The sequence below is a fragment of the Rhizobium anhuiense bv. trifolii genome, from assembly GCF_024346605.1.
Classification (GTDB): Bacteria; Pseudomonadota; Alphaproteobacteria; order Rhizobiales; family Rhizobiaceae; genus Rhizobium; species Rhizobium anhuiense.
On sequence record NZ_CP098803.1, the window covers coordinates 4,203,540 to 4,260,056 of the forward strand.

56 protein-coding genes (2 of these 56 running past the window's edge) are annotated in these 56,517 nt (G+C 62.1%); 32 read left to right on the forward strand and 24 right to left on the reverse strand.

Translation table 11 applies throughout. The features are described from left to right. The 9 genes from NE851_RS29350 to NE851_RS29390 all read right to left on the reverse strand — a co-directional run. Positions 1–175, reverse strand: the start of a protein-coding gene (locus NE851_RS29350) for a CheR family methyltransferase (protein ID WP_028755502.1). Its footprint begins 680 nt before the window's first position; the window shows 175 of its 855 coding nt (coding positions 1–175); the start codon lies at positions 173–175; the stop codon falls past the left edge of the window. A gap of 30 nt (positions 176–205) precedes the next feature. Beyond that, positions 206–688 (reverse strand): chemotaxis protein CheW, encoded by a 483-nt coding sequence (locus tag NE851_RS29355; RefSeq protein ID WP_028755501.1) that lies wholly within the window; start codon positions 686–688, stop codon positions 206–208. Then, entirely contained in the window at positions 685–2,490 is a 1,806-nt protein-coding gene (locus NE851_RS29360) for a methyl-accepting chemotaxis protein (RefSeq protein WP_254959528.1), read from the reverse strand. The genes NE851_RS29355 and NE851_RS29360 overlap by 4 nt, the downstream gene beginning before the upstream one ends. A gap of 220 nt (positions 2,491–2,710) precedes the next feature. Then, on the reverse strand, positions 2,711–4,633 hold the full coding sequence (locus NE851_RS29365; RefSeq protein ID WP_254959529.1) for a HAMP domain-containing methyl-accepting chemotaxis protein: 1,923 nt from the start codon (positions 4,631–4,633) through the stop codon (positions 2,711–2,713). A gap of 221 nt (positions 4,634–4,854) precedes the next feature. After that, positions 4,855–6,564 (reverse strand): methyl-accepting chemotaxis protein, encoded by a 1,710-nt coding sequence (locus NE851_RS29370; RefSeq protein ID WP_254959530.1) that lies wholly within the window; start codon positions 6,562–6,564, stop codon positions 4,855–4,857. A 31-nt stretch (positions 6,565–6,595) separates the two neighbouring features. Continuing rightward, positions 6,596–7,105: a chemotaxis protein CheW gene (locus NE851_RS29375; protein ID WP_028755497.1), complete on the reverse strand. Its 510-nt coding sequence runs from the start codon at positions 7,103–7,105 to the stop codon at positions 6,596–6,598. Then, the gene (locus tag NE851_RS29380) at positions 7,102–9,159 is read right to left on the reverse strand and encodes a chemotaxis protein CheA (RefSeq protein ID WP_254959531.1); all 2,058 of its coding nucleotides are present in this window, start codon (positions 9,157–9,159) and stop codon (positions 7,102–7,104) included. Before NE851_RS29380 ends, NE851_RS29375 begins: the two co-directional genes overlap by 4 nt. Continuing rightward, entirely contained in the window at positions 9,156–9,524 is a 369-nt protein-coding gene (locus NE851_RS29385; RefSeq protein ID WP_003552634.1) for a response regulator, read from the reverse strand. Before NE851_RS29385 ends, NE851_RS29380 begins: the two co-directional genes overlap by 4 nt. Beyond that, on the reverse strand, positions 9,521–9,850 hold the full coding sequence (locus tag NE851_RS29390) for an STAS domain-containing protein (protein ID WP_132575534.1): 330 nt from the start codon (positions 9,848–9,850) through the stop codon (positions 9,521–9,523). The genes NE851_RS29385 and NE851_RS29390 overlap by 4 nt, the downstream gene beginning before the upstream one ends. A 341-nt stretch (positions 9,851–10,191) precedes the next feature. Here NE851_RS29390 and NE851_RS29395 point away from each other — a divergent pair, with 341 nt between their 5' ends. Continuing rightward, entirely contained in the window at positions 10,192–11,940 is a 1,749-nt protein-coding gene (locus tag NE851_RS29395; RefSeq protein WP_132575532.1) for a methyl-accepting chemotaxis protein, read from the forward strand. Positions 11,941–11,959: 19 nt separating this feature from the next. On the opposite strand, the gene NE851_RS29400 is transcribed toward NE851_RS29395, so the two are convergent. Continuing rightward, complete coding sequence (locus NE851_RS29400; RefSeq protein ID WP_132575530.1) at positions 11,960–13,042, reverse strand: tetratricopeptide repeat protein; 1,083 nt, start codon at positions 13,040–13,042, stop codon at positions 11,960–11,962. 10 nt (positions 13,043–13,052) lie between these two features. Continuing rightward, the gene (locus NE851_RS29405) at positions 13,053–13,706 is read right to left on the reverse strand and encodes a thiamine phosphate synthase (protein WP_028755491.1); all 654 of its coding nucleotides are present in this window, start codon (positions 13,704–13,706) and stop codon (positions 13,053–13,055) included. A 107-nt stretch (positions 13,707–13,813) separates the two neighbouring features. On the opposite strand from NE851_RS29405, the gene NE851_RS29410 reads away from it, so the two are divergent. Then, the gene (locus tag NE851_RS29410; protein WP_132575528.1) at positions 13,814–14,578 is read left to right on the forward strand and encodes a sulfite exporter TauE/SafE family protein; all 765 of its coding nucleotides are present in this window, start codon (positions 13,814–13,816) and stop codon (positions 14,576–14,578) included. A gap of 121 nt (positions 14,579–14,699) precedes the next feature. After that, positions 14,700–14,960: an ArsR/SmtB family transcription factor gene (locus NE851_RS29415; RefSeq protein WP_017962043.1), complete on the forward strand. Its 261-nt coding sequence runs from the start codon at positions 14,700–14,702 to the stop codon at positions 14,958–14,960. A gap of 274 nt (positions 14,961–15,234) precedes the next feature. Here NE851_RS29415 and NE851_RS29420 read toward each other — a convergent pair whose 3' ends face one another. Continuing rightward, the gene (locus NE851_RS29420) at positions 15,235–15,408 is read right to left on the reverse strand and encodes a YdcH family protein (protein WP_047616443.1); all 174 of its coding nucleotides are present in this window, start codon (positions 15,406–15,408) and stop codon (positions 15,235–15,237) included. A gap of 228 nt (positions 15,409–15,636) precedes the next feature. On the opposite strand from NE851_RS29420, the gene NE851_RS29425 reads away from it, so the two are divergent. From NE851_RS29425 to NE851_RS29450, 6 genes are all read left to right on the forward strand, one after another. After that, positions 15,637–15,840: a YdcH family protein gene (locus NE851_RS29425; RefSeq protein WP_017968168.1), complete on the forward strand. Its 204-nt coding sequence runs from the start codon at positions 15,637–15,639 to the stop codon at positions 15,838–15,840. A gap of 18 nt (positions 15,841–15,858) precedes the next feature. After that, a complete protein-coding gene (gene purE, locus NE851_RS29430; protein ID WP_028755489.1) occupies positions 15,859–16,353 on the forward strand; it encodes a 5-(carboxyamino)imidazole ribonucleotide mutase in 495 nt (164 codons plus the stop codon). Next, positions 16,350–17,426: a 5-(carboxyamino)imidazole ribonucleotide synthase gene (locus NE851_RS29435; RefSeq protein ID WP_029867995.1), complete on the forward strand. Its 1,077-nt coding sequence runs from the start codon at positions 16,350–16,352 to the stop codon at positions 17,424–17,426. Before purE ends, NE851_RS29435 begins: the two co-directional genes overlap by 4 nt. 164 nt (positions 17,427–17,590) lie before the next feature. Next, entirely contained in the window at positions 17,591–17,716 is a 126-nt protein-coding gene (gene ykgO, locus NE851_RS29440) for a type B 50S ribosomal protein L36 (RefSeq protein WP_003582204.1), read from the forward strand. Between the two features lie 112 nt (positions 17,717–17,828). Beyond that, on the forward strand, positions 17,829–18,443 hold the full coding sequence (locus NE851_RS29445) for a tetratricopeptide repeat protein (RefSeq protein WP_028755487.1): 615 nt from the start codon (positions 17,829–17,831) through the stop codon (positions 18,441–18,443). 118 nt (positions 18,444–18,561) lie between these two features. Continuing rightward, the gene (locus tag NE851_RS29450; RefSeq protein ID WP_028757203.1) at positions 18,562–19,617 is read left to right on the forward strand and encodes an alpha/beta fold hydrolase; all 1,056 of its coding nucleotides are present in this window, start codon (positions 18,562–18,564) and stop codon (positions 19,615–19,617) included. 25 nt (positions 19,618–19,642) lie between these two features. On the opposite strand, the gene NE851_RS29455 is transcribed toward NE851_RS29450, so the two are convergent. Beyond that, on the reverse strand, positions 19,643–20,359 hold the full coding sequence (locus NE851_RS29455; RefSeq protein WP_254959532.1) for an SDR family oxidoreductase: 717 nt from the start codon (positions 20,357–20,359) through the stop codon (positions 19,643–19,645). A 116-nt stretch (positions 20,360–20,475) separates the two neighbouring features. Between NE851_RS29455 and NE851_RS29460 the strand changes: the two genes are divergently transcribed. The 3 genes from NE851_RS29460 (at position 20,476) to NE851_RS29470 (ending at position 24,269) form a co-directional block, all read left to right on the forward strand. Further along, positions 20,476–21,330 carry a helix-turn-helix transcriptional regulator gene (locus tag NE851_RS29460; RefSeq protein WP_254959534.1) on the forward strand — a complete coding sequence of 285 codons (855 nt, stop codon included), beginning with the start codon at positions 20,476–20,478 and terminating at the stop codon, positions 21,328–21,330. A 73-nt stretch (positions 21,331–21,403) separates the two neighbouring features. Next, complete coding sequence (ggt, locus tag NE851_RS29465; RefSeq protein ID WP_028755985.1) at positions 21,404–23,140, forward strand: gamma-glutamyltransferase; 1,737 nt, start codon at positions 21,404–21,406, stop codon at positions 23,138–23,140. A 154-nt stretch (positions 23,141–23,294) separates the two neighbouring features. Then, positions 23,295–24,269, forward strand: a complete 975-nt coding sequence (locus NE851_RS29470; protein ID WP_047616430.1) for a threonine ammonia-lyase — start codon at positions 23,295–23,297, stop codon at positions 24,267–24,269. Positions 24,270–24,362: 93 nt separating this feature from the next. Here NE851_RS29470 and NE851_RS29475 read toward each other — a convergent pair whose 3' ends face one another. Together NE851_RS29475 and NE851_RS29480 are read right to left on the reverse strand one after the other, a co-directional pair. Beyond that, positions 24,363–25,169, reverse strand: a complete 807-nt coding sequence (locus NE851_RS29475; RefSeq protein ID WP_254959535.1) for a phytanoyl-CoA dioxygenase family protein — start codon at positions 25,167–25,169, stop codon at positions 24,363–24,365. Positions 25,170–25,399: 230 nt separating this feature from the next. After that, a complete protein-coding gene (locus NE851_RS29480; protein WP_047616427.1) occupies positions 25,400–26,296 on the reverse strand; it encodes a LysR substrate-binding domain-containing protein in 897 nt (298 codons plus the stop codon). A gap of 117 nt (positions 26,297–26,413) precedes the next feature. Here NE851_RS29480 and NE851_RS29485 point away from each other — a divergent pair, with 117 nt between their 5' ends. Genes NE851_RS29485 through NE851_RS29495 form a run of 3 tightly spaced genes read left to right on the forward strand, consistent with a single transcriptional unit; the run spans position 26,414 to position 27,788 of the window. Further along, the gene (locus tag NE851_RS29485; RefSeq protein WP_254959536.1) at positions 26,414–26,833 is read left to right on the forward strand and encodes a tautomerase family protein; all 420 of its coding nucleotides are present in this window, start codon (positions 26,414–26,416) and stop codon (positions 26,831–26,833) included. Next, a complete protein-coding gene (locus NE851_RS29490; protein ID WP_254959537.1) occupies positions 26,830–27,234 on the forward strand; it encodes a cupin domain-containing protein in 405 nt (134 codons plus the stop codon). The genes NE851_RS29485 and NE851_RS29490 overlap by 4 nt, the downstream gene beginning before the upstream one ends. Further along, entirely contained in the window at positions 27,231–27,788 is a 558-nt protein-coding gene (locus NE851_RS29495; protein ID WP_028757195.1) for a DUF4865 family protein, read from the forward strand. The genes NE851_RS29490 and NE851_RS29495 overlap by 4 nt, the downstream gene beginning before the upstream one ends. A gap of 2 nt (positions 27,789–27,790) precedes the next feature. On the opposite strand, the gene NE851_RS29500 is transcribed toward NE851_RS29495, so the two are convergent. From NE851_RS29500 to NE851_RS29510, 3 genes are all read right to left on the reverse strand, one after another. Continuing rightward, the gene (locus NE851_RS29500; RefSeq protein WP_028757194.1) at positions 27,791–28,426 is read right to left on the reverse strand and encodes a LysE family translocator; all 636 of its coding nucleotides are present in this window, start codon (positions 28,424–28,426) and stop codon (positions 27,791–27,793) included. A 135-nt stretch (positions 28,427–28,561) separates the two neighbouring features. Beyond that, positions 28,562–30,001: a pyruvate kinase gene (gene pyk / locus NE851_RS29505; protein WP_028755993.1), complete on the reverse strand. Its 1,440-nt coding sequence runs from the start codon at positions 29,999–30,001 to the stop codon at positions 28,562–28,564. Then, positions 30,001–30,486, reverse strand: a complete 486-nt coding sequence (locus tag NE851_RS29510; RefSeq protein ID WP_017967841.1) for a DUF1036 domain-containing protein — start codon at positions 30,484–30,486, stop codon at positions 30,001–30,003. The genes pyk and NE851_RS29510 overlap by 1 nt, the downstream gene beginning before the upstream one ends. Positions 30,487–30,688: 202 nt before the next feature. Here NE851_RS29510 and NE851_RS29515 point away from each other — a divergent pair, with 202 nt between their 5' ends. From NE851_RS29515 to NE851_RS29525, 3 genes are all read left to right on the forward strand, one after another. Next, complete coding sequence (locus tag NE851_RS29515) at positions 30,689–31,477, forward strand: N-formylglutamate amidohydrolase (RefSeq protein ID WP_254962462.1); 789 nt, start codon at positions 30,689–30,691, stop codon at positions 31,475–31,477. Positions 31,478–31,509: 32 nt separating this feature from the next. Further along, on the forward strand, positions 31,510–31,815 hold the full coding sequence (locus NE851_RS29520; RefSeq protein ID WP_028755995.1) for a DUF1244 domain-containing protein: 306 nt from the start codon (positions 31,510–31,512) through the stop codon (positions 31,813–31,815). A 91-nt stretch (positions 31,816–31,906) separates the two neighbouring features. Next, complete coding sequence (locus tag NE851_RS29525) at positions 31,907–32,170, forward strand: DUF2312 domain-containing protein (RefSeq protein ID WP_008533181.1); 264 nt, start codon at positions 31,907–31,909, stop codon at positions 32,168–32,170. Positions 32,171–32,336: 166 nt separating this feature from the next. Here the strand turns inward: NE851_RS29525 and NE851_RS29530 are convergent, their stop codons facing one another. Both NE851_RS29530 and NE851_RS29535 read right to left on the reverse strand, forming a co-directional pair. Further along, positions 32,337–34,193, reverse strand: a complete 1,857-nt coding sequence (locus NE851_RS29530) for a peptidoglycan L,D-endopeptidase MepK (protein WP_028755996.1) — start codon at positions 34,191–34,193, stop codon at positions 32,337–32,339. 178 nt (positions 34,194–34,371) lie between these two features. Next, the gene (locus tag NE851_RS29535; protein ID WP_028755997.1) at positions 34,372–35,919 is read right to left on the reverse strand and encodes a sigma-54-dependent transcriptional regulator; all 1,548 of its coding nucleotides are present in this window, start codon (positions 35,917–35,919) and stop codon (positions 34,372–34,374) included. A 311-nt stretch (positions 35,920–36,230) separates the two neighbouring features. Here NE851_RS29535 and NE851_RS29540 point away from each other — a divergent pair, with 311 nt between their 5' ends. The 11 genes from NE851_RS29540 (at position 36,231) to NE851_RS29590 (ending at position 47,887) form a co-directional block, all read left to right on the forward strand. Continuing rightward, the gene (locus NE851_RS29540) at positions 36,231–38,084 is read left to right on the forward strand and encodes a M3 family oligoendopeptidase (RefSeq protein ID WP_097543095.1); all 1,854 of its coding nucleotides are present in this window, start codon (positions 36,231–36,233) and stop codon (positions 38,082–38,084) included. 295 nt (positions 38,085–38,379) lie between these two features. Further along, positions 38,380–39,486, forward strand: coding sequence for an aminodeoxychorismate synthase component I (locus NE851_RS29545; RefSeq protein WP_210304823.1), 1,107 nt, complete (start codon positions 38,380–38,382; stop codon positions 39,484–39,486). Beyond that, the gene (locus NE851_RS29550; protein ID WP_097543093.1) at positions 39,483–40,112 is read left to right on the forward strand and encodes an aminotransferase class IV family protein; all 630 of its coding nucleotides are present in this window, start codon (positions 39,483–39,485) and stop codon (positions 40,110–40,112) included. Before NE851_RS29545 ends, NE851_RS29550 begins: the two co-directional genes overlap by 4 nt. 2 nt (positions 40,113–40,114) lie before the next feature. Next, complete coding sequence (locus NE851_RS29555) at positions 40,115–40,399, forward strand: YciI family protein (protein WP_127430749.1); 285 nt, start codon at positions 40,115–40,117, stop codon at positions 40,397–40,399. A gap of 188 nt (positions 40,400–40,587) precedes the next feature. Next, positions 40,588–42,039 carry a homospermidine synthase gene (locus NE851_RS29560; protein ID WP_028758600.1) on the forward strand — a complete coding sequence of 484 codons (1,452 nt, stop codon included), beginning with the start codon at positions 40,588–40,590 and terminating at the stop codon, positions 42,037–42,039. Positions 42,040–42,210: 171 nt separating this feature from the next. Further along, a complete protein-coding gene (omp10, locus tag NE851_RS29565; protein ID WP_028756665.1) occupies positions 42,211–42,579 on the forward strand; it encodes an outer membrane lipoprotein Omp10 in 369 nt (122 codons plus the stop codon). 27 nt (positions 42,580–42,606) lie between these two features. After that, entirely contained in the window at positions 42,607–42,927 is a 321-nt protein-coding gene (locus tag NE851_RS29570; RefSeq protein WP_028756666.1) for a hypothetical protein, read from the forward strand. 176 nt (positions 42,928–43,103) lie between these two features. Next, positions 43,104–45,047 (forward strand): bifunctional metallophosphatase/5'-nucleotidase, encoded by a 1,944-nt coding sequence (locus tag NE851_RS29575; RefSeq protein WP_097543091.1) that lies wholly within the window; start codon positions 43,104–43,106, stop codon positions 45,045–45,047. 125 nt (positions 45,048–45,172) lie between these two features. Further along, positions 45,173–46,207 carry a ferrochelatase gene (hemH, locus tag NE851_RS29580; RefSeq protein ID WP_028758602.1) on the forward strand — a complete coding sequence of 345 codons (1,035 nt, stop codon included), beginning with the start codon at positions 45,173–45,175 and terminating at the stop codon, positions 46,205–46,207. Positions 46,208–46,387: 180 nt separating this feature from the next. Continuing rightward, positions 46,388–47,428, forward strand: a complete 1,041-nt coding sequence (locus NE851_RS29585; RefSeq protein WP_028756669.1) for an SPFH domain-containing protein — start codon at positions 46,388–46,390, stop codon at positions 47,426–47,428. A 3-nt stretch (positions 47,429–47,431) separates the two neighbouring features. Continuing rightward, positions 47,432–47,887 (forward strand): NfeD family protein, encoded by a 456-nt coding sequence (locus NE851_RS29590; protein WP_097543090.1) that lies wholly within the window; start codon positions 47,432–47,434, stop codon positions 47,885–47,887. 28 nt (positions 47,888–47,915) lie between these two features. On the opposite strand, the gene NE851_RS29595 is transcribed toward NE851_RS29590, so the two are convergent. After that, the gene (locus NE851_RS29595) at positions 47,916–48,911 is read right to left on the reverse strand and encodes a KpsF/GutQ family sugar-phosphate isomerase (RefSeq protein ID WP_047616405.1); all 996 of its coding nucleotides are present in this window, start codon (positions 48,909–48,911) and stop codon (positions 47,916–47,918) included. 143 nt (positions 48,912–49,054) lie between these two features. On the opposite strand from NE851_RS29595, the gene NE851_RS29600 reads away from it, so the two are divergent. Further along, positions 49,055–50,599 (forward strand): outer membrane beta-barrel protein, encoded by a 1,545-nt coding sequence (locus NE851_RS29600; protein ID WP_028758956.1) that lies wholly within the window; start codon positions 49,055–49,057, stop codon positions 50,597–50,599. A 60-nt stretch (positions 50,600–50,659) separates the two neighbouring features. Here NE851_RS29600 and galU read toward each other — a convergent pair whose 3' ends face one another. Next, a complete protein-coding gene (galU, locus tag NE851_RS29605; protein WP_003542870.1) occupies positions 50,660–51,547 on the reverse strand; it encodes a UTP--glucose-1-phosphate uridylyltransferase GalU in 888 nt (295 codons plus the stop codon). A 204-nt stretch (positions 51,548–51,751) separates the two neighbouring features. On the opposite strand from galU, the gene NE851_RS29610 reads away from it, so the two are divergent. Together NE851_RS29610 and NE851_RS29615 are read left to right on the forward strand one after the other, a co-directional pair. Then, a complete protein-coding gene (locus NE851_RS29610; protein ID WP_028756673.1) occupies positions 51,752–52,975 on the forward strand; it encodes a lytic murein transglycosylase in 1,224 nt (407 codons plus the stop codon). A 171-nt stretch (positions 52,976–53,146) separates the two neighbouring features. Then, positions 53,147–54,382, forward strand: coding sequence for an SGNH/GDSL hydrolase family protein (locus tag NE851_RS29615; RefSeq protein ID WP_028756674.1), 1,236 nt, complete (start codon positions 53,147–53,149; stop codon positions 54,380–54,382). Between the two features lie 450 nt (positions 54,383–54,832). On the opposite strand, the gene NE851_RS29620 is transcribed toward NE851_RS29615, so the two are convergent. Then, positions 54,833–56,287 carry a glutamate synthase subunit beta gene (locus tag NE851_RS29620; protein WP_028756675.1) on the reverse strand — a complete coding sequence of 485 codons (1,455 nt, stop codon included), beginning with the start codon at positions 56,285–56,287 and terminating at the stop codon, positions 54,833–54,835. A 223-nt stretch (positions 56,288–56,510) separates the two neighbouring features. Beyond that, positions 56,511–56,517, reverse strand: the 3' end of a protein-coding gene (gene gltB, locus NE851_RS29625) for a glutamate synthase large subunit (RefSeq protein WP_174824463.1). The gene runs 4,718 nt beyond the window's last position; the window shows 7 of its 4,725 coding nt (coding positions 4,719–4,725); its start codon lies off the right edge, out of view; the stop codon is at positions 56,511–56,513.

Below are 56,517 nucleotides of genomic sequence, written 5' to 3' on the forward strand. Positions count from 1 at the left end.
AGGTCGAATGGTTGGTTGCGCGAAGGCGGCGCCTCAGCCGCCCTTCGAGCATCGTCAGCTTGGTCGGCGGCATCTTGATGCCGCTATAGTCGTAGATGAACCGGGCAAGCTTGTCGAAATTGCGCTTGCTGATCCGGTCCCCCGGCAATTGGGTTTCCACCGCTGCCATACTCATAGAACGCCGTACTCCCAGTTGATGCGCGGGTCAGGCAGCCGATTGCAGTGCCGAGGCGTCCTCGTGCGACAGCAACCGGGCAAGATCGATGATGACGACGAAACCGTTTTCACGGCGAACGACGCCGGCAATATAATCCGAGCGCCAGCGCACGCCGATATCAGGCGCCGCCTCGATCTGTTCGCGCCGGAACGGCGTCACCTCGAAGACGCGGTCGGCGACGAGGCCGAGCGTCAGCAGCCGGCTTTCCATCGGCACGTCGAGGACGAGCACGCGTGTGTGCGGCGTCGGCACGGTCTTCGTCATGCCGAGCTTCAATCGAAGATCGATCGTCGGCACGCCCTGTCCGCGCACGTCACGCAGACCGAGCAGATAGTCGGGACCATTCGGAATCTTGAAAGCTTCCGCATAGTCGAGGATTTCCCGTACCACCTCAACCGGCACGGCGAAGATCTCCTCGCCGAGGCTGAAGGTCACGAATTGCGCTTCCAGGGATGTCGTGGCCATGATCATGCACTTTCCTTAAATTCGACGTCCCCATCATCGGGACCGCCCATGGAGAGATCGAGAGCAAAACCCTTTGCCCGCGCCTGCTGACCGGCGACGCTGTTGGCGGCGAGTTTCCTGGTGCCGAGGTTGCGGCCGGCGGGCGCCGAGCTGCGGACAGTCGCCCTGGCAGCGGGCACGCGGGATTGGCGGGCGCCTGCGGTATCCACCTTGAAGAAGGCGATCGAGGCCTGCAGTTCTTCGGCTTGGCTCGCGAGCTCTTCCGAGGTCGCAGACATTTGCTCGGACGCGCCGGCATTCTGCTGCGTCACCCGATCGAGCTGCTGGATCGCGTCGTTGATCTGCGAGGCGCCCACATCCTGTTCGCGGCAGGCCGCACTGATTTCGGAAACCAGTTCGGCCGTCTTGCGGATGTCGGGCACCAGGCGGCCGAGCATGTCGCCAGCGTCCTGGGCGGCCTTGACCGTATCGCTCGACATCGAGCTGATTTCGGCGGCGGCCGACTGGCTGCGTTCGGCAAGCTTGCGAACCTCGGAGGCGACGACCGCAAAACCCTTGCCGTGTTCACCGGCGCGCGCCGCTTCGACGGCGGCGTTGAGCGCCAGAAGATCGGTCTGGCGGGCAATTTCCTGGACGATGCTGATCTTCTCGGCAATGGTCCGCATCGCCTGCACGGCGCGCGACACCGCTTCGCCACTCATTTCCGCATCCTCGGCGGACTGGCGGGCGATCTTTTCCGTCTGGGCGGCGTTGTCGGCGTTCTGCTTGATGTTGGCGGCCATCTCCTCCATCGAGGCCGACGCCTCTTCGGCCGAAGCCGCCTGTTCGCTGGCGCCCTGCGACACCTGTTCGGAGCTCGAGGACAGTTCCTGGCTGCCGGCCGAAACATTTTCGGCGGCCGCGACCGCATCGGCGACAACGCCACGCAGGCGCTCGACCATCTGGTCGAGCGCAATGCCGAGCGTATCCTTCTCCGAAAGCGGCTTCGGAGACACCGTCAGATCGCCGTCAGCGATCTGTGCCGCAATGTTGGCGGTGACGCGAAGGTTGTCCGTCATGGTGTTGATCATGTTGACCAGATCCTTGATCTCGTCGTTGGTCCTGATCTCGACCTTTTGGTTCAGGTCGCCGATGGCGACGGCGCTGGCAACGTTCATGATCTTGCGCAGGCCGCTGTTGACACCGAGCGCGATCCAAAGCGCGGCGGCGAAGGCGATAAGGGAAGCCCCGATTGCGATACCGATCAACATGTTCTTTGTTGAGCTATAAAGAGCATCGGTATCGCTATCGGCTTGCGCCATCGACTTCTGTTGAAGCGTAACGAGTTTCCCGAAAACCTCTTCCATTTCCGCGACGAGGGCGCGAACCTCCCCTGAGGAAAGGGCCACGGCCGCCGCTCTGTCGCCGCTTTGTTGAATGGAGGCTACTTTGTTGGAGCCTTCATCGAAGCGCTTGGCCAGTTCGATCAACCTGTCCCAGAGGGGCTTGCCTTCAGCAGTTGCGAGCTGTAGGCCGCTTGTCGCGAAGCTGAGCATTTCATCCACGCTTCTCGCCGAATTCTGATAATCCTTTTTGACGATTTCGGAATCCATTTCCAGAAGCGCGTTCTTTTGCCAGCGGACGGCATCGAGCTCGGCAGTTTGCGCCTCCAGAGCCAGTTCCAGCCTTTTTGCAGGCCCGGAAACAAGGTCGCCAACAGCGTCGTTCAGCAAGCTGAGGCTGATGATTCCATAAACCGCGCTACCCACCAGCAACAATATGACAAAGCCGAATGCGGCCGCGAGCTTAAGTTTGATCGTAATACGCATCTCAATATTCCTCTCAGAGAGCGAAGCAATAAATATGGTCCAGGTGGCGCGGCGTCATGCAGCAAAGAAATTCCATCAGGCAAAAGCATCCAACGGAAAGAAATGAATAGGTTCCGTGCCTATCCCCTCGAGCACCGGAAGCCTGCGTCGCGGGCCATGTTGGCTGGCCCACGACAGTTGCAAACGGAGAGAGCACCTATGCGCTTTCTCCAAGGGAGCGCTATGCGCTCTCCCTAAACTCGTCATCGGCCATGTCGGGACCGCCCATCGACATGTCGAGGGCAAATCCTTTCACGCGGGCCTGCTGGCCGGCGACCGTATTGGCCGGCGTCTTGCCGCCCGGTTTGCGTGGTGCCGCCTGAACCCGGCTGCGGGCGGCGAGTTTTGCCGCCGGGGCGCGGTCACGGCGACTGCCGGCCGTATCGACCTTGAAGAAAGCGATCGACGTCTGCAGCTCTTCGGCCTGGGAGGCGAGCTCCTCGGAGGTCGCCGACATCTGCTCGGAAGCGCCAGCATTCTGCTGCGTCACCTTGTCGAGCTGTTGGATCGCTTCATTGATCTGGGCCGCCCCGATATCCTGTTCGCGGCAGGCGGCGCTGATCTCGGAGACCAACTCGGCCGTCTTGCGGATATCGGGCACCAGCCGGCCGAGCATTTCGCCGGCTTCCTGGGCGGCTGTCACGGTATCGCTCGACATGGCGCTGATTTCGGCGGCCGCCGACTGGCTGCGTTCGGCGAGTTTGCGAACCTCGGAGGCGACGACCGCAAATCCCTTGCCGTGTTCACCGGCGCGCGCCGCTTCGACTGCGGCGTTCAAAGCCAGCAGATCGGTCTGCCGGGCGATTTCCTGGACGATGCCGATCTTCTGAGCGATCGTGCGCATGGCGTCGACGGCACGGGAGACGGCTTCACCACTGGCTTCCGCATCCTTGGCCGACTGACGGGCGATCTTTTCCGTCTGGGCGGCGTTGTCGGCGTTCTGCTTGATGTTGGAGGCCATCTCTTCCATCGAAGCGGAAGCCTCTTCGGCGGAAGCCGCCTGTTCGGTGGCACCCTGCGAGACCTGCTCGGAGCTTGCCGAAAGCTCCTGGCTGCCGGACGAGACATTCTCGGCCGCGGAGATTGCGTCGGCGACGACGCCGCGCAGGCGCTCGACCATCTGCTCCAGGGCGAGGCCCAGCGCATCCTTGTCGGAGAGCGGCTTCGGAGAGACCGTCAGGTCGCCGTTTGCGATCTGATCGGCGATGCCGGCGGTGGTTCGTAGGTTGGAGATCATGCTCTGCATCGCGATGCCGAGCGTATCCTTGTCCGAAAGCGGCATGGCGTCGGTGCTGAGGTCGCCCATGGCGATCTGGTCGGCAAGGGCTGCCGTGGCGCGCAGATTGGCGGTCATGGTATTGACCGTGTTGATGAGATCCTTGATCTCGTCATTGGTCTTGACGTCGACCCTCTGGTTGAGATCACCGATTGCGACGGCGTTTGCGACGGTCGTGATCTTCCGCAAGCCGTTGTTGATTCCGAGCGTGATCCACAATGCGGCGGCGAGTGCGACGAGCACGGCGATGCCGGAAGCAGCAGCGAGGATCAGCTTGGTCGAATTATAAAGATCGGTGTTCGAGTGGTTGGTTGCCTGCATGCCCTTGCGCTGGATCTCCGTAAGGGCGGCGATTGCATCGCCCATGTCATTGGTCATCGCTCGAAGGTCGCCGAGTGAAAGCGCCAGTGCGCCTGATTTGTCGCCCTTCGCGTCAAGTTGCTGCAACTCAGTGGATTTTTCACGGAATTTCCCACCGACCGTCCGCAGCTTTTCCCAATGAGGCTTGCCTTCAGCGGTGGCGATGGCAAAACCGGCGTCAACAGCATCGAACATGGCCTGCAGGTTCTGATCGGCTTCCTTGTAGAAAGCGGCGGCCGCGTCGGGATCCGTGGAAAGCAGCGCGTTCTTCTGAGCGCGGATGGCGTTGACTTCGGCGACATTGGCATTCAGCGCCAGTTCCAGGCGGCGCATCGGGCCGTCGATCATATTGCTGCTCGCCTCGTTCAAAGTGCCGAGGCTGAGGCTTCCATAAACCGCGATGCCGATCAGCAGCAGCGTCATGATGCCGAAGGCAAGACCCAGTTTGAGTTTAATGGTGAAACGCATGTGATACCCCCGATTTGCGGTCAAAACGAATGGAGAGAGACATGTCCCCTTGGCGGGACGTCGAGCTTGGAAGTGATGTGTTGAAACGGGGAAAAGCGATTACATTCACTTCCCGGCAGCCGGACATCTCCATCGCAGCGCCAACGCCTACATGCGTTGGGGGATATTCCCTCCTCGGGCCGCCGGAGCAGCCCGAGGGATCACATTGAGGGCAGGAGCGCTTATGCGCTCTCCCTAAAGTCGTCGTCGCTGGCGTCTGGACCACCCATCGACATGTCGAGAGCAAAGCCATTGAGACGCTGCTGCTGAGCCGAAACCGTCTGGCCGCGACCCTGTCCATGGCCTTGCGGGGCGGATTTGCGGACAGCGGCCGGGGCTTTGGCCACCTTGGCCGAAGCTTTTGGCTGTGCCTTCTGGGCGCCGGGCCGCGCACTACCCGCCGTATCGACCTTGAAGAAGGCGATCGAGGCCTGCAGTTCTTCCGCCTGGGAGGCGAGCTCCTCGGAGGTCGCCGACATCTGCTCGGAGGCGCCGGCATTCTGCTGCGTCACCTTGTCGAGTTGCTGGATCGCCTCATTGATCTGCGAAGCGCCGATATCCTGTTCGCGGCAGGCTGCACTGATCTCGGAGACCAACTCTGCCGTCTTGCGGATGTCGGGCACCAGCCGGCCAAGCATGTCGCCGGCATCGGCGGCGGCCTTGACCGTATCGCTCGACATCGAGCTGATTTCGGCGGCGGCCGACTGGCTGCGTTCGGCGAGTTTGCGAACCTCGGAGGCGACGACCGCAAAACCCTTGCCGTGTTCGCCGGCACGTGCTGCTTCCACAGCCGCGTTGAGAGCCAAGAGATCGGTCTGGCGGGCGATCTCCTGGACGATACCAATCTTCTGAGCGATCGTGCGCATGGCGTCGACGGCACGCGTCACCGCTTCACCGCTGGCTTCCGCGTCCTTGGCCGACTGGCGGGCAATCTTTTCCGTCTGGGCGGCGTTGTCGGCGTTCTGCTTGATGTTGGCGGCCATCTGCTCCATCGAGGCCGACGCCTCTTCAGCCGACGCCGCCTGTTCGGTGGCGCCCTGCGAGACCTGTTCCGAGCTCGCCGAAAGTTCCTGGCTGCCGGAAGAGACGTTGTCGGCAGCCGACAATGCGTCGGCGACGACGCCGCGCAGGCGTTCGATCATCGTATTGACATTACCCAGAAGCTCGCCGATTTCGTCATGGCTGGTGATATCGGCCATCTTCGTCAGATCGCCTTCCGACACCTCGCGAACCACGGTATTGGCGCGGCTGAGTCCCTTGCTGATCGTGCTGGCGATCCAGAAGGCGGTGAGAGCAGCGATCAGCAGCGCGACGGCGGCGACCGCCATCATCGTCGTGCGGGTCGTCGTGTACTGCGCTTCGGCGCCGTCATCGGCAGCCTTCATACGCTGCTTTTCAAGTGCCAGGATTTCGCTGAGTGTCGAGTCGATGTCGTTGGCAGCGGCCCGGGCCGTCGAGACGGAGATGGCATTTGCGCCTTCAGCATTGCCGGCCTTCACATATTCGCGGATCTGATCGTCGGCCGCATTGAAGGTCTTGGACAGCTCGGCGATGCGTGCCCAGCGCACTTTGCCCTCTTCCGTTGCCAGCGCCAGCACATGGCTGAAGGCGTCGGCGAATTCCTTGCGGGCCTGGTTGCCCTTGGCGATTGCCCCGGCCGACTCGTCCGCGGTCCGGGCGGTGAGCAGGTTCTTCTGCTGGCGGATGGCCTCGAGCTGGGCGATGTTGATCTGCTGCGCGAGATCGAGGCGGGCTGCCGGGCCGGAGAGAAGCTTATCGATCGTATCGTTCAGCGATCCAAGGCTGAGGACACCGTAAGCGGCGGTGCCCATGAGCATCAGAATGATGAAGGTGAACGCGGTCACCAGTTTCGTCTTGATTGTCAGTCGCATGGTCCAAACCCCTCGTTGAATTCATCCGGCGTCAATTAACGGCTCCCGCCGCATCGTGCCTCGATGAGAAAATCGCCTGCAGATTAGGGAGAATGATGAATTCTCCGCCCCTCTTCACGAGGCAGTTGATGTAGTCGGCGCGCCAGCGCATGCCGACGCTCGGTGGTGCCTCGCTCGCGGTCTTTGCAAGCGTCGTCACTTCGTTCACCTTGTCGGTTCTGAGGCCGACGAGCGTCTGCTCGCCCTGCAGATCGATCTCGATGACGATAATGCGGCTGTCGATCGTCGCTTCTGCCGCTTCCATCCCGAAGGCGAGGCGCAGATCGGCGAGCGGAATGACCTTGCCGCGAAAGTTGATGACGCTGGCGACGAAGGGCTGGCTGCCCGGTACCGCTGTTTCAGGGAGCAGGTCCAGGATTTCCTGGACGATGACCGCTTCCAGCGCGAAGGTTTCGCCGTTGAGATCGAAGGTCAGGACCTCCACTTCCTCGGCATAACTCCAGTGATTGTCAAATCGTTCGGCTGCTGCTGTTGCACTCATCCTGCTACACGCAATTGCGCCTCCTGTTGCTGACCCGCGGCAACCAGGTGCCCGACGTCGAGAATGAGAGCGACGCTGCCGTCGCCGAGAATGGTGGCGCCCGAGAAGGTCGCAACGTTATTGTGCAGTTTCGACATCGACTTGATGACCGTCTGGTGGTCGCCGATGATCTGGTCGACGACGAGGCCGACACGCTCGGTGCCGGTCGAGATGACGACGACCTTCTGGTGCACGTCGGGCTTGGTGCCGGTGCGGAAGAGATCGCGCAGGCGCAGGAACGGCACCAGGCTGTCGCGCAGTGAGATGAAGCTGCGGCCGCGCGAACGGAGATCTTCCTCGAGCGACAGTTCGAGGCATTCCTCGACCGCCGAGAGCGGGATGACGTAGCGGCCGGAACCGACCCGCACCAGCAGGCCATCGATGATGGCAAGCGTCAGCGGGATGCGCAGCGACACTTCCGAACCCTGTCCGGGCACACTGACGATGTCGATTGCGCCGCGAAGCGCTTCGACCGTCTTTTTGACCACGTCCATGCCGACCCCGCGGCCGGACAGATTGGTGATCGCCGCGGCTGTCGAGAAGCCGGGGGCGAAGATCAGTTGCAGCAGCTCGGAGTCGGAAAGCGGCTGCCCGGGGTGGATGAGGCCGGAAGATTCCGCCTTGGCGCGAACCCGGTCACGATTGATGCCGCGGCCGTCGTCCTTGATCGAGATGATCACCTCGCCACCGGCCTGGCGGGCCGAAAGCGTCACCGTGCCGGCTTCGGTCTTGCCGGAGGCAAGTCGATCGGCCGGCGTTTCGAGGCCGTGGTCGATCGAGTTGCGCACCAGATGCACCAGCGGATCGGCCAGGCGCTCGATGACCGTCTTGTCGACTTCGGTGCTCTCGCCCTCCGTCACCAGCTCGATCACCTTGCCGGTCTCGCGGGCGAGATCGTGGACGAGGCGGCGGAAGCGAGAGAAGAGGGTGGCGACCGGCACCATGCGCAGCACCATCATCGTGTCGCGCAATTCGCCGGAGAGGCGTTCGATTTCTTCAGAGACGGAGCGCAGCGCGATATCGGTGCTGGCGCTGGCGAGCTGGCTGAGGCGCGATTGCGCAATGACGAGCTCGCCGACGCGGTCCATCAGCTCGTCGAGACGTTCGGCCGGAACGCGGACGTTCTCGGCCGCCTTGGCCTGGCTGACGGCAACGGGCGCCTCGCGCTTGGCCGGAACCGCCTCGACAGGACGGAATTCCGGAACGGCGGCCGGCGGAGCGGGCGCCGTCGACGCCGCGGCGGCAGTTGCAGCTGCTGTCTTTTCCTCGATGGCCGCGACCGTTGCCGCTGCCGGCGCGTCGATTTCCTCGACGCTGAGTTCCATATCATCGAGTACGAAGATGAAGACGTCGTCGATCGCCGAACGGTCCTGGTCACTCACCAGCGTCACGTCCCAGGAGATATGGAGTTCCGTCGGAGTGAGCTCGTCGAGCGGCGGAATAGCCGAGCTATTGGCGCGCACGGTGCATTCGCCGAGATCGCGCAGCTCGTCCAGCAGGCCGAGCGGATTGGTGCCGTTGGCCATCGAATTGGCGGGCAGGCTGAAGCGAATGCGCCAGCTGTTCTTCCTCTTCGCCGATGCCTCGCGTACGGCCACGGGTGGAGGAACGGCGACCACAGGGGCAGCTACCGCTGCCGCCTTGCCGCCGACGGCGGCCTGCAGCTGCGCCAGAAGCTTATGTCCGGTATCGCCGTGATCGGCGTCCGGCTGGTCGACCAGGGCGCGCATATGGTCCTGGGCGGCGAGAACGGCGGCGACGAGTTCGCTGGTCGCTGCGACCTCACCCTTGCGGACGCGGTCGAAGGCTGTTTCGCAATGATGGGTGAAGGCGGCGAGCGCCTCGAAACCGAACATCGCGCCGGAGCCCTTGAGCGTGTGGAGCCCGCGGAACACGGCGTCGACGAGATCCCTGTTGTCGAGTTGGTGGGTCAGGTCGAGAAGACCGGCCTCGATCGCTTCGAGGCATTCGGCGGCCTCCATGCGGAATACGGCGACAGGATCGATCGTGCTCATCGTCCGAGAACCTTTTTCACGATTTTCACCAGACTTTCGGGGTCGAACGGCTTGGTCAGCCAGCCGGTGGCGCCGGCGGCCTTGGCACGCGCCTTGAGATCGGCATCCGATTCCGTCGTCAGGAAGATGATCGGAACGCCGGCCTGCGCCGGCAGCTTGCGCAGCTCCTCGATCATCGTCAGCCCGTCCATGACAGGCATGTTGAGATCGGTCACGATCAGATCGAAGCTGCTGCCCTTGGCCGTCGCGAGGCCCTCTGCCCCGTTGACTGCCTCGGTGACGCTATAGCCGGCATTGGTCAGCGTGACCTTGGTGGTCAGACGAATGCTGGCGGAATCGTCGACGGTCAGGATATTTGCACTCATAACGTTACCTCTTTATGCAACCAGAAATTTGCATCTTCTTGATCGAAAGATTCGATGAAACCGGCGCGCTCAAGTACCTTCAGGACCGAACCACTGGCCGGCGAAGAAAGTTTGAACGTCTTTCCTTTGGATTTTGCTTGGCGGCGCGAGGATTCGATGAGTTGAACGAAACTCAGATCCGCTTCCGCGCCCTCCGGAATGCTGACGATGATCGAATCACGACTATGAAATTCATCAGTAATCTTGGAATATAGTTCTGAAACGTTGCGAATGCTGAGCACATCCGGCAAATTTATAGATTCGTAATATTGCTTCGGAGTATCCAATGCCGCCTCCTGGGCCAGAGAAATACTTGATGACCCTAAAAGGACTCTCATGGCAGCGTTAATGCGGGGTAAACAGCGGTTGTAGGAAACTGCCGTATAACGAGTCCCGAGACTCCCAATTCTCATCCGAGATAAGTTGTATTTTTTTCTCAAAAATTAGAAATAAATAAAGTAAAAACAGCGTGTTAAATTGCATTTCTCGGCCCTGACACTTTGCCCTGGGTCGCATCGACATCTTTCGTTAATCACAACGCTGGCGAGTCCGGCGCGTTTACCGGACGTTTCCATCCTGCCCGTAAAAATAGAATCGAATTGCCTGTATTTTAAGAAAAGGTATAAAATTGGCACACGCTCTGGTATCGCCGAACGCTGCAGCCTACTCGTCGGGGCGGGACATCAGCCGGACCTTGGAATCCGCCCGCAACCAGGTCGAGGAGCGTTTTCTCGAAGGCGGCACCGTACTGCTGTCGGTGATGGATGTCCTCAACCGCCTGTTGAACTCGCTTGAGAGTGTGACCACGGCGCTCGACAACAAGGAAGCCAGCGATACCACCGCCGATCTCCGCGCCACGGTGGAGAGCCTGAAGGCGTTGCCCGTCACCGAGGAAAACCGTCAGCAGGCGTTGGTCTCGCTGGCGCATACCGGCAGGGAACTGCGCAAGCACGTTTCCGACATGCAGGAGACGATGCGTTATCTCAGAACCTTCGCCGTGACCGTGAAGATCACCGGTGCCGGCCTTGCCGAATTCGCCGGATTCGCCCAGGAGATCCTCGAACGCATCTATTCCGGCACCGACGAAGTCAACCGTTTCGCCACGCATCTCGATAGCCTCGACAAGGAGGTCAAGCTCGCCGCCTCCTTTGGCGCCAGCGTTTCCAAGGGTTATGCCGAGACCGTTCCGGCCGTCGCCGCAGCCCTGCGCGATGATGCCGCCAAGATCGCCGCACACCGCAAGGATCTCGGCGTCATCGCCCGCGAGGTCGGCGCGATTGCCCGCGATGTCCAGAGCAAGGTCGGCTCGACGCTGTCTGCCCTGCAGATCGGCGACATTACCCGCCAGCGCATCGAGCATGTGCAGGCCACATTTTCGTCGCTCGACGATTTCTTTGCCGGCGAGGATGGCGCAAGGCTCGACGCCGGCGCCCGCCAGCGCCTTCAGAACGTCATTCACCATCTAACCGCAGCGCAGATGCGCGACATGTGCGCCAATTTCCAGCGGGATTCAGAGAATGTCGTCAAGACGATCGCGAGTTTCGGCCACGACATGCGGGAGATCCTCAAGCTTCGCGATCAGATGAGCGGGCAGAGCGGCGAAGCCGGCGGCAACTTCATGCGCGCGCTCGAATCCAGCGTTTCGGCCGCTCACGAAATCGTCAAGCAGGTCGACACGGCAAGCCGCCAGGCCGACCAGGTGAGCCAGTCGACGATCGGCACGGCCGCCAAGCTCTCCGAAGCCATCGCAAATATCCGCGCCGTCAAGACCGACATCCATTATATGGCCTTGAATACCAACCTGCGCTGTAGCCGTCTCGGCGAGGAAGGCAAGTCGATCAACGTCGTCACCGCCGAGCTGCGCATCTTCGCCGGCAAGCTCGACGATTCCGCCGACGCCATCGTCAACGGCCTGCCGGCGCTCGAAGCCGCAGCCGGACGCGTCGCCCCCGCTGCCGGCGCCGGGGCCGGTAACCTCGGGGAGAGCCTGACGTCAGCCGTCGGCAACATCCGCTCCGCAGCCAACGTGATGGAAAATGAGCTGAAAGTGCTTGCCGAGAACGGCCGCGAGGTCGCCACGAAGATCAGCCTGCTGATCGGCAAGCTCGATTTCCAGCATGATCTCGGCGAAGTCCTTGGCCGCTGCGCCGATCTGCTCGAAGGCATCGCCGGCAGCGATATCGAAGATATTTCGGATCTCGCCGAGACGATCGCGCCGCTCGACCGCACGATCTTCAAGCACTACACGATGGTCCAGGAGCGCAACATTCATCGCGCCATCATCCCGGCGGCCGCGGACAGCGCTCCCGCCCCCGCCCCCACCGAGACCGCCAAAGCCGAAAACGACGAAGATCTGTTCGCCGACGCGCTTTTTTAAAGCGCGTCGCGTCGGGCCGCTATCGCCGCCGGAACTTGTTGGCGGCCTCGATCGCCGCCTTCTGCTGATCGTCCTCGATACCGAGATAGAAATCCTCAAGCGACGGATCGGCAAGCCCGGCACGCCGAGACAGCACGTACCACTTCGCTGCCTCGATCGGATCGGGCGGCGTGCCGATGGCGTTGATGTAGAGATGGGCGAGCTTGTTCTGCGCCACGACATTGCCGCCTTTGGCGGCAAGTTTCAGCCATTCGAAACCCTTGACGTAATCCTTCGGCCCGCCGACGCCATTGACGAGCCAGATGCCGAGGTCGAGCTGGGCGGTGTCGAAGCCGGCGCGCGCCGCCCGCGCCATCCACTCGCGGGCGAGCTGCTTCTTTTCCTCCGGCAGGTCCTTCAGCGTCGCGTAGATCTGCGCCACCGCATATTGCGAATCGGCAATGCCCTGCTCGGCCGATTTCTCGTAGAACGGCAGCGCAAGCTTCAGCCCCTTCTCGCCGGGATTGTCGGCGATGAGAAGCTGCGCCCAGTTGAACTCCGCTGAAGGATTGCCGGCCTCGGCCGCCTTGCGCATGTAGTCGTCGGCCTTGACCTTGTCACGCGGCACGCCCTGGCCTTCCATCAGGATCAGCGCATATTTGAACATGGCTGCCGCATCGCCGCCTTCGGCCGCCTTGCCATACCAGAAGGCGGCATTCTTCACGTCCTTCTTGACGCCGAGGCCCTGCGAGAGGATTTCGCCGATCAGCGTTTGCGCCGCCGGATCGCCGAGCTGGGCGCGCGGCAGCGCCTTGTCCATTGCCGTCAGGTAATAACCGCGCTGGAAGGCGCCGTAAGCCTCGTCGATCGGCCCCTTGTAATCCTTTTCCGGCGGCAGGTCCGGCAGCTTCGCGCCCATACGGTCGAACACGCCAACACCATCGGAGGGCTTGACATCCGGGCCAGTGGGCCGGTCGGTGCGGAAGGTCGATGCCGGCGCCGTGCCCGGCTGGCTGATGACGCTGTCCGGCGCCTGCGCCAAAGCGACATCCGGCCCGGCAGCAACCAAGGCCGCCACGCTGGCAAGGGCAAATTTCAAAAGGGGGACGGGCGGGATCGGCATGAGGGCGATTTCAATCCTCAAACCGTGGCGCTTTTTCGTCAAGCAACGCGTTGATTTCGGCGACGATCGACGGCGCCCGGCCGGGCTCGCCGAAGACCGCCAGCCGCAGCGCCACGAACTCCGCGCCGGTCTCGGCAACGGCAAGCGCCGAGGCCGGATCGGTGCCGCCCATGACGATACAGGGAATCTCGATCATCGAGGCCCACCATTCGCCGAGCGCAAGATTCTTCGGATGCGCCTCCGGCTTGATGTCGCCGTCGAGCTTGCCGAAAAAGATATAGTCCGGCCTGACTTCGCCGATCTCCAGCGCGTGGTGGCGGTCAGCCGCGTTGCCGCCGCCGATGATCAGCTTCGGCGCGTGTTTGTCGATCGCTTCCGAAAGCGCCTCCGCATTGCCGGAAAGATGCAGGCCATCGGCCTTCGCCCGGCCTGCGACGCGGCTGTCGCCTGAAATCAGCGCAGCCGCTCCGGCATCCTGGATCAGCGGCACCAGCTTTTCGGCATGTTTCTGGAAGGCGCCATCGTCGAGCCCGTATTGCGGCACGATCACCGAAGCGACGTCGCCGCCCTTCAGCGCGTCGGCGACGATCTTTGCCTGTTCATCGGCATCGGCAATATCAGGTGCGATGAGCACAAGGCGGCAGCGGTTTTCCGGTTCGGTCATGAGGTCTTTCCGTTTCCGGCGAATTCCCCTTCGAAATGAGGGATCCGCACTCGTTTTGTGTGAGTAGTTCCGTTAGACGAGGCTTGCAAGAGGAGGACGTCGAAAGCATGCCGCAGGATTTGTCATTCTACTACGCCGCCGTGCCCGCGGTTCTGCTGGTGGGCCTCGCAAAGGGCGGCATGGGCGACGCTTTGTCGCTGATCGGCTTGCCTTTCCTCGCCCTCGTCGTCTCGCCGGTCGAAGCGGCGGCGATCCTGCTGCCGATCCTGGTCTTCATGGACATGATCTCGCTCGTCATCTGGCGCAAGCATGGCGACTGGGCGACGCTGAAGATCATGCTGCCGGGCGCAGTCTTCGGCATCGCGCTCGGCTGGGCGACCTCGGCACTCGTTCCGGGCAGCATGCTGCGCATTGTCATCGGCGCGGTGACCATCCTCTTCTGCCTGCGCTATTTCTGGAATAATTTCGGCCCGGGCGCCGGCAAGGTGGTCCCGCCGCGCGGCCAGCGGCCGGTGGCCGCCAGCCTCTGGGGTACATTTTCCGGCTACGGCAGCTTCGTCGCCCATGCCGGCGGCGCGCCCTTCCAGATCTATGCCCTGCCGCTCAAATTGCAGCCACGCGAATATACCGGCACCAGCGTGCGCTTCTTTGCGATCCTCAACGCCATCAAGCTGATCCCCTATTTCGCGCTCGGCCAACTCGACACCCAGAACCTTGCGACCTCCGCGACGCTCCTGCCCTTCGCCCCGCTCGCCACCTTTGCCGGCGCATGGTGCGTGCGCCGCATGAGGCCACAGATCTTCTATCCCTTCATGTATGCGATGGCGTTGATCGCTGCCTTCCTGATCGTGCGCGAGGGCCTTGGTTGGTAAAACCCTGAAGCGCCGCGCTTCTTTTGAGACGCGCGAGGGACGCTGCAGCACTTTGAATTGCCGCACGCTGCAATGCACAATTTCCTTGCTGGAGCGCCCGGTTTGACGTAGCGTTCCCGCCATGTCGAACACGGACCCTTTCTCTGCGATTGCCGATCCGAACCGGCGGTTTCTGCTGGAGGAACTGCGCCGCGCACCACGGACGGTCAATGAGCTCGCCGAGGGTCTGCCGATCAGCCGCCCCGCCGTTTCGCAACACCTGAAAGCGCTGTTGGACAGCAATCTTGTTTCGGTGACATCCGAAGGCACGAAGCGCATCTACGCGGTCAACAACCGCGGCTTCGACACGCTCAATTTATGGCTTGATCAATTCTGGGCCTGATGCACGTCACGCGTCTCTGAGGACGTTTTATCACTTTGAATTGCATAATTTTATCCCGAGCAGTTCCGCTTCAGGGTTAAATTATGCCGGCCGGAAACTCGACACGGATCATCAGACCCTTTGAAGCTTGACGAACCAAAAGCGCCAGCCGCGATGCGGCGGGCATCGGACTGGCGCAAATCGAGTGTGTGATCACCGGTTCTTGCTGATTTTAGGCGGAATGGATGGATTTACCTCTTTGCGCAAGATGATCGTCCGGCGACCCTTGGGAAGATCAGTGGACGGATGACTTAAGACGCTGAATCTCGTCCTTGATGCGCAGCTTGCGGCGCTTGCACTCGGCAAGTTCCGTATCGGAAATAGAGGGAGATGTTCTGAGCGTGTGCAACTCCTCCTCGAGAGCAACATGCTTTTTCTGGAGTGACTCAAGATGAGCTTGAACAGTCATATGACCCTTCCTTCCTCTTACCCTCCCCGGCCATCATCGTCGGGGATCAAGGTGTCAACGGCGGGGACTGTGACATATTTTTGAAGGCTTGTCGAAGGCCAAAAGATGAAGACTGGATGGCAATTTCATGATCAAGACTAACTAGCCGTTACCTGTATTTGGTGATAGGAGCTTGCGGAAATCATCGGCAGATCGGACAAGGTCCGAGGACGATAACGGGGATTGCATATGGCCGATCAGGAACAGGCGGAAATCAGGCTCACAGTGGCGCGTCTGCGTCAGGAGCATGAGGATTTCGACGCCGCGATCAACGCCATGATCCAGACCGGATGCGATGCTCTGCGGATCCAGCGTATGAAAAAGAAGAAGCTCGTCATCAAGGACAGGCTCTCCAAGCTGGAAGATCAGATCATCCCTGACATCATCGCCTGAGAGGGAATAGCAGCAACGATGACAGACAGACCGCCCGTCGCCATCATCATGGGCAGCCAGTCCGACTGGGAGACCATGAAGAACGCCGCCGACACGCTGGAGGCGCTTGAGATCCCTTACGATGCGCGCATCATTTCGGCGCACCGCACACCCGACCGGCTGGTCAATTTCGCCAAGGGAGCGCGGGCGGAGGGCTTCAAGGTCATCATCGCCGGCGCCGGCGGCGCTGCCCACCTGCCGGGTATGGCCGCATCGATGACGCCGCTGCCGGTCTTCGGCGTGCCGGTCCAGTCAAAGACCATGTCCGGCCAGGACAGCCTTCTTTCCATCGTGCAGATGCCGGCCGGCATTCCGGTGGGCACGCTCGCCATCGGCAAGGCCGGCGCGGTCAATGCCGCCCTTCTCGCCGCAGCCGTCCTTGCCCTTTCCGACGAAGAAATCGCCGACCGGCTCGACGAATGGCGCGAGCGCCAGAGTGCCGCCGTCGCCGAATACCCGATGGACGACCTATGACGGCAAGAACGATCGGCATAATCGGCGGCGGCCAGCTTGGCCGCATGCTGGCCATTGCCGCCGCCAGATTGAATTTTCGCACGATCATCCTCGAGCCGCAGGCGGACTGCCCGGCCGCCCAGCTCGCCAACCGGCAGATTACCGCCGCCTATGACGATCCGGCGGCACTCGCCGAACTCGCTGATATCTGCGATGTCGTCACCTACGAATTCGAGAACGTGCCCGTCGCAGCTGCCGAGACGCTCTCGGCGAGCGTGTCCGTCTATCCGCCGCCGAAGGCACTGGAAGCCGCCCAGGACCGCCTCGTCGAAAAGCGCTTTCTCAATGGCTGCGGCATATCGACCGCCCGCTTCCATGCGGTCGACAGCCAGGCCGATCTCGAGATGGCACTGAAGGATTTCGGCGGTCAGGGCGTGCTGAAGACGCGCCGTCTCGGTTATGACGGCAAGGGCCAGATGGTTTTCCGCTCCGTCGCCGACAGCGCAGATGGCGCCTATGCCGCGCTCGGCGGCGTGCCACTCATCCTCGAAAGTTTCGTCGCCTTCGAGCGCGAGGTCTCGATCATCGCCGCGCGGGCCACCGACGGCACGGTCGTCTGCTTCGATCCCGCCGAGAATGTCCACCGCAGCGGCATCCTTCACACCTCGACGGTTCCCGCTACGATCTCGCCAGCGACGGCGGATATTGCGCGCCGATCGGCCGAAAAGATCCTCGCCGCCTTGAACTATGTCGGCGTCATCGGCATCGAATTCTTCGTGCTGCGCGACGGTGGTCTGATCGCCAACGAGATGGCGCCGCGTGTCCACAACTCCGGTCACTGGACGGAAGCCGCCTGCGTCGTCAGCCAGTTCGAGCAGCATATCCGCGCCGTCGCCGGCCTGCCGCTCGGCAATGGCGAGCGCCATTCCGACTGCGTCATGCAGAACCTGATCGGCGACGATATCCTTGCCGTTCCCGACTGGTTGCAGCGTCCCGATACGCTGGTTCATCTCTATGGCAAGACCGAGTGGCGCTCCGGCCGCAAGATGGGCCACGTCACCACCTTGACGCCGAAATCACCGGTTTCGGCTTGAGAAAACACCGCGACGCCTTGGGAAAAACACCTTCATGCGGTTGACATGGAAAAGGTGAAGAGGTATCTGCTCCCCCACCTAAAGAGCGCGCCCGATGGCGCGCTTTTGATTGTTAAAGATACGGGCGAATGTGAATTCCCCCATAGAGATCGCGGATCAGAAAAATGAAGATCAAGAATTCGCTCAAGTCGCTCAAGGCTCGTCACCGTGACAACCGTCTGGTTCGCCGCAAGGGCCGCATCTACATCATCAACAAGCTGAACCCGCGCTACAAGGCTCGTCAGGGCTGATTTCGCGCATCCGGATCGCCGCGCCGCGTGAGCTTGCGCCGGCGGATATATCCGGTGGGTCACTATAGTGATCACGTCAAATTTGTTTGATCTTCGGCGTTGGCGGGCTAATATGTCCGCCATGCGCTTTTTTGCTTTGACATCAGCGGCGCTGCCGCTCGCCCTCATTCTCCTCTCCGCCACTTTTCCGGCCACCGCCGCGGAAAAGGACGTCATCGTCGAACAGACGGATGTCAGCAGTTCGCCGAAGCAGCACCTCGACCAGCTCTTCAGCCAGTTGAAGCGTGAGCGCGACCCCGACAAGGCCAGCAGCATCGCCAATGAAATCCGCATGGAATGGAACGATTCCGGCAGCGCCACCATCAATCTGCTGATGCAGTGGGCCGACAAGGCGATCGAGGAAAAGCGCAATCCGGCTGCCCTCGACTTCCTCGACGAGGCGATCGCGCTGAAGCCCGATTATGCCGAAAGCTGGAACCGCCGCGCCACGCTGAATTTCGTCATGGGCAATTATCGCAAGTCGATGTCCGACATCGAACGTGTGCTCGATCTCGAGCCGCGCCATTTCGGCGCACTCTCCGGCATGGCGGCGATTCTTAGCAATTCCGGCAACGACCAACTGACCTTGAAGGCCTGGGAGCGTTTCCTCGATGTCTATCCCGCCGAACGCACCGCGCAGGAACAGGTCAACACGCTTGCCGAAAAACTCGCGGGCAACCGCACCTGATTCCCGGGCTGACATCTTGACGTCGGATCACGTCGCGCAATTTTAGAATATAGAGGGAATGATGTAGCGGTTTGTTCGCCCGCAGCTCATCCCGCAACTGTCGCTCGTTGTTAACATCATGCTTGCAGAAGTTTCCGCTCTTCTCGCCCCGCTCGCCGCCGCCATCGGTTACTCATCCTATAAGGCGCGGCAATTCGAACACGCCTATCCCAATATCGGCGAACTGACGGATGTCGGCGGCTACTGCATGAATGCCGTCCACATAAAGCGTCCCGAAAATGCGGATCTGCCGCCGCTTGTCTTCATTCATGGCGCCAGCGGCAATCTGCTCGACCAGGTCGTCGCCTTTCGCGCAGCACTCGAAGGCCGGGCGGAAATGCTGTTCGTCGATCGTCCCGGTCACGGTTATTCCGAGCGCGGCGGCCCTGAGAACGCCGTTCCCTCCGGCCAGGCCGATGCGATCGCCAGGCTGATGGAAAAGCGCGGCATCGAGAAGGCGATCATTGTCGGCCATTCCTTCGGCGGCGCGATCACCGCCGCCTTCGGCCTGCGCCATCCCGATAAGACATCGGGCCTTCTGTTCCTCGCACCCGCCACCCATCCATGGCCGGGCGGCATCGACTGGTATTATCATGTCGCAACCGTGCCGGTCGTCGGCTGGCTCTTCAACCATGCGATCGTCGTGCCGCTCGGGCTGAGCCGCCTGGAGCGCGGCACGCTGAACGTCTTCCGCCCCAATCCGCGCCCGGCCGACTATATCGAAAAAACCGGCCCGTCACTGGTGCTGCGGCCCCGCGCCTTCCACAACAACGCCGCCGATTTCAAAAGACTGCTGGCCTATGTGAAGGAACAGTCGCCGCTCTACTCGCAGATCACCGCGCCGACCGTCATCATAACAGGCGACCGCGACGAGATCGTCTGGGAGCACCTGCATTCGCGCGGCCTTGCCCGCGACATATCGGGCTCTGAACTCATCACCGTTCGCGGCGTCGGCCATAAGCCGGACTACCTCGCAACCGATGTCGTCATCGCCGCCATGGAGAAGATATCAGGCAAGCCGCGCGACCTGCAGGCAATCGCCCGCAGCGCCGAGGAAAGGCTTGCCGCCGCATCACGTGATCGAAAGGTCGCAGCCGTGTCGCCATTGGGGCCAGGCGCCCTGCACGGCGCATGACCCCTCCGGTTTGAATTTACCTGCCTCAGGCGCCAAGACGCACGCCGCCATCGCAGGTGATGATATGGCCGCTCATGAAGGTGTTTCCGACCAGGAAGGCGATCGCCTCCGCAATATCCTCCGGCCTGCCGACACGGCCGACCGGCGTGCGGCCTGCGAAATCCGCAAAGACGCTGCCGCGCTGCTCAGGCGGCAGGAAACTCCACCAAGGCGTATCGACGACCCCAGGGGAAACGCCGTTGACACGCAACGGCTTCAACTCGGCCGCCAGCACCGGCACCATCGCCTCGATGCCGGCATTGACGGCAGCAAGCCCAGCCGTACCGGGCATCGCGGCCTGCGCGCTGACCGCCGAAACGAAAGTGATGCTGCCGCCCGGCTGCAACAGCGGCAACGCCGCCTGGGTTACCGCGGCATGCGGAATGAGCTTGGTCTGGAACCCGGCAAGCAGATCCGTCATATCGAGCGATGCAAAAGGTCCGGCGCCATGGCCGCTGCCCATCGCCAGCACCAGATGGTCGAACGCGCCGATCTCGCCAAAAGCCTCCCCGAGCGTGGAAAGCTGCGTCGCATCGAGCACCAGGCTGCGCAGATTACCATCGAGCGAAGCCTTGACCGCCGCGAGTTTTTCGCCGTCACGGCCTGCAATAGTGACCCTATATCCTTGTTTCAAAAGTAATGTCGCCGTGGCGAGGCCGATGCCGGAAGAACCTCCGATGACGACCACATGCTGCAAAGACATGATGCTGCTCCTTGAATTGATCGGGCTGCAGGCGCTTCAAGCACCTGCGACACCGGCATCATGCGTGGCCTGGAAACGGCAACCAGTTCCAGTTTTATCCTGGTATCGATACTGATATGATTACTGCCATGGACCATAGAGCCGACACATTCGAAGCCCGCCGCCGCGAATTCGCGGCCTTCCTGCGTTCCCGCCGCGAGCGGCTGACGCCCTCCGAGGTCGGCCTGCCGGAGGGATTTCGACGGCGCACACCAGGTCTGAGGCGCGAGGAACTCGCCATGCTCGCCGGCGTCGGCACCACCTGGTACACATGGCTGGAACAGGGCCGCGACATCAGGCCTTCCGTGCAGGTCCTCAACGCCCTTGCCGATGCGCTGCGCCTCGACGAGGCCGAGCGCCGGCACCTCTTCACCCTCAACAATCGCCAGGCGCCACAACCAACGTCGTCTGCTCCCGAATGCGTCGACGAACCGCTGCAGCGCATGCTCGCCAATCTGACCCACCAGCCGGCTTATGTGCTCGGCCGTCGATGGGACGTGCTTGCCTGGAACCGTGCCGCCGACGTGCTTTTCGGCGGTTATGACACGCTCGACCGCGACGAACGCAACATCATGCACCGTCTCTTCGCCGACCCCGCGCATCGCCGGCTGCTCGTCGATTGGGAATCGGTTGCCCGCGTCTCGCTGGCGACGTTCCGGGCCGACAGCGCGCGTTATGCCGGTGATCCGGATTTTGAACGGCTGATCGCACTGCTGAAAGAGGCAAGCCCTGAATTTCGCGACTGGTGGCAGCGCCACGAGGTCATCAGCCCGCTGTCCGGCATCAAGCGTATCGACCATCCCGTCAATGGCCGCATGTCCTTCGAGCATACCGGCCTGACACTGACGAACCGGCCGGAGATGAAGCTCATCGTCTATACGCCCCTCGATGACGACGAGACCAACAGAAAACTCGCCGAGCTTCTCACCTAAAGCTGATCCCTTGCATTGCCGCGAACTGCCGCAGCCCCATATGTTTTCCATCATTGTCCATAGGAGGGAAATCATGGGCCGCCTGCATATCGGGACGATCTCCGTCATATCAGCATTGTCGCTGGGCCTGACCTCGGCTTTCGCCGCCTCGCCCGCACCAGTCGAAGCCGAGCACGGCATGGTCGTCACCGCCCAGCATCTGGCGACCGATGTCGGCGTCGAGGTGCTGAAGAGCGGCGGCAACGCCGTCGATGCGGCGGTTGCCGTCGGTTATGCCCTGGCGGTCGTCTATCCCTCGGCCGGCAATCTTGGCGGCGGCGGTTTCATGACCATCCGCCTGAAAGACGGTACGAAGACCTTCCTCGACTTCCGCGAACGCGCGCCGCTTGCCGCGACGAAGACCATGTATCTCGATGCCAAGGGCGATATCGTGCCGCGCGCCAGCCTCGACGGTTATCTCGCCGTCGGCGTGCCCGGCTCCGTCATGGGATTGGAGACCGCACGCGAAAAATACGGCACGAAATCGCGCCAGGATCTGATCGCGCCGGCACTCCGTTTCGCCAAAGAGGGCTTCACGCTGGAACAGGGTGACGCTGCAAGTTTCGCCGGCAGCGCCAAGCGCCTCGCCAAGGATGATGCGGCAGCGAAGATCTTCCTGAAACCCGACGGCAAGCCCTATGCATCGGGTGAGAAACTCCTGCAGCCGGACCTTGCCGCCGTCCTGGCCGGCATCTCCGAAAAAGGTCCCGACGCCTTCTACAAGGCCGCGCCCGCCGAAGCGATCGTCAAGGCGAGCCAAGCCCAGGGCGGCATTCTCGCCAAGGAGGATTTCGAGCAATATGCCGTGCGCGAGTTGAAGCCGATCGAGTGCAATTACCGCGGCTACGACATCATCTCCTCGCCGCCGCCCTCCTCCGGCGGCGTGATCATCTGCGAGATCCTCAATGTTCTCGAAGGCTATCCGCTCTCCTATCTCGGCTACAATTCGGCCGAAACCGTACACATCATGGTCGAGGCGATGCGCTATGCCTATGTCGACCGCAATGCCGCACTCGGTGATCCCGATTTCGTCGAAAACCCGGTCACGAAACTGCTCGACAAGAAGTATGCCTTGGAAATCGCCGCCAAGATCGATCCGTACAAGGCCGGCACCTCGGCGAACCTCAAACCGCTCGGCGGCAAGGAAAGCACCGAGACGACGCATTATTCGATCATCGACGACGAGGGCAACGCGGTTGCCGTCACCTATACGCTGAACGGCTCCTTCGGCGCCGCCGTCGTGGCGCCGGGCACCGGCGTCCTGCTCAACAACGAGATGGATGATTTCACCTCCAAAACAGGCGTGCCGAACCTCTACGGACTGGTGCAGGGCGAGGCCAATGCCATCGCCCCGAAGAAGACGCCGCTCTCCTCGATGAGCCCGACGATCGTGACCCGGGACGGCAAACCCTTCATGGTGATCGGCAGCCCCGGCGGCTCGCGCATCATCACCATCACGCTGGAAGCGATCCTCAACGTCGTCGATTTCGGCATGGATATCAGCCAGGCGGTCAATGCTCCGCGTGTGCACCATCAATGGCAGCCCGACAAGATCTATCTCGAACCCTATGCGCTTTCGCCCGATACCGAAAAGACGCTCGCCGCCATGGGCTACAGTTTCGATGGCGGCAATGACGCGCCACAATGGGGCCAAGCCGCGGGCATCCTCGTCGGCGGCAAAAGCCTTGCCGCCATCGAAAAGGGTGGCGGCGCCCGGTATAACGGCGCCATGGACAGCCGCGCGGCGGAGGGGTCGGCGAACGGTTACTGACGACGGCGGATCGCCTGATCGACCAGGCACGATGCGGCTCCAAGAGCCGCAAAGGCAGCATCGCCATATTCATGTCACCGTGACAAAGTCGCCGTTCACAATTGGCTGGCCGCGCCCTATGCATGAGCGAACCCGCAAGCAGAAAGATTCCCGCATGGCCAGCATTGAAATGATTGTCGCAGCCCGCGCCCGCCTGCGCGGTCATATCAGACGCACGCCGCTTCTCTCTTCCCCCTTCCTCAACGAGATCGCCGGCCGGCGTCTGTTCGTGAAGGCGGAATGCCTGCAGCATACCGGTTCGTTCAAGTTTCGCGGCGGCTGGTCGGCGGTCTCCGGGCTCGATCCGGCGGTGCGCTCGAAGGGCGTCATCGCCTTCTCCTCCGGCAACCACGCCCAGGGTGTTGCGCTTGCGGCCAAGCTGCACAACGTCCCCTCCGTCATCATCATGCCGAGCGATGCGCCGAAGCTGAAGATCGCGAACACCCGCGCCTTCGGCGCCGAAGTCGTCCTTTACGACCGCGTCAACGAGGACCGCGACGAGATCGGCGCGAAACTTTCGGCCGAGCGCGGCCTGACGCTGATCAAACCCTTCGACGAACCGCTTGTCATTGCCGGCCAGGGCACGACCGGTCTCGAAATCTCCGAACAGGCCGAAGAGGAAGGCGTGACATCAGCCGAAGTTCTCGTTCCCTGCGGCGGCGGCGGATTGACCTCCGGAATCGCGCTCGCCCTGGAAGCCAGTGCCCCCGGCTTCCGCGTCCGCCCTTGCGAGCCGAAGGATTTCGACGACACCACCCGCTCGCTCGCCTCCGGCAGGATCGAACGCAACGCCTCGGTATCAGGCTCGATCTGCGATGCGATCGTCACGCCGCAGCCCGGCAACATCACCTTCCCGATCCTTAAGCGTCTCGCCGGCGCCGGCATCGTCGTCACCGACGAGGAAGCGCTGCGCGCCATGGCGCTCGCCTTCACACGGCTGAAGATCGTCGTCGAGCCCGGCGGCGCCGTGGCGCTGGCTGCCGCTCTCTTCCATGGCGAGGCGCTGGAAAGCGACACGGTCGTCGCCGTCACCTCAGGTGGCAACGTCGACGCTGATATCTTCGCCATGGCGCTCGAACGCTTCGGCTAGATAGCGCGCGGGCGACCGCCAGCCGCCCGCCTGGAGATGGAAACTGCAGATGTCATGCAGCCGGTTTGCGCGGCCGGATGCATCCCGTCTCTGCTAATGCTCCCGAAGCGCCCCGCGGATTGCGATTTCGACCGGCGAATAGGCGCCGTCCTGCCGTTCGAGGCGAAGCGGTTCGCAAGGCGCAAGGCCGGGCTGCGCCATGAAACGCGGCTCCCCGCCGCGATGCATCTGCGCAGCATGGATCAGGAACGGATGGCAGAGATAGACCGTGCCCGCCGGCCCTGTCGCCAAGGCCAGCGGTCGCTCTTCGCCGACATGTTCCAACCAGAGATGCGCCATTCCCGCTTCGCCCGCCGGCGCCAGAAGGCGGGCGATATCCTTGTGCGAACCGACGCGGATACGGGTCGGCGCATCCTCCTCCCCGACATCCGAAAACAGGAAGAGCATCAGCAACGCCCGCCCGCGCGAGGTGATGTTTACCCGCCATGCCGAAAAGTCCCTTTGCTCGTTCGGATCGCCATCCTCGCCGGGGAAGCTGAGGTCGACATGCCAGCCCGCATCGCCGGGATCATCGGGATGGGGAAAGCGGACCGGGAAGCTGCCAAGCCCATCGCGTGGTTGCCAGCGTCCCTTGCCGACGAGCTGGTCGAAGGCCAGATGCAATACCGGCGTATTGACGGCTTTCTCGAACGGTCCGCCGCCATAACCGGCAAGCCACACGACGGGCTGCGTCCACGTGCTTGGATCATCGGCATCGAAGGGAATATCGCGCCACATGATGGCACGAGCTTCCTCGGCCAATGCGCGGGGAAAAGCGTCGTCGATCCTGATGACGCCGTCTTCGATGAATTGCTCGATCTGCGCAGCGCTCAGCGCCGGCGGGTAAACAGCTGATGTCATGAAAGCTCTCTCTATCGCCAAACCTGCCGGCTCTTTCCTTGGCCAGACGCAGGGTGGTTACAACAACGGCAACGAGCCAGCCGCGAAGGCTGGTCAGTAGCCGCATCTTCTGATGCCCGAAGGCAGAGCCTTTAGAGGCTCAAGAAGAAGATTGTCGCGATATTGAGGGTGATCGTCTTCATAGCGGTGCGAAGCTACAGGCTCGCGCTCGAAGGGTCAATGCGGAGATGTCAGGCCAGCACCTCGCGCAACGCACCATGCACCGACTGCAGTACGAGCTCGGCAAGGCGTGCCGCCGCCGGCTGCGGCTCGGCTTCCGCCCGGTGCAGGATCAGACCGAGCTTCGGCAAATCGGGCAGGCCGACCGTCTCGGGCGCCAGCGGCCGCACCTTCGCCGGCAGACCGATCGGCGTGCGGATGGTGAGACCGAGGCCTGCCGCCGTCGCGGCCCAGAGACCGCCCAGGCTGGGGCTGACGAAAGCGAGCCGCCAGGAAATGCCCGCCGCATCAAGCGCCCTGGTTGCTGCGCTCCGCAACAGGCACGGCGCCTCCAGCGAGGCAAGCGGCATCGGCTCACCACTTGCGGCCTGCCAGCCCGGCGGCCCCTCGGCAGGTCCGATCCAGCGCATCGGCACCTCGCCGATCCGCTCGCAATGGGCGGTCAGCGTGCCATCGCTCCAGGCAAGCGCCAGATCAAGCTTGCCTGATGTGACACGCTCGAGCAGCTCGGCATTGCGCACCACCCGCGCTTCGATGCGAACCTTCGGATGGGCACGCGCGAAGCGGCCGAGCACCTCCGGCAACAGGCTTTCGCCGAAGTCCTCCTGCAGGCCGAGCCGCACCCAGCCCTCCAGCTCGACGCTGTGAACAGCCGCAGCCGCCTCGTCGTTGAGTTCCAGCAGCCGCCTGGCATAGCCGAGCATCGTCTCGCCGGCATCGGTCAGCGCCAGCCCGCGCCCGGCCTTGCGGAAGATCGGCGTGCCCGCCTGTTCCTCCAGCTTCTTCAGCTGCGCGCTCACTGCCGAGGTCGACCGCCCGAGCCGCTCGGCCGCCTTGGCGAAATTACCGAGCTCCATGCCGGTCGAAAAGGTTCGAAGCACATCGAGATCGAAGGTCGTCCGCCGCATCTTATAATCCTATTTTTCAGGATCATTAATCCATCAAATTCTTATTTTCAGTATCATCGTGCCGTGCGATGGTTCTGCTGTCAAGGCCGACAGACGGCCCTAACCATGGAGATCCCGATGCCCTTCGTTCGCATTTCTCTTCGCAAAGGCAAGTCGCCGGACTATCTCACGGCGCTAGCCGACAGCATCCAGCACGCCTTGGTCGAGACCTTCGACGTGCCCGAAAACGACCGTTTCCAGACTATACACCAGCATGACGAGAACGAGCTGATCTTCGACCGCACCTACCTCTCCGGCCCGCGCTCCGCCGATTTCGTCTATATCTCCATCACGATCGGCAGGCCTCGCACGGCCGAGATGAAGGCGGCGCTCTATCGGCGGCTCGCCGAACTCCTGGCGCAATCGCCGGGCCTTCGGCCCGAGGATGTGATGATCGTCATCAGCACCAGCGCCCCGGAAGACTGGTCCTTCGGCGACGGCATCGCCCAGATGACCGACCCCGACTGGCGGCTGCGTGCGGTCGGAGGCCGGCAATGAGCGTTTCGAACCCGAAGATCATGACTGTTAGACGCTCCGGCAAGGCGGTCCGCTCGCCAGAGGGCGTCGCGACGGCGCCCTTCTGGGTCGAGATGCTGCTCGAAGGCAGCGCCGATGGCGAGAACACCGCGATGCGGGCGACGCTCGATCCCGGCACCATCACCCGTTGGCACACCCATCCCAGGGGTCAATTGCTCTATGTGCTCTCAGGTCATGGGTTGGCGCAGAACGACGGCGGCCCGATCGAAGCATTGCGTGCCGGCGATGCCGTCTGGTTTGAGCCCGGCGAGCGTCACTGGCATGGCGCCGCCGATGACAGCCCCTTCAGCTATATCAGTGTCCAGCCCACGGAAAACAGCAGCGTCGTCGAATGGCTGCAACCGGTGGAGAAACGGTCATGATCGCCATGCAATACGGCTTCACCCTGCCCGCCGATTACGACATGTCGATCATCGATCGCCGCATCCGCGACAAGGGTCCGCTGCTCGACGGCTTTCCCAATCTCGGTTTCAAAGCCTATCTCAGCGCTCGCAAGGGGGAGTTCGGCAGCCGCGACAATCTCTACGCGCCCTTCTATCTCTGGCAGAAGCCGGAAGGAGCAAGCGACTTCCTCTGTGGCCCCGGGTTCGAGGCTCTCACCAGCGCCTTCGGCTGGCCGCAGGTGAGGACCTGGATCGTCTGGCAGGCAGAAATCTCGTCCGATATCGCCCCAGCCAGGTTCGCCACACGCGATATCCTGCGGATGGAGCCTTACGCGCTGCTCGCCGATATCCGCCGCGCCGAAAGCGCAGGGGCTGCAGCCGACGTTGCGACAGCCGGCGCGCTCGCCTCGGTCTCCGGCTTCGAACCGACGAACTGGACACGGGTGCGCTTCAGGCTCTGGCGAGAGATTCCCGAGATTGACGAGCACACGCAGGCCTATCGCGTCGGCCATCTATCCCTGGCCCGATCCTGAACTCAGACAGTTGCCCGGCGGTAGAAGGCCAGCGAACCGGCAAGCGCCAGCAGCGCACCACCACAGGCTCGCTCCAGCCACATGGCGCCTGAGGTTTTCAGGAAACGCACCGCTTGCGAGCCGAAGAAGGCGTAACCGAACATGATGAGGAAATCGAGCGCGGCAAAGATCAGCGCAAGCAGCGCATATTGCGTTGCCTGCGGCAGGGCCGGATCGATGAACTGCGGCAGGAAGGCCGAGAAGAACAGATAGCCCTTCGGATTGGTCGCCGCGACCATGAAGCTTTTCAGTCCGATCGAAAAGGGCGATGTCGCACCCGCAGGCGCCCCGGACTTCAACGCCGCGTCGATCGTGCCCTTCGAGCGCAGCAGCATGATGCCGAGAAAGGTGAGATAGGCAGCACCCGCCCATTTCAGCATCGAGAACCAGAATTCCGATGCCGCCAGCAGGGCGCCGAGCCCGATCGCGACGGCGCCGATCAGCACGAAATCGGACAGCACCGCGCCGATCATGCCGGCAATCGCCCGGCGCAGGCCGTGCCGGGAACCGTTGGTCAATGCCAGCAGCACCGTCGGCCCCGGCGTCGCGATGCCGACGAAGGAAACAGCTGCAAAAGCCAGAAGCGTGACGATATCCATGATGATCTCTCCGAACCTGGAGCATAGCGCTAGGTTCGAAATTTGCACGTGTCGCCAACCTTGGCAATGCCGGCCCTTCAACGAAAAAGCCCGCCGCCTCTTGAGGCAGCGGGCTTTCGAAGGGACACGATCGGATCAGACGCCGCTCTGGCCGTCGGAGCCGATATAGGCAATGCGGATCATATTGGTGGCGCCGGGCGTGCCGAGCGGCACGCCGGCCGAGATGATGATGCGATCGCCCGGCTTGCCGAAACCTTCGTCGGCGACGATGCGGCAGGCACGATTGACCATGTCGTCGAGATCGGTCGCATCATGGGTGACGACGCAATGCAGGCCCCAGACGATGGCGAGGCGGCGCGCCGTCTTGATGATCGGCGACAGCGCCAGGATCGGCACCTGCGGACGCTCGCGCGAAGCGCGAAGGCCTGTGGTGCCCGACGAGGTGTAGCAGACGATTGCCGACAGTTTCAGCGTCTCGGCGATTTGGCGGGCGGCAAGCGAGATCGCGTCGGCGCCGGTCGCTTCCGGCTGGGCTCGCTGAGCATAGATGATGCCGGGATAATGCGGCTCGCGCTCGATGGCGGTGGCAATCGACGCCATCGTCGAAACGGCTTCGACGGGGTAGTCGCCCGAGGCCGATTCGGCCGAAAGCATGACGGCATCCGCACCTTCGAAGACGGCGGTCGCGACGTCGGAAACTTCAGCGCGCGTCGGCACCGGCGCCGAGATCATCGATTCCAGCATCTGGGTGGCGACGACCACCGGCTTGCCCGAACGGCGGCAGGCGCGGATCAACTGCTTCTGGATGCCGGGAACCGATTCGAGCGGCATTTCGACGCCGAGATCGCCGCGGGCGACCATCAACGCGTCGGAAAGCTCGATGATTTCCTCGATGCGTTCGAGAGCTTGCGGCTTCTCGATCTTCGACATCAGGCCGACACGGCCGCGGGCGATCTTGCGCACTTCGGCAAGGTCGTCCGGACGCTGGACGAAGGACAGTGCCACCCAGTCGACATCGTCGGTGGCGAGCACGGCGTCGAGGTCGGCGCGGTCCTTATCCGTCAATGCGCCGACGCCGAGCAGCGTGTCGGGAAGGCTGACGCCCTTGCGGTCGGAAATGCGCGTGCCCGAAATAACTGTCGTGACGATGCTCTTGCCGTCGCATTTTTCTGCGCGCAGAGCGAGCTTGCCGTCGTCGATCAGCAGGCGGTGGCCGGGCTGCACCGATTCCAGGATCTCCGGATGCGGCAGATAGACGCGGTTCTGATCGCCAAGCGCTTCGTTGTTGTCGAGCGTGAAGGTCTGGCCGGGCTTCAGGTCCACCTTGCTGTCGACGAACTTGCCGACGCGCAGTTTCGGCCCCTGCAGGTCGGCGAGAATGCCGATCGGCCGGCCGGAGCGCGCCTCGACCGAGCGGATGCGCTGGATGAGCGTACGCATCAGGTCGTGGCTCGCATGGCTCATATTGATGCGGAAGACATCCGCACCGGCCTGGTGCAGCTTCTCGATCATCGATTCCTCGGAGGAGGCTGGCCCGAGGGTGGCGAGGATTTTAATTTTGCGATTGCGCTTCATCAATTCTGGCTTTCTTGCGTCCCTGGGGTGTCGGAGAGCTGAACCATCCAGCTACCCTGGCGGCCCGTATCATATTCCTTGAATCCCATTTTCTGGTAACCGCGGGCATAACAATCCTGCACACCCGTGATCTTGAATTCGTTTTCCGCCACGCACATCTGCACGTCACCCGTCCATCGTCCCCCCCGGGCGGCGTCCTCTGCGTAGAGGTAATAATAGCGCGACTGCAATTCTCCCTCGATCAACGTAGCGCAGGTCGTTGCCGGCACCTGCCACCAGCCCTCCGTCACCCAGCCATCCTTGGCCCGGTATCCGATGGCGACGCCGACGAGATTCTGTGTTCCGTTGCAGACGCGAAAATCGGCGCGTGCGGCATCTGCGATAAAAAACGGCATGGCAGCTGCAAGAGCGAACAGAGCGAGACGGACCAGCGGCCCGGACCGCGTGAGGAAACTTGGCGCGGCTTGGATCAACACGGCTCCCAAATAGCTCCACGGTTATTCGTATCCGTGTCTTCTTGCGCCGCCGTCAAGCGAAAGTCAACGCAATGCTAATCGATTATATTTCCTTTCATATACCGCCTGTCGAGGGTGCGGCTCGACCTCTCCCCACCTGCCGCGCTTGAACCCGCCGCAGGTGCATGCGATCACTGCGCCCGACGGCGCAATGACGAACGGCAATTCCCTGATGGACGACTTCCAATCCTTCGAAATCCTATCCGGCAAACATGACAAAGGCATGGTGATCCTCGCAGATCACGCGATGAACCGCCTCCCCGCGCGATATGGCCGGCTCGGACTGCCCGACGCGGCTTTTGCCCGCCACATCGCCTATGACATCGGCATCGAGGGCCTGACGCGGCAGCTTTCGGCAAGACTCGGCGTGCCCGCCGTGCTCGGCGGCTTCTCGCGCCTGCTGATCGACCCGAACCGCGGCGAGGACGATCCGACGCTGATCATGAAAATATCAGACGGCGCCGTCATATCCGGCAACCATCCGATCACCCAGGAAGAGTGGGACCACCGCATCAAAACCTTCCATCGCCCCTATCACGATGCCGTGGCCGCAACGATCGACAGCGTGGCGAATGCCACCGGCCGGGCTCCGCTGGTGCTGTCGCTGCACTCCTTCACCCCGGCCTGGAAAGGTACTCCCCGCCCCTGGCACGCCGCCGTACTCTGGGACAGCGATCATCGCGCCGTCGGCCCGCTGCTTGACATGCTGCGCGCCGATCCCGATCTCGTGGTCGGTGACAACGAACCCTATGACGGGGCGCTGAAGGGCGATACCATGTACCGCCACTGCATGATTACGGGCATTCCGCACGCGCTGCTCGAGGTGCGCCAGGATCTGATGGGAGACGACGCCGGCATATCGGCATGGGCCGGACGCCTGGCGCCGATCTTTGCGGCGATGAATGCCGATCCCGCCTTGCACGAATACGACGTCCACCTCTCACGCACCGGTCCCTATTGAAAGCCGGCCCCTATTGAACGAAGGAGAGCGAAATGACCACGCTCAGCAAGGAACAGCAGACCGAATTCGAGGCCGCCGCCTTCCGCCGCCTCGTCGCACATCTTCGTGAACGCAGCGACGTTCAGAACATCGATCTGATGAATCTGGCCGGCTTCTGCCGCAACTGCCTGTCGAACTGGTATCGCGAAGCCGCCGAGGCCGAAGGTGTCGCCGTTACCAGGGACGAATCGCGCGAGATGGTCTATGGCATGCCCTATGAGGACTGGAAGAATCTTCACCAGAACGAGGCCTCGCCTGTGCAAAAGGCTGCTTTTGAACTGAACAACCCACACAAATAGCCCGGCTTGCCCCGAACAGGCTTGACCGTGACGCCGCTTCGCGGCAGTCACGTGCATCCAAAATTAATCACCGGAAAATCAGGAGAACACGATGTCTGATGCTCATGGCGTCGCCCGCGATCAGCTTCGCGCTTTCATCGAGCGCATTGAACGGCTGGAAGAAGAAAAGAAGACCATCGCCGACGATATCAAGGACGTCTATGGCGAAGCCAAGGGAATGGGCTTCGACACCAAGATCCTGAAGAAGGTCGTGGCGCTGCGCAAGAAGGACGAGCAGGAGCGCATGGAAGAGGAAGCAATCCTCGACACCTATCTGCACGCGCTCGGGATGATCGAGGCGCCGCCGGAAGGCTGATCCGCCGGCATACTGATGTCGACCAAGCCGCCGGGCCTTCGCCCGGCGGCTTTTCTTTTGCGTAGAATCCGCTTGGCCAAACGGCCATCTTGCCCGATCGAAGCAGCCAAAAGAAAAACCGCCGGATCGCTCCGGCGGTTTTTCGATATTTCCGTGATTGGCCGGCTCAATTCGTGTTGAACTTGCGCACTTCCATGAAGTTCACAGCCGTGCCGCTGAAGCGGGCCGGGTCGACCGAGGCGGTCTTGATATTGAAGCCCTCGGCGTAGACGGCGGTCGGCTGGGCGCGCATCGTCTGGCTGACGAAACGCGGCGCCTTGACCTGCTTGGAAGCCATTTCGAGCCGAGCGTTGGTAAGCGCCCACTGCGAAATCATCTTTTCCGTCAGCTTCGGCTCGGTGCGCACCGTCGTGCGGCTGGCATCCGCTGCTGCGGCTTCCTTCTGCGTCGGGCGACCACCCTTGGTGGGAAGGCCCTGTGCCACGGCGCTTTCGGCGGCCGGCTCGTCGAAACCATCGCCGAAGCTTGCCGACTTGGTCATCGGCGCCAAAGCTGCAAGCTCGAGCGGCGGCTTTGCAGCCGGCTTTTGCGTCATCGCGGCGTTGATCGCCTGCTCCACCGTGACCGGCCCCTTCGACGCGATCTCGCTTTCACCCTCATTCCGCTGCTGCTCGAGCGCATCGGCGACGGCAGGAGACAGCGCGTCCTGATCGGCTTCGTCGGCATCTGCTTCCGGATCGGCATCGGCGGCGGCAAGCAGGTTCTCGGCAACGGAGGGGCGTTCGATCGGCGTCGGAACCGGCAATCCGTTCGCACCCGTCAGCACGCTAGGATCGACGGACGCGACCTCGGCGTCGCCGGGCGCGCGGCGCGGGCCGAGAAGCGAGGGAACCGGAATGCTGTAGGCGCTGAGATCGGCGAATTGCTGCGGCGGCGCCTGGTCGGCCGGAAGGGCCGCCGCAAGAGCCTGCTGTGCGGCATTACCCGAAGGCGGTGCGACGAGCGCGCTCGCCACTTCGCTGCCGGCCGGCTGACCGCTGAATGCGGGGCGAACCTGCGGCACGGGCGCGTTCAGATCGGCGACTTCGGTCTGCTGCGGCTCGACCGGCGCGGGCTCAGCCGGGGCGGGCTCCGCCTTCGGCGGCGTCGCCTTGGCGACGGCAACAGGCGTCGAATCATCCGACTCGTCTTCCTGCTCGTCCGCTCCGCCGCCAAACAGCGCGGCAAACAGCGTCTTATGTTTTGGCGCCGATTCGGAAGCGCTGGCGATCTCTATCTGCGTGCCGCTGGCGCGGCGCTTATAGTCGGCCATCGCCTGCTGGTAGCCCGGTAGCGGCTTGCCGTCAGCCGGAATATGAATGGTATTGCCGTTGGGGAAGAGCCGGACCAGCTCGTCGCGGCTCATGCGCGGCCAGGCGCGAACACCACCGACATCCATGTGCACGAAGGGCGAGCCCGACTTCGGATAGAAACCAACGCCACCGACCTGCATCTTCATGCCGATGGCGCGCAGCGTCGCCAGCTTGACGTCGGGAATGAAGAAATCCATCGCCTTGCCGAGCATATGCTGGCTCTTTTCGGCGACCCCGGAATTGCGCGAGCGGCCGCGCAGCATCTCGTTGGTTCCCGGCGAACGGAAACCGCAGACGACGTTGATATAGTCCCTCGAACCGCTCTGGCGATAGACTTCCCAGATCAGGTCGAACAGGCGCGGGTCCATCTTCGTCGGCTGGTTCTTGCGCCAGTCGCGCAGGAAGCGGTTCAGCTGCTCCAGACCCTTGGGGTCGAACTTGCCGTTGCGCTTGTAGGTGATGACGGCTTTTTCGCCGGTATGAATGAAATAGAGCTTCAGGCTGCGGGTGTCGCCCGCTGCCTGCGAAGGTGTACCAACGAATACCGGTGAGGAAACCGCAAGCGCAAGAAGGGCGGCCGCTACCGTCCTTATTGCCTTTCCGCAAATGTTGGCGCCCAACGAACGCCAGCTCAAGCGCGAAGGCTTAGAATTCCCATTCAGATTCGGCAACTCGATCCCCGTCAGACAGACAATGTCCCGTCCTGTCTCAGATGACTGTCAAATGCGGTCACACGATGGCAAAAATGCCACACATGATCAACCTTTTCTTTACATAGTGAACGAGCCACTAACAAGTGGTTTATGACCGGTAACAAATCGTGGTTGCCTTAGTCTTAACAAAAAGCGCTTAAGCCGCATCTTTCTGGGGATTATCGGGATCGATACCGTAATCCTTGAGCTTGCGATAAAGTGTGGATCGGCCAATGCCGAGCTTCCGTGCCACTTGACTCATCTGCCCGCGATAGAATTTGAGTGCGAATCGGATGAGTTCTTCCTCGACATCGGCAAGCTTGCGCACATCTCCGGCGGGATTGACGCTGGCGATCGCGTTTTCCGAGGCTTCGGACAGGCGGTGGTGGTGCACCTCCCCCGATATCGACGCCCGGAACTCCTCACCATAGCTATCGTCGGGATCGAGGCCGGTATTGTCGGCAACCAGCGCCAGGTGATCCACCACCTCGTATTCCGGAAGCTGGGCAGCGATCTGCGGGAAGTCCGCCTCGGTCAGCTCCGGCCCTTCGGCCAGAACGACCGCGCGGAAGATCGCGTTTTCGAGCTGGCGGATATTGCCCGGCCAGTCATAGGCGGTCAGCAGCGCCAGCGCGCCTGAGTTCACCGTCATGCGGCGGCCGCTCTTCTGTTCGCTGGAGAAGCGATCGGCAAAGACACGCACCAGATTCGGAATATCTTCCTTGCGTTTGCGCAGCGCCGGAATGGTGATCGGGAAGACATTGAGGCGATAGTAGAGATCCTCGCGGAAATGGCCGTTCTTGACCTCCTCGATCAGATCCTTGTTGGTCGCCGAGATCAGTCGGACATTGACCTTATGCGCGGTGCGCGCACCGACGGTCTCGATCTCGCCCTGCTGCACGGCGCGCAGGAGCTTCACCTGGACTTCGAGCGGCAGGTCGCCGATCTCGTCGAGGAAAATGGTGCCGCCGTCGGCTTCCATGAATTTGCCGATATGGCGTTCGGTCGCGCCGGTAAACGCGCCCTTCTCGTGACCGAAGAGAATGCTCTCGACGAGATTATGCGGGATCGCCCCGCAATTGACGGTGACGAAGGGCTTGTTCGAGCGGTCGCCGCCGGACTGGATGGCGCGCGCCACCAGTTCCTTGCCGACGCCGGATTCGCCTTCGAGCACGACGGGAATGTTGGATTGGGCCGCCCGCTGGGCGAGATCGATGACGCGGATCATCGCCGGGCTTGCCGATACGATGTCGTCGAAGCCGACCGAGCCTGAGCGCGACCGGCGTCCGGCCCGCGCCTTCACCTCGCGCTGGTCGAGTTTCATCGCGTTCGAGATCGACGTGGCGATGCGTTCGGGCGAGACCGGCTTGACGACGAAATCGAAGGCGCCGGCGCGCATCGCCTGCACCACCGTTTCGATGCCGCCCTGACCCGTCTGCACGATGACCGGGATCTGCGTGCCGAACTCGTGAAGCGCGTCGAGGAATTCGAGGCCGGTCATCTCCGGCATCATCAGGTCGAGCACGATGACGTTGAAAAGGCCGCCGTCGCGTTTGACCATTTCCAGGCCGATACGGCCGTTCTCCGCCTGGTGCACGACATGGCCGTGACGCTCGATTGCGTTCTTGAGCAGGCGGCGCTGCACCGGGTCGTCCTCGACCACGAGGATTTGCCCTGCTCCCTTGAGCTCATTGTAACCGGTCATTGTCGCCTCACTTCATGCGAAACCATAAAGCGCACTCTGACAGAAAGGCTTGAACATCCAGTTTTGAGAAACAATTGCATTTTAACGATTGGAACGGGTCATTTTCGTGCCGAAGCGACGCCTTTCATGCGCCGAAAGTCCCTTGATGCGGGGGCTTCTCACGCTTACAGCGCTGCGCGTCTTTTCAGACGCGCAAAGCACGCTGTAACACTTTGAACCTGCGCATCGTGCTTTCCGAAAATCGATTCCGATTTTCGGGCCGATGCGCTAGACAATCAGACCTGTTATGAAAGTGGAGAGGAATTGCACCCATGAAAATCAAGCTCCCGCACGCCAGCCTTCTATTGTCGGCAGCAGCGCCAGCTGGGGCCGCCGATCCGGCGCTTGGCGATCTGCCGGTCTGGAAGCTGCAGGATCTCTACCCTTCCGCCACGTCGACCGCTTTCGTCGCCGACATGGAAAAGGCCGGCAAGGCGGCAATCGCCTTTGAAGAAAAATGGAAGGGCAAACTCGCTGAGGCCGCGACGAAGACCGGTGCCGAGGGCATCGGCGCGGCGCTGAAGGAATATGAGGCGCTTGACGATATCATCGGCCGCCTCGGCTCCTTTGCCGGCCTCACCTATTTCTCCGACACCACCAACCCGGCAAACGGCAAGCTCTACGGCGATGTGCAGGCCAAGATCACCGAATTTTCCGGCCACCTCCTGTTTTTCGCGTTGGAGCTGAACCGCATCGACGACGCGGTGGTCGACGCCTGCATGGCGAATGATCCCGCCGCCGGACACTATCGCCCTTGGCTGCTCGATCTCAGGAAGGACAAGCCCTACCAGCTCGACGACAGGCTGGAACAGCTCTTCCTCGAGAAGTCGATGACATCGGCCGCCGCCTTCAACCGCCTCTTCGACGAAACCATGGCGGAGCTTCGCTACGACATCGATGGCGAGAAAGTACCGCTCGAAGTGGCGCTGAACAGGCTGCAGGAAAAGGACCCTGAAGCCCGCCGCAAAGCGGCCATGGCGCTCGCCGAAACCTTCAAGGCGAATATCCGCACTTTCACGCTGATCACCAACACGCTTGCCAAGGACAAGGAGATCGCCGATCGCTGGCGCGGCTTCGAAGACATCGCCGACAGTCGCCACCTGGCAAACCGGGTGGAGCGCGAGGTCGTCGATGCGCTGGCCGCGGCCGTCCGTGAAGCCTATCCCCGCCTTTCGCATCGCTATTACAAGATGAAGGCGAAATGGCTCGGCATGGAGCAGATGAATTTCTGGGATCGCAACGCGCCGCTGCCGGAAACCTCCAGCGCCATCATCTCCTGGCCGGAGGCAAAGGACACGGTGCTTTCGGCCTACAGCAATTTCGCCCCGGAGATGGCTGCCATCGCCAAGCGCTTCTTCGACGAACAATGGATCGACGCCCCGGTCCGTCCCGGCAAGGCGCCAGGCGCCTTCGCCCATCCGACGGTTCCCTCGGCCCATCCCTATGTGCTCGTCAATTATATGGGCAAGCCGCGCGACGTAATGACGCTTGCCCATGAACTCGGGCACGGCGTGCACCAGGTTCTCGCCGGTGCGCAAGGGGCGCTGATGTGCCAGACGCCGCTGACGCTTGCCGAAACCGCGTCCGTCTTCGGCGAGATGCTGACCTTCCGCGCGCTTCTGCAAAAGACCACCGACACGCGCGAGCGCAAGGCGATGCTCGCCCAGAAGGTCGAGGACATGATCAACACGGTCGTGCGCCAGATCGCCTTCTACGAATTCGAGCGCAAGCTCCACACCGCCCGCAAATCAGGCGAACTGACAGCCGACGACATCGGCGAACTCTGGCTCTCCGTCCAGTCGGAAAGCCTCGGGCCGGCGATCAACATTTCGGAGGGTTACGAGACCTACTGGGCCTATATCCCCCACTTCATCCACTCGCCCTTCTATGTCTACGCCTATGCCTTTGGCGATTGCCTGGTGAATTCGCTCTATGCCGTCTACCAGAAGGCCGAGAAGGGCTTCCAGGAGAAGTATTTCGAACTGCTGAGGGCCGGCGGCACCAAGCATCACTCGGAATTGCTGAAGCCTTTCGGCCTCGACGCCACCGATCCGTCGTTCTGGAGCCAGGGCCTATCGATGATCGAAGGGCTGATCGACGAGTTGGAAGCGTTGGATAGAGGCTGAGATCTCTTCTCCAAAGGCGGAAGGGCAGCAACGGGTCTCGTCTCCCCTCGGGGAGAAGGTGCCGGCAGGCGGATGGGGGGCGACACGGCTGAACCTCTCCTTCGCATGTGCTCAGGACGTCGCTCCGCTACGCCCCCTCATCTGCCCTTTGGGCATCTTCTCCCCCGTGGGGAGAAGCGGAAAAATGCCTCACGCTCCCATTGGATTTTGAGCAATGAGGAGCAGAACAAATTGAAAGCGGCGCGTGGCTGACCAACCCTACATCCTCTTCCGCGACGACACGACCGGGCAGGTGATGCTTTTCGCCGAACCGGCCGAGATCATCGTTGCCAGCACACGCGTCGAGTTATTTGCGGGCCTTGCCCGGATGGAGCAGGCCAAGGCCGAGGGCAAATGGCTTGCCGGCTATATGGCCTACGAGGTCGGATACTTCTTTGAGGAGAAACTCGCCCCCTTCGCTGGGGAACACCGCGAAACACCGCTGCTTTGCTTCGGCGTCTTCGATGCGCCGCAGCCGGATGCGCATCCGCTTGCCCAGCCCAAACAGCGTCTCGAAAACGAGGAATTCCTCACTGCTCCGAAAGCTGCCTGGGATTTCGATATATATAAAGAGCGCTTCGACCGACTCCACCAACATCTGCGGCTCGGCGACGCCTATCAGGCGAACCTTACCATGCCGGTCGAAGCCCGCTGGAACGGCGATCCCCGTGCCGCCTTCTGGTCGTTGATCGAACGCCAGCCGGTCAAATACGGCGCGCTGGTTGATCTCGGCGGTCCGGTCATCCTCTCGCGATCGCCCGAGCTTTTCTTCCGCACCGACGAACAGGGCTGGATCGAGACCCATCCGATGAAGGGTACGGCGAAACGCGGCGCCACCGCCGCCGAGGATGCCGAAATCATCGAGGCCATGCGCCGCGATATCAAGACGCAGGCGGAAAACCGCATGATCGTCGATCTCCTGCGCAACGATATCTCCCGCATCACCGAAGTCGGCACGCTCGACGTCCCGAAGCTTTTCGACATCGAGACTTATCCGACCGTCCACCAGATGGTGAGCCATGTGCAGGCAAGGCTCCGCCCCGATCTTTCGATCCGCGACATCTTTTCCGCGCTTTTTCCCTGCGGCTCGATCACCGGCGCGCCGAAGATGCGGGCAATGGAAATTCTCCATGCGCTCGAGGATGCCCCGCGCGACGCCTATTGCGGCGCAATCGGCATGATCTCGCCCGCCGGCGCCATGCGTTTTTCCGTCGCCATCCGCACCATCACGCTTTTTGAGGGCGGCAGGGCCGTCTTCAATGTCGGCGGCGGCATCGTCTTCGATTCGACCGCCGAGGCCGAATATGAGGAATGCCTGCTCAAGGCCCGCTTCGCTGTCGGCGATCAATGGATTGCACGATGATCGATTTTTCGTTGATCGAGACGCTGCGCTGGCAGCCGGGCGAGGGCTTCATCCGGCTGCGGCTGCATCTCGCCCGGCTTTCCCGCTCCGCCCGTCGCCTCGGCTTCCCGCAACCGGTCGACGCGGCGGCCAAGCTCGACCAAGCCGTTGCAGGCGCTACCGGTCCGCTGCGCATCCGCCTGACCTTCGACGCGCAAGGCCGCATCGAGGTGACGAGCGCCGCTTTCGTGCCACTGGCGCCCGATACCACCTGGATCGTCCGCCTCGCCGAGACCCGTCTGGATTCCGCCGACAGGCTGCTGCGGGTCAAGACCACGCGCCGTGCCGTCTACGAGAGAGCCCGCGCCGAATATGGGCCTGATGAGGCCGATGAAGTCATCCTGTTGAACGAGCACGACGAAGTCTGCGAGGGCACCATCACCTCGATCTTCCTCGACGACGGGAGCGGCATTCTGCGCACCCCGCCCATCTCCTGCGGCCTGCTCGCCGGCGTGCTGCGCACCGAACTCATCTGCCAGCGCAAGGCCCGCGTCGGCCGCCTCACGCTTGCCGATCTCGATGCCGGCACGCTTTATATCGGCAACTCGCTGCGTGGCCTGATCCGCGCAAACCTTCTGAGGCACTGACCATGTTCATTCTCTCCCTCACCTATCTCAAGTGCAACGATGAAGCCGACGGGCAGATGGAGCCGCATATGGCCTGGGTGAAGGGGGGTTATGCGAAGGGCTGGTTCCTCGCCTCCGGCCGCAAGGTGCCGCGCACCGGCGGCGTCATCCTGGCGATCGGCGAGCGGGCCGCGATCGAGGCCTATGTCGCCGCCGATCCCTTCACCATCCACGGCATCGCCGAATACGAAATCACCGAGCTTGCCGTAACGACGGTGGTCGAAGGGCTGGAAATCCTGAAGCGCTGAATCTACGCGAACCGATCGTGGATAGTCGCGCCGGCCTCCATCGCCCGACCGATATTTGGCCTTTCCCCGTCAACGCTCTTTATTGTGACGTCGTTTTGTGATTAGAGCCGGTCACCTCGCACTCTCTGCGGCAATTTCAAATAATTCTTCGGGCTGAACGCCTTCGTCGCCTTCCACAGGAGAAAAGAATGACGGAACAGAACTATCCGGTATATGCCGAAATTACCGGTCCGATCGTGATGATCGGCTTTGGCTCCATCGGCCGCGGCACCCTGCCCCTGATCGAGCGCCATTTCAAATTCGACAAGAGCCGGATGGTCGTCATCGACCCGCGCGAAGAGCCCTCCGACATGGAGATCCTGAAGAAGCATGGCGTTCGCCATATCAAGGAATATGTCACCAAGGAGAATTACAAGGAACTGCTGAAGCCGCTGCTGACGGAAGGCGAAGGCCAGGGTTTCTGCGTCAACCTCTCGGTCGACACCTCCTCGCTCGACCTCATCAAGCTCTGCCGCAAGCATGACGTGCTCTACGTCGATACCGTCGTCGAACCCTGGCTCGGCTTCTATTTCGACAAGGGTATGAGCAATGCCGACCGCACCAACTATGCGCTGCGCGAAACCGTGCGCAAGGAAAAGGCGAAGAACCCGGGCGGCGCCACCGCGGTCTCCACCTGCGGCGCCAATCCGGGCATGGTCTCCTGGTTCGTCAAGCAGGCGCTCGTCAACCTCGCCAACGACACCGGCCTGAAATTCGACGAGCCGGACCAGCACGACCGCGAAGGCTGGGCAAAACTGATGAAGAAACTCGGCGTCAAGGGCGTCCACATCGCCGAGCGTGATACCCAGCGCACCAAGCATCCGAAGCCGCTCAACGTCTTCTGGAACACCTGGTCCGTCGAAGGCTTCATCTCCGAAGGCATGCAGCCGGCCGAACTCGGCTGGGGCACCCATGAAGAGTGGATGCCGAAGAATGCCAAGAAGCACAAGAAGGGCAACAAGGCGGCGATCTACCTGGAGCAGCCGGGCGCCAACACCCGCGTGCGGACCTGGTGCCCGACGCCCGGCCCGCAATATGGCTTCCTCGTCACCCACAATGAGTCGATCTCGATCGCCGACTATTTCACCGTGCGCGACAAGGACGGCGAAGTGACCTTCCGCCCGACCTGCCACTATGCCTACCACCCGGCCAACGACGCCGTGCTCTCGCTGCATGAGATGTTCGGCAATGGCGGCACCCCGCAGCCGGTCCATCACGTTCTCGACGAGGACGAGCTGGAGGACGGCATCGACGAACTCGGCGTCCTGCTCTACGGTCATGAGAAGAACGCCTACTGGTACGGCTCGCGGCTGTCGCTGGAAGAAACCCGCCGCATCGCGCCCTACCAGAACGCCACCGGCCTGCAGGTCACATCAGCCGTTCTCGCCGGCATGGTCTGGGCGCTGGAAAACCCGACAGCCGGCATCGTCGAAGCCGACGAGATCGACTACAAGCGCTGCCTCGAAGTGCAGATGCCCTATCTCGGCCCGGTCGAAGGTCATTACACCGACTGGACACCCCTCGACGGCCGTCCGGGCCTCTTCCCGGAAGATATCGACACCAAGGATCCGTGGCAGTTCCGGAACATTCTGGTTCGCTGAGATCAGTTCCTCGGCTTTGACAATGCCCGCCGCAAGGCGGGCATTTTTGTAACGCCTGCTGTCTAAATGCTGGCCGCTGCCCCTCCAAGGCTTGCCTTCAAGCCGGGCGCGCGCCATGTTTTGCCCGAACTTGGCGGGTGTCCGCCGCGCCGATTCGCCGGGAGAAGCCTTATGAAAATCAGAACTGGTCTCGTTCTTGTCGGCGCAGCCGCCGCTCTTGCCGCCTGTGTTTCATCGGAGCCGCGTCGCCTGCCGGTTGCAACCGCACCCGTCGCCACCGGCGTCGAAGGCAATTGGAGCGATCCGAACGGCATCGTTTCCACCTTCCAGGGCGGCACTTTCACCACCCGCACCACCGATAGCAACCAGCTTCTCGCCTCAGGCACCTATATCAACACTTCGCCGACCCTGGTGGAGATCAACATGACCTCGCTGGTGCGCAAGACCCAGTCCAAGGTCAATTGCGCTCTCGTCAATCCGAGCCAGTTGAACTGCACCTCCGATTCCGGCGCACAGTTCACGCTTTCCCGCCGCGGCTGAAAGATGAGGCGATAGGCTAGGCACACCATGCGGGCCTTCGCCTTTTACCTCGTTCTGCTGCTTGCAATGCCGCTTGCGGCACTTGCCGTTATTTTGCCGGCCAATGTCTATCGTGCCCAGGGCATTGCCGCTCCCGATTGCGACGGGCCGCTGCAGGTGTTGATCTTCGCCGTACCGGCAATCCTGATTTATGGTGCGGGCGCATTCCTTGTCTACCGGACCGGCCGGCGCTTTCATCGCCTCTTTGCCCTTTTCTGTTTGGTCATCGCGCTGGCGACAGTTCCGAATATTGCCGAGGCCGTACACGAACTCTACCGAAACGCGGCCGATGGCGAATGCCAGGGATAAGCAGCCCGGCTTTTTTGCCCTGTCCCCTTGGAAAGCGCCCTGCCTGGCCCAGCTTTCTCTTGCGGTTGCACATCGTCTGATGGAACAATCCGAAGGCCGGGCAATCGCCCCGGCGCACAATGAAAGGGAACGGCGAGGGATCAGGGGAATCTTTCGCCTCAATCAGGAGAACAGGGATGACGAAGTCTTTCAGCTTCGGTCTTTTGACCGCGTCCATGCTGGCGCTGAGCGCGGGCGCCGCCTTTGCGGATTACGAACTTAATATTCTTCATATCAACGATTTCCATTCGCGCATCGAATCGATCAACAAATTCGACTCCACCTGCTCGGCCGAGGAGGAAGGCAAGAAGGAATGCTTCGGGGGTGCTGCCCGCCTGAAGACCGCGATCGACCAGCGCCGTCAGGCGCTATCCGGCAAGAACGTCGTCCTCCTGAACGCCGGCGACAATTTCCAGGGCTCGCTGTTCTACACGACCTACAAGGGAGCGGCCGAAGCCGAATTCCTCAACCTGATGAAGTTCGACGCCATGACCGTCGGCAATCATGAATTCGACGACAGCGAGGACGGGCTTGCGACCTTCCTCGACAAGGTGCAGTTCCCCGTCGTGACGGCGAACGTCAAGGCGACGGCTGCCTCTAAGCTCGGCGACCGCATCAAGCCCTCGCTGGTGCTTGATGTCGGCGGCCAGAAGATCGGCATCGTCGGCGCCGTCACCAATGATACCCCCGAGCTGTCCTCCCCCGGTCCGAACGTCACGATATCAGATGACGTCCAGGCCATTACGTCAGCCGTCCAGGATCTGAAGGGCCAGGGCGTCAACAAGATCATCGCGCTGACCCATGTCGGTTATCCCCGCGATCTCGCCCTGATCGCCAAGATTCCGGACGTCGATGTCGTCGTCGGCGGCCACTCCCATAGCCTGCTCTCCAACACCGATCCGAAGGCCGAAGGCCCCTATCCGACGATGGTCGACAATCCCGGCGGCTACAAGGTGCCGGTCGTCCAGGCCGCTTCCTACAGCAAGTATCTCGGCGATCTCGTCGTCAATTTCGACGACAACGGCGTCGTCAAGGATGCCAAGGGCGATCCAATCCTGATCGATTCCACCTTCACGCCCGATCCGGCTGTCATTACCCGCATCGCCGAACTGGCAAAGCCGATCGAGGAACTGCGCAACAAGGTCATCGGCTCCTCCGAAAGCCCGATCGAGGGCGATCGCAAGGTCTGCCGCGTCAAGGAATGCTCGATGGGCAATCTGGTGGCTGACGCCATGCTCGACCGTACGAAGAACCAGGGCGTCACCATCGCCGTCCAGAACGGCGGCGGCCTGCGCGCGTCGATCGACGGCGGCGAGGTCACCCAGGGCGAGGTCATCACCGTCCTGCCTTTCCAGAACACGCTCGCCACTTTTGAATTGACCGGCGCAGACGTCGTCAAGGCGCTCGAAAACGGCGTCAGCCAGATCGACCAGAGCGCCGGCCGCTTTCCGCAGGTCGCCGGCCTGAAATTCTCCTTCGACCCGTCGAAGCCCGCGGGCAGCCGTGTCAGCGATGTTCAGGTGAAGGACGGCGCCAATTTCGCGCCGATCGATTCGGCCAAGACCTACAAACTCGCCACCAACAACTTCATGCGGGCCGGCGGCGACGGCTATTCGATCTTCAAGGAGGGCCAGAACGCCTATGATTTCGGCCCGGATCTTGCCGATGTGACTGCGGCATACGTCGCCGCGCATTCGCCCTATAAGCCATACACGGATGGCCGCATCGCGGAACTGGCGCAGGCAGCGCCGGCCCCCTCCGCTTCCGAACCGGCGCCTGCTGCACCGGCTGCTCCTGCTCCATCCACAGAGCCGGCTCCCGCACCCGCTGCACCGGCACCTGCCGCTCCGGCACCAGCAGCCCCCGCGCCCGCTGCGGAACCCGCACCGGCGCCGGCAGCCTCCGCACCTGCCGCAACGACGCCGTCCACCCACGTCATTGCCGCCGGCGACACATTCTGGGATCTCGCCGTAACCTTCTATGGCGACGGCACGTTGTGGCGGAAGCTGTCGGATGCCAACGGCAAGCCGAACCCACGTCACCTGACGGTTGGCAAGGAGATCGAGGTTCCCGCCAAGTAAGACGATTTGTCCCGATGCCACTGGCCGGTCCGGGGTTTCCCGGGCCGGCTTTTCTTTCTATAGGGTGAACCACGATCTCCAGGCTGCGTATGAGCTGACGAGACAAAAAAAGCGTTGGGGCCAGAATGACAGCAGATATTTCACTCCGCCCGGCGGACCATCCGGCCGTAAAATCAGGCAAGGTCGGTGTCCTGCTGGTCAATCTCGGCACGCCCGATGGCACCGATTACACGTCGATGCGCCGCTATCTCAGGGAATTTCTGACCGATCGCCGCGTCATCGAATGGTCGCCCTGGAAGTGGTACCCGATCCTGTTCGGCATCGTGCTCAACACCCGCCCGCAGAAGGTCGGCAAGGCCTATGAGCTGATCTGGAATAAGGAGAAGAACGAAAGTTATCTCCGCACCTACACCCGCAACCAGTCGGAGCTGATGGCCGAGCGCCTGAAGGATCTTGATAGCGTCAAAGTCGACTGGGCGATGCGCTATGGTACGCCGTCGATCGCTTCGCGCATCGACGCGCTGAAGCAAGAGGGATGCGACCGTATCGTGCTCTTCCCGCTTTATCCGCAATATGCGGCGGCAACGACCGCCACCGTCAACGACAAGGCCTTCCAGAAGCTGCTCTCTATGCGCTGGCAGCCGGCGCTGCGCACCGTGCCCGACTATCACGACGACGAGACCTATATCGAGGCACTCGCCAGTTCCGTCGAAAGACATCTTTCGACGCTCGACTGGAAGCCCGAGATGCTGCTCGCCTCCTTCCACGGCATCCCCATGTCCTATTTCAAGCAGGGTGATCCCTATTACTGTCAATGCCAGAAGACCGGCCGGCTGCTGCGCGAGCGGCTCGGATTGACCGAGGAAAACTTCATGGTCACCTTTCAGTCCCGCTTCGGGCCGGAGGAATGGCTGCAGCCCTATACCGACAAGACGGTGGAGAAGCTCGCCAAGGACGGCGTCAAGCGCATCGCCGTCATCAATCCGGGCTTCGTCTCCGACTGTCTGGAGACGCTCGAGGAGATCGCCGAGCAGGCTGCCCATTCTTTCCATGAGAACGGTGGAGAGAAGTTCGCGCATATCCCCTGCCTCAACGACGGCGAGGACGGCATGAAGGTGCTGGAAAAGGTCGTGCGCCGCGAATTGCAGGGCTGGACCTGAGAGATCTTTTCAGAAAGCATCGCCGCACGGATAGCTGGCGAAGATCCAAATAACCCAACCGAGAGGAAACCTCCACCTCACACGGATGTGTAGCATCCATACGGCATTTCTTCCTCGCAAAGAACATGCTACCCCACCACATCAGTGTATGGGCGCATGCGCCGATAGGAGGAATTCTTCATGTTGTTCGGCGGCTTCGACATTGTCGTCATCGTGCTGGTCATCTTCGTCATCCTCGTGCTCTTTGCCGGGATCAAGACCGTGCCGCAGGGCTACCGCTATACGATCGAGCGCTTCGGGCGGTATACCCGCACGCTGGAGCCCGGCCTCAACCTGATCACCCCGTTCATCGAGCGCGTCGGCGCCAAGCTGAACGTGATGGAACAGGTGCTGAACGTGCCGACCCAGGAGGTGATCACCAAGGACAATGCCTCGGTTTCGGCCGATGCCGTCTCCTTCTATCAGGTGCTGAACGCCGCCCAGGCCGCCTATCAGGTCTCCAACCTCGAAAACGCCATCCTCAATCTCACCATGACCAATATCCGTTCGGTCATGGGTTCGATGGATCTCGACGAACTGCTTTCCAACCGCGATGCGATCAACGACCGGCTGCTGCGCGTCGTCGACGAGGCCGTGCATCCCTGGGGCATCAAGGTCACCCGCGTCGAGATCAAGGACATCCAGCCGCCGCGCGACCTCGTCGACGCGATGGCCCGCCAGATGAAGGCCGAGCGCGAGAAGCGGGCGCAGGTGCTGGAGGCCGAAGGCTCGCGCAACGCGCAGATCCTCCGAGCCGAAGGCGCCAAGCAATCCGCCATTCTCCAGGCCGAAGGCCAGCGCGAGGCCGCCTTCCGCAACGCAGAAGCCCGCGAACGCCTGGCCGAAGCCGAAGCCAAGGCGACGAAAATGGTCTCCGAGGCGATCGCCGCCGGCGACATCCAGGCGATCAACTATTTCGTTGCGCAGAAATACACCGAAGCGCTCACCTCGATCGGTTCGGCGCCCAATTCCAAGATCGTCATGATGCCGATGGAAGCCTCTTCCATCTTGAGTTCGCTCGGCGGCATCGGCGCCATTGCCCGCGAGGTCTTCGGCGATGCCGGCAACAGCCCGGCAACCCCGCCGCCGCTGCCGCCGCGTCCGCGCCCCGCGCCGGCGCGCTCGACGCCGCCGATCAATCCGTCGACTCCCAATCCTTTCAATCCCGATCAGGAGCGATAAGCCATGCTGGCGAAGATCATCGCCGAACTCGGTCCGTGGAGTTGGTGGGTCGCAGGCCTCGTGCTGCTCGCCGCGGAAATGATCGTACCCGGCTTCTTCCTAGTCTGGATCGGCCTTGCCGCCTTGATCGTCGGCGCGCTGTCGCTGCTCTTCTGGGACAGCGCCTTCTGGGTCTGGGAATTGCAGGCGATCCTTTTTGCGCTGCTCGCCGTTGCCACGACCTTCGCCGGCCGGCGGCTGACGCTGCGCAATGCAACGACCGACGAGCCCTTCCTCAATCAGCGCGGCGCGAGCCTCGTCGGCCGCACGGCGACGCTGCACGAACCGATCCGCGAGGGCCGCGGCCGCATCCGCCTCGACGATACGCTATGGCAGGTGATGGGACCGGACCTTGCGGTGGGAACACAGGTGAAGGTGGTTTCAAGCAACGGCCGCGACCTGACGGTCGAGCCCATCTGATCAAACGAGCTTGATCGAACGAGCTTGATCAGGCGACGCCGATGCGCAGCAGGTCGTGGAAATGCACCAGTCCGACCGGCCGGCGGTCGTCGTCGATGACGATCAGCGCGCCGATATGATGCTGGTTGAGCAGCGCCAGCGCCGCGGTCGCCAGTATCGTCGGCTTCACCGTCTTCGGCGTCTTGGTCATGATATCGTCGACCGCGAGCTCGGCCAGATTGCGGGTCAGATTGCGCGCCATATCGCCTTCGGTGACGATGCCGCAAAGCCGGCCATCCTCATCCAGCACGCCGACGCAGCCGAAATGCTTGCGCGATAACACCGTGATCGCCTCCGGCATCGGCGTGCCCTTGGCAACGAGCGGCAGCCGCTCGCCGGTATGCATGATATCGGCGACATGCATCAGGCTGGCGCCCAGCTTGCCGCCGGGATGGAAGACATGGAAATCCGTGGCGGTAAAGCCGCGCGCTTCCAGGAGCGCCACTGCCAGCGCGTCGCCGAGCGCAAGCTGCATCAGCGTCGAGGTCGTCGGCGCCAGCCCATTGGGGCAGGCCTCCTGTTCGTTCGGCACAAGAAGGACGATATCGGCGGCGGTCGCCAGCGAGGAACGGTCGCTGCAGGTGATTGCGATCAGCGGAATGGAGAAGCGCCGGGTGAAGGAGATGATGCTCTTGAGCTCGGCGCTCTCGCCGCCTTTGGAAATCGCCAGCACGACATCGTCGCGCTCGATCATGCCGAGGTCGCCGTGATTGGCTTCAGCCGCATGCACGAAAAAGGCAGGTGTCCCGGTTGAAGCGAATGTCGCCGCGAGCTTGGCCCCGATATGGCCGCTCTTGCCGACGCCGGTGACGATGACGCGGCCGGAGATGTCGCCGATGACTTCGACGGCCCGTGTCAGAGGATCGGCCAAGCCATTGTCAAGGGCCCGTTCCAGCGCTTCAAGACCGCGTCTTTCGGTCTCTATCGTGCGTTTTGCCGATTCGAGCACGCTGTTTTCAACGAGGTTTATCGCTCTTCTGTTCATGAAGTTGCGTTAGACCTTTTCACTTTCCAAGTCCACCCCGCACTCTTTCCGAAATGTGAACGGCGCCCGCTGACGGCAACGAATGATTAACCACAAGGCTTTACCTTTGGGTAAGAACCGAAAGCATGTCAGGCGCGAATTGCATGGGCCAGCCAAAACAGACGAGCAGTGTGACGCCGCTCCGCGCCATGAGCCGTGCCGTCTCTTTTGCCGCGTTCGGAGGCCTGATTCTTGCCCAGACGGCAGCCCTTGCGCAGTCCGCCGCACAGCCGGCAGGGATGGCAAACAGCCGCTCCGCGGCCAATCAGGACAACAGCACCACGAACAACGCCGCCGCCACCGGTTTCGATGACGAGACCGACGGTGCCGCCGCGCCTGCGGCAAATGGTGCGACCGCGAATGCCGACGATGCCCAGCAGAGGCCAGCCATACCGGATGCGCAGGCCGGCGACGACATTACCGGCTCCATCCTCGACGAGGACATACGCCGGCTGAACACCCGCGAAGCGCCGCTCGACGAGACGCTGCCGCGCCGCAGGGCTGCCACAAGCGCCTCGACGGAGGAAACGCCGGGAATCCCGATCGGCACGTTCGTGCTCCGCCCGAGCGTCACCCAGAGCATCAACACCGAGACCACCAAGGACGGCAATACCCGACAGCGGCGCGCCTTTTTCGAAACAGACGCAGCAGCGACCTTGACCTCCGACTGGGGCCGCCATCAACTGTCCGTAACCTCGGAAGGTGCCTATCAGAGGAATATCAGTGGCGAGGGCGAAGAACAGCCCTCCTTCAAGATCAACAGCGACCTCAGGCTCGATCTTCCCGACGACACCACGGCGCACCTGACCGCCGGTTACAATTTCTACCGCGAGGATACGGACGATCCCGACGCCATCGCCAATGCCGCGCAGCAGTCTGATGTACAGGAATTTTCGGCCGGCGCCTCCGTCCAGCGCGATTTCGGCATTCTACGCGGGACGACGGCCCTTGCCATGACCCGCTCGATTTATTCGGATGCCAAGCTTTCGAACGGCACGACCGTCACCCTCAGCGATCGCGACCAGACGACGGGTACGCTGCGCGGCCGCGTCGGCTACGAGCTGTCCCCCGCGCTCATCCCCTTCATCGAAGCCAACATCGGCCGCACGATCTATGACGAAACGCGCGACTCGGCCGGCTATGAGCGCTCGGGGCACAGCTATGGCGCCAAGGTGGGCGTCGAAGTCGATCTCGGCGAGAAACTGAAGGGTGAAGTCGGCGTCGGTTACGAGCAGGCCGATTTCGAAGACAGCCGCCTGTCCTCGATCGATACGGCGACACTCGATGCAAGCCTGCTCTGGTCGCCGATCCGCGGAACCGACGTCAATTTCGACCTGCAAACCAGCATTCAGCCCTCAACGACTGCCGGTGAGAGCGGCTACGTCTCGCACGCACTGACGACGACGCTCACCCACCAGCTGCGCGACAATCTGGTCGGGACGATGATCGGCGGGGTAATATGGCGCGACTATCCCACGGATAGCACCATCAACGACGAGCTCGTCTATACCGCGGCGACCGGCCTGACCTGGAACATCAACCGCTATCTCGATTTGACCAGCACACTCGGCTACGAGCTGACGACGCGCAAGGAAGGCACCGACTCGCAGCAATTTCGTGCCGGCGTCGGCCTCAAGCTGAAACGTTAAACGCCGCGCATCCAGCCCGGATGCGCGGCGTTCTGTCACTTCATAATCCAGGCGTAGCCCTTACTTCAGGCCGGCAAGCAATTCCCTGAAGCCGCCTTCGACGGAGGGACGGATATCGGCGCGTTCGAGAGCGAAGGCGACGTTTGCCAGGATGAAGCCGTCCTTGGCGCCGCAGTCGTAGGTCGCGCCGCGGAAGTGGTAACCGGCGAAATCCTGTTCCTTCAGCAGCTTCAGCATGCCGTCGGTGAGCTGGATCTCGTTGCCAGCGCCGCGCTCCTGGGTTTCGAGGATCTTGAAGATCTCCGGCTGCAGGATGTAGCGGCCGTTGATGAAGAAGTTGGAAGGCGCCGTCCCCTTGGCAGGCTTTTCCACCATGCCGGTGATGCGGAAGCCGTCACCGATCGCTTCGCCGACGCCGACGATGCCGTATTTATGCGCCTGGTCGGGCGCGCATTCCTCGACGGCGATGATATTGCCGCCGCTCTGGGCGTAAAGGTCGATCATGCCCTTCATGCAGCCCTTGTCGCCCTTCATGATCATATCGGGCAGCAGCAATGCGAAGGGCTCGTCGCCGACGATCTCGCGGGCGCACCACACGGCGTGGCCGAGGCCGAGCGGCTCCTGCTGTCGGGTGAAGCTCACCGTGCCGGCCTTCGGCAATTGCTGGGCCAGAAGGGTGATCTCCGCCTTCTTGGCGCGCTCGCGCAGCGTCTGTTCCAGCTCGAAATGGATGTCGAAATAGTCTTCGATGACGTGCTTATTGCGTCCGGTGACGAACACCAGATGTTCGATCCCGGCCTCGATCGCCTCATCGACGACATACTGAATGATTGGCTTGTCGACGACGGTCAACATTTCCTTCGGAACAGCCTTTGTCGCCGGCAGGAATCGCGTCCCCAATCCGGCCACCGGAAATACTGCTTTACGAACTTTGTTGTGTTGAGCCACACCGGCCTCCTGCTTCGATCATATCGCTTTGGAAATAGGGCTTTTTAGCCTTAACTAGTATAGAATTGCTACTGTTTTGCAATGGTGACCGCAGCGGTTCGCTATGGTAAAGAATTTGTTGACTCCGTTCCTGTAGTCTTGGTTCTGGCGCGGACATGATGCCTCGCTGTCCCCGGAAACTGAAGATGACGGATACGACTGTCGATGACCCAGAATCACAAAAACTCCCTTCGTGGTCTTGCTCTCGCCCTCATTGTCGCCGCCCAGGTGGGGCTGGTCCCCGACAACGCTAGAGCTGATTCCCGGTTCCAGAAATGGATCGCGGATTTTTACCAAACAGCCGCTCAGAGTGGCATCAGTAAGGCAACTTATCAAAAGGCCTTTTCCGGGGTGAGCGAGCCTGATCCGACCGTGCTCGAAAAGGCCGCCTATCAGCCGGAATTCACCTCGAAGATCTGGGACTATGTCGATTCCCGCGTCAATCCCTACACGGTCAAGATCGGCCGCGAGATGGCCGCCAAACACGCAAGAACACTCGATGCGATCGAGCGGCGATTCGGCGTCGACAAGACCATTCTGCTCGCCATCTGGTCGATGGAATCGAATTACGGCGCGATTCTCGACAAGGACGACCGGCTGCACTATGTGCCGCGCGCGCTGGCAACGCTGGCCTATGCCGATCCGAGCCGCGCCAAATTCGCTAAGAAGCAGCTGGTCGCCGCGCTGAAGATCCTGCAGAACGGTGACGTGCCGGCTCGCGAAATGACCGGCTCCTGGGCCGGCGCCATGGGCCACACCCAGTTCATCCCGACAAGCTACCTGCTTTATGCCGTCGATGCCGACGGCAACGGCCATCGCGATATCTGGAACTCGGTGCCGGATGCGCTGGCGACTTCGGCCAATCTCCTGATGAAGAACGGCTGGGACACCGGCAAGACCTGGGGCTACGAGGTCGTCGTTCCCGCGGCCGCGGCCAAGCAGGCCGGCAAGACCCATACGCTGGCCCAATGGGCAGCGCTCGGCCTGACACGCCCGAACGGCAAGGCCTTCCGCGACGGCGGCACCAAAGCCATGCTGAAGATGCCGGCCGGAGCCGGTGGCCCCGGCTTCCTGATGACCGCCAACTTCTTCACCATCAAGAACTACAATGCCTCGGACAGCTATGCGCTTGCCGTCGGCCTGCTGGCCGACCAGATCGCCGGCTACGGCGGCATGCAGCAGCGCTGGCCGCGCCCGGACGGCGCCCTTGATATCACTGAGAAATTCGAGCTGCAAACGCGTCTGAAGACACTCGGCTATTACAATGGCGAGGTCGACGGCAATTTCGGCTCGGGTTCGAAGGCGGCGATATCAGCCGTGCAGGAGCGCATCGGCATGCAGCCGGACGGCGAGCCCTCCTTGCCGCTTCTGAACGCGCTGCGTCGCTAGATCGGGATGATCCCGGCCGAATCCGCCGGGAAGCTGAACCCGCATTTGGATCAAGAAAGTAGGGCATGACACCGCCCGAAAACCACACACACTTTTCGGCATGCTGCTCTACAACAGCCAGAACCTTGACCTAGATAGCGAGAGTGGACGCTGGCCTACCCCACGTGCAAGATGCCGGCAGATGCGGAACTGCCCATGACGAAGAAAACTGATCGCACCCCAATCCGTTGGCTCATGCTCGCCTTGACGGCGGCTTCGCTATTCGTTGGCGCGCTTGCGCCGATGCAGGTTGCCGAAGCCCAGGAGCAGCGCTACCAGCGCCGGTCGATCCTCGATTTCCTCCTCGGCCGGCGCTATCTCGACGACGCACCGCAGGCGCCTGATGTCCAGCAGCCGAGACGCCAGCAGCGCAAGCGCCCGCCGGCGCAGAAAGCCATCGTCAATACCCGCACCGCGCCGCCGGTCCGCGCTCCCGTGCAGGAGGAGCCGGCGGTGCAGAAGCTCGGCGACGCCCGTAAGATCCTGATCGTCGGCGATTTCCTGGCGAGCGGCCTCGGCGACGGCCTCACCGCCGCCTTCGAGACCTCGCCCGGTGTCGTCGTCGAAGCCCGCGGCAACGTCTCCTCGGGCCTGGTTCGTGACGATTATTACGACTGGCCGGCACAGCTGCCGAAGATGATCGACGAGCTGAAGCCGGCGATGGTCGTCGTCATGATCGGCGCCAACGACCGCCAGCAGATGGTGACCGACACCGCCAAGGAAAAATTCCGCACCGATGGCTGGTTTACCGAATATCGCCGCCGTGTCCTTTCCTTCGGCAAGGAGGTCACCGCCCGCAAGATCCCGCTGCTCTGGGTCGGCCTTCCCGCTTTCCAGTCCGATTCGATGACGGCCGATGCCGTCCAGATGAATCAGCTTTACCGCAACCAGGTTGAAAGCATCGGCGGCGAATTCGTCGACATCTGGGATGGTTTCGTCGACGAAAACGGCACCTTCATCGTCACTGGTTCGGATGTGAACGGCCAGCAGGTGCGCCTGCGCACCTCCGACGGCATTAATCTTACGCAAGCCGGCCGGCGAAAGCTCGCCTTCTATGTGGAAAAGCCGGCCCGGCGTCTTCTCGGCACCCAGGCAAGCCCCGACCTAATTCGCCTCGACTCCAGCAATCTGCCCGGCCTCGGCCTCCCCGCCAATCCGGTCGAACATACCGTGCCGATCAGCCTCTCCGATCCCAATCTCGACGGCGGCGCCGAGCTTCTCGGCGCCAGGCCGCCGCCTGTGGCTTTGACGCGGTCGCCGCGCGACCTCCTGGTCGAGCAGGGCGAAATGACGCCAGCACCTCCCGGCCGCGTTGACGATTACCGCCTGCCTGCCGCAAAGGCGCCGGCCGAAGTCTCGGTCAAATAAAGAGACCGCCCGCTCTGCTGCGCTGGATCAGCGATCAATCGCGGCGGGCGGCATTGTGCTTGCGGTTACAAGCTGCTCTTCGGCGAGCATAAAAGCACATCTCCTGCGTAACAGCGTCCTGCAATTCGGCTAGCTCTAGTCTAGATCGTAGATCAGTCGGCAACGCGCTGTGCGTGAAGCAGCCTTTCGCTCCGTTCCGGTCTAGGTCGCCGCCTACGGCCAGCTCAGATAATAATGGTTGGAGCCGGATAGGCCGAAGAAGGCGTCGCTGTCGTTCGTCTGAAATCGCTCCGGCCGCTGACATCGATGTCCTTGCCGTTGCCCGAGGCTTGCGGCACGGTTCCGCGGTAAGCGGTCGCATCACGTCCTGGCGGACGCGCGGCGCTCCATGAAAAAACTCCGCCGATAGGGCGGAGTTCTTGTCTTCTTGAGGGTGTGAGCGGCCGACGGTCAGTTCGGCAGGACGGTCGAGCCCATCAATGCCTCGTCGATCGCGCGCGCCGCCTGGCGGCCTTCACGGATCGCCCAGACCACCAGCGACTGACCGCGGCGCACGTCGCCGGCCGTCCAGAACTTGTCGATCGACGTCTTGTAGTCGCGGTCGTTGGCGACGACGTTGGTCGAGCCGCGCTTGTCGGTGTTGAGCGTCAGCTTGCCTTCGAGTTCCTTCAGCACGCTTGATGTGAACGGGCCGCGGAAACCGATGGCGATGAAGGCGAGATCGGCCCGGATGACGAATTCCGTGCCCGGAACCGGCCGCCGGCGCTCATCGACCTCGCAGCACTTGACGCCGGTCAGCACGCCGTCTTCGCCGACGAACTCGAGGGTGGCCACCTGGAATTCCCGCACGGCGCCCTCGGCCTGTGAGGAGGAGGTGCGCATCTTCGTCGCCCAGAATGGCCAGACGGCAAGCTTGTCTTCCTTCTCCGGCGGCTGCGGCCGGATGTCGAGCTGGGTGACCTTGACGGCCCCCTGGCGGAACGCCGTGCCGACGCAGTCCGAAGCCGTATCGCCGCCGCCGACGACGACGATATGTTTGGCGCCGGCAAGGATCGGGTCCGATGGCCAGCCGACGCTGTCGATGTTCTCGCGACCGACGCGGCGGTTCTGCTGGACGAGATAGGGCATCGCATCGTGGACGCCCGCAAGCTCGGTGCCGGGAATGCCCGCCTCGCGCGGCGTCTCGGAGCCGCCGCAGTAAAGAACGGCGTCATGATCGGCGAGTAGCTGCTCGACCTTGACATCGACGCCGACATTGACGCCGCAATGGAAGGTGACGCCCTCGCCCTTCATCTGCTCGACGCGGCGGTCGATGAAGTTCTTCTCCATCTTGAAATCGGGGATGCCGTAGCGCAGCAGCCCGCCCGGCTTTGTTTCGCGCTCGTAGACATGCACCTCGTGGCCGGCGCGGCCGAGCTGCTGGGCGGCCGCCATGCCGGCGGGGCCGGAGCCGATGACGGCAACCTTCTTGCCGGTATGCACCGTCGCCGGCTGCGGCCGGATGAAGCCGAGCTCATAGGCCTTGTCGGCGATCGCCTGTTCGACCGTCTTGATGGCAACAGGCGCATCCTCGAGATTAAGCGTGCAGGCTTCCTCGCAGGGTGCCGGGCAGACGCGGCCGGTGAACTCAGGGAAGTTGTTGGTCGAATGCAGGTTCTGGATCGCCGCTTCCCAGTTGTTGTTGTAGACGAGGTCGTTCCAATCGGGAATCTGGTTATGAACCGGGCAGCCGGTCGGGCCGTGACAATAGGGGATGCCACAGTCCATGCAGCGCGCGGCCTGTTTCTGCACTTCCGGGTCCGACATCGGGATCGTGAACTCGCGGAAATGACGGATACGATCCGACGCCGGCTGATACTTCGCTACCTGCCGGTCGATTTCCAGAAACCCTGTTACCTTACCCATGCTTTCGTCCCTTACCCTCATGACCGCCTCACCGCAGCCAATCTGTCTATCGTCAGTCCCGGTATCCGGGGCAAGTTGCTTCTCTTGACCGTCATTGGCGCATATCCCCTGGAAGACATCCGTGCGATCTGGACAGGTTTCGCTGTCGGCACGATCGGAGTCATCGAGATATTTTCGTCATCCGTCACCTGCGGTCAGCAGGTGACGGATGTCCCAGTGCAAATCATTCC

Coding starts and splice junctions, on each gene's coding strand:
- NE851_RS29355 (WP_028755501.1), bottom strand. CDS start 688: ATGATCATGGCCACGACATCCCTGGAAGCGCAATTCGTGACCTTCAGC.
- NE851_RS29360 (WP_254959528.1), bottom strand. CDS start 2,490: ATGCGTATTACGATCAAACTTAAGCTCGCGGCCGCATTCGGCTTTGTC.
- NE851_RS29365 (WP_254959529.1), bottom strand. CDS start 4,633: ATGCGTTTCACCATTAAACTCAAACTGGGTCTTGCCTTCGGCATCATG.
- NE851_RS29370 (WP_254959530.1), bottom strand. CDS start 6,564: ATGCGACTGACAATCAAGACGAAACTGGTGACCGCGTTCACCTTCATC.
- NE851_RS29375 (WP_028755497.1), bottom strand. CDS start 7,105: ATGAGTGCAACAGCAGCAGCCGAACGATTTGACAATCACTGGAGTTAT.
- NE851_RS29380 (WP_254959531.1), bottom strand. CDS start 9,159: ATGAGCACGATCGATCCTGTCGCCGTATTCCGCATGGAGGCCGCCGAA.
- NE851_RS29385 (WP_003552634.1), bottom strand. CDS start 9,524: ATGAGTGCAAATATCCTGACCGTCGACGATTCCGCCAGCATTCGTCTG.
- NE851_RS29400 (WP_132575530.1), bottom strand. CDS start 13,042: ATGCCGATCCCGCCCGTCCCCCTTTTGAAATTTGCCCTTGCCAGCGTG.
- NE851_RS29405 (WP_028755491.1), bottom strand. CDS start 13,706: ATGACCGAACCGGAAAACCGCTGCCGCCTTGTGCTCATCGCACCTGAT.
- NE851_RS29410 (WP_132575528.1), top strand. CDS start 13,814: ATGCCGCAGGATTTGTCATTCTACTACGCCGCCGTGCCCGCGGTTCTG.
- NE851_RS29415 (WP_017962043.1), top strand. CDS start 14,700: ATGTCGAACACGGACCCTTTCTCTGCGATTGCCGATCCGAACCGGCGG.
- NE851_RS29420 (WP_047616443.1), bottom strand. CDS start 15,408: ATGACTGTTCAAGCTCATCTTGAGTCACTCCAGAAAAAGCATGTTGCT.
- NE851_RS29425 (WP_017968168.1), top strand. CDS start 15,637: ATGGCCGATCAGGAACAGGCGGAAATCAGGCTCACAGTGGCGCGTCTG.
- purE (WP_028755489.1), top strand. CDS start 15,859: ATGACAGACAGACCGCCCGTCGCCATCATCATGGGCAGCCAGTCCGAC.
- NE851_RS29435 (WP_029867995.1), top strand. CDS start 16,350: ATGACGGCAAGAACGATCGGCATAATCGGCGGCGGCCAGCTTGGCCGC.
- ykgO (WP_003582204.1), top strand. CDS start 17,591: ATGAAGATCAAGAATTCGCTCAAGTCGCTCAAGGCTCGTCACCGTGAC.
- NE851_RS29445 (WP_028755487.1), top strand. CDS start 17,829: ATGTCCGCCATGCGCTTTTTTGCTTTGACATCAGCGGCGCTGCCGCTC.
- NE851_RS29450 (WP_028757203.1), top strand. CDS start 18,562: ATGCTTGCAGAAGTTTCCGCTCTTCTCGCCCCGCTCGCCGCCGCCATC.
- NE851_RS29455 (WP_254959532.1), bottom strand. CDS start 20,359: ATGTCTTTGCAGCATGTGGTCGTCATCGGAGGTTCTTCCGGCATCGGC.
- NE851_RS29460 (WP_254959534.1), top strand. CDS start 20,476: ATGATTACTGCCATGGACCATAGAGCCGACACATTCGAAGCCCGCCGC.
- ggt (WP_028755985.1), top strand. CDS start 21,404: ATGGGCCGCCTGCATATCGGGACGATCTCCGTCATATCAGCATTGTCG.
- NE851_RS29470 (WP_047616430.1), top strand. CDS start 23,295: ATGGCCAGCATTGAAATGATTGTCGCAGCCCGCGCCCGCCTGCGCGGT.
- NE851_RS29475 (WP_254959535.1), bottom strand. CDS start 25,169: ATGACATCAGCTGTTTACCCGCCGGCGCTGAGCGCTGCGCAGATCGAG.
- NE851_RS29480 (WP_047616427.1), bottom strand. CDS start 26,296: ATGCGGCGGACGACCTTCGATCTCGATGTGCTTCGAACCTTTTCGACC.
- NE851_RS29485 (WP_254959536.1), top strand. CDS start 26,414: ATGCCCTTCGTTCGCATTTCTCTTCGCAAAGGCAAGTCGCCGGACTAT.
- NE851_RS29490 (WP_254959537.1), top strand. CDS start 26,830: ATGAGCGTTTCGAACCCGAAGATCATGACTGTTAGACGCTCCGGCAAG.
- NE851_RS29495 (WP_028757195.1), top strand. CDS start 27,231: ATGATCGCCATGCAATACGGCTTCACCCTGCCCGCCGATTACGACATG.
- NE851_RS29500 (WP_028757194.1), bottom strand. CDS start 28,426: ATGGATATCGTCACGCTTCTGGCTTTTGCAGCTGTTTCCTTCGTCGGC.
- pyk (WP_028755993.1), bottom strand. CDS start 30,001: ATGAAGCGCAATCGCAAAATTAAAATCCTCGCCACCCTCGGGCCAGCC.
- NE851_RS29515 (WP_254962462.1), top strand. CDS start 30,689: ATGGACGACTTCCAATCCTTCGAAATCCTATCCGGCAAACATGACAAA.
- NE851_RS29520 (WP_028755995.1), top strand. CDS start 31,510: ATGACCACGCTCAGCAAGGAACAGCAGACCGAATTCGAGGCCGCCGCC.
- NE851_RS29525 (WP_008533181.1), top strand. CDS start 31,907: ATGTCTGATGCTCATGGCGTCGCCCGCGATCAGCTTCGCGCTTTCATC.
- NE851_RS29535 (WP_028755997.1), bottom strand. CDS start 35,919: ATGACCGGTTACAATGAGCTCAAGGGAGCAGGGCAAATCCTCGTGGTC.
- NE851_RS29540 (WP_097543095.1), top strand. CDS start 36,231: ATGAAAATCAAGCTCCCGCACGCCAGCCTTCTATTGTCGGCAGCAGCG.
- NE851_RS29545 (WP_210304823.1), top strand. CDS start 38,380: ATGCTTTTCGCCGAACCGGCCGAGATCATCGTTGCCAGCACACGCGTC.
- NE851_RS29550 (WP_097543093.1), top strand. CDS start 39,483: ATGATCGATTTTTCGTTGATCGAGACGCTGCGCTGGCAGCCGGGCGAG.
- NE851_RS29555 (WP_127430749.1), top strand. CDS start 40,115: ATGTTCATTCTCTCCCTCACCTATCTCAAGTGCAACGATGAAGCCGAC.
- NE851_RS29560 (WP_028758600.1), top strand. CDS start 40,588: ATGACGGAACAGAACTATCCGGTATATGCCGAAATTACCGGTCCGATC.
- omp10 (WP_028756665.1), top strand. CDS start 42,211: ATGAAAATCAGAACTGGTCTCGTTCTTGTCGGCGCAGCCGCCGCTCTT.
- NE851_RS29570 (WP_028756666.1), top strand. CDS start 42,607: ATGCGGGCCTTCGCCTTTTACCTCGTTCTGCTGCTTGCAATGCCGCTT.
- NE851_RS29575 (WP_097543091.1), top strand. CDS start 43,104: ATGACGAAGTCTTTCAGCTTCGGTCTTTTGACCGCGTCCATGCTGGCG.
- hemH (WP_028758602.1), top strand. CDS start 45,173: ATGACAGCAGATATTTCACTCCGCCCGGCGGACCATCCGGCCGTAAAA.
- NE851_RS29585 (WP_028756669.1), top strand. CDS start 46,388: ATGTTGTTCGGCGGCTTCGACATTGTCGTCATCGTGCTGGTCATCTTC.
- NE851_RS29590 (WP_097543090.1), top strand. CDS start 47,432: ATGCTGGCGAAGATCATCGCCGAACTCGGTCCGTGGAGTTGGTGGGTC.
- NE851_RS29595 (WP_047616405.1), bottom strand. CDS start 48,911: ATGAACAGAAGAGCGATAAACCTCGTTGAAAACAGCGTGCTCGAATCG.
- NE851_RS29600 (WP_028758956.1), top strand. CDS start 49,055: ATGGGCCAGCCAAAACAGACGAGCAGTGTGACGCCGCTCCGCGCCATG.
- NE851_RS29610 (WP_028756673.1), top strand. CDS start 51,752: ATGACCCAGAATCACAAAAACTCCCTTCGTGGTCTTGCTCTCGCCCTC.
- NE851_RS29615 (WP_028756674.1), top strand. CDS start 53,147: ATGCCGGCAGATGCGGAACTGCCCATGACGAAGAAAACTGATCGCACC.
- NE851_RS29620 (WP_028756675.1), bottom strand. CDS start 56,287: ATGGGTAAGGTAACAGGGTTTCTGGAAATCGACCGGCAGGTAGCGAAG.